Consider the following 57671-nt stretch of genomic DNA (forward strand, 5'->3'; position numbering starts at 1 on the left):
TGAAATTCATTGCTCTGGAATTGGTAATGAAAACACTATCACGGCGCTTAGCATTTTCGACCCAGTTTATGAAGGTAGCGATCAACCTAGAAAAGAAATTGTCAAAATCACGAACATCACAGACATAATAAATCAGAGCAAAGCCGATATTGCAAAAATCGACTGCGAAGGAGCCGAAATATGTCTTACCACAGTTCCAAGTGAGGTCCTGAGAAAAATCCCCCAGTACATTATTGAGCTGCATGGCCTGCAAGTTCGAAAAGCGGTTACTTCGAAATTTCTAGAAGCAGGATTTAAAATTACAAAGTCAAAAGGGGGCTCTATTTCAACAGTTCATTTTCAACAAGGTATAGACAAAGAAAATAAGTTATAGGCACCGCTAAACCAGTTTTTCTCTCCAAACTTGCGGCGCTTTCTTTGTTATCTCAAGCGGCAACCTATAGGTTGGTTCTTGAGGACCGACCTCTTTTGCCCACTTAACCATGATTTCAATGCCCTTTTTCAAGTTCGTCGTTGTCTTGTAGTTGAGTAGCTTTTGTGATTTCTCACTAGTACAATACGCGTATTTCACTTCGCCGGGTCTTGCATCCTGATAAATAGGCTTAAGCTTGCTGTTCATGGCTTTTAAGACAACTTGGCAAGCGTCGTTTATTGAGGTAACCTCGTCGCTGCCAACATTAATTGTCTCGCCGTTAGCTTTACTTTCTAAGCCTGCATTAGCGATGGCAGGTGCCACGTCGCCGATGTAAGAGAAAGCCCGTTCTTGTTTACCGTCACCGAAAATGTAGGGTTCTTTGTTCTTCATAATTCGGTTTATCCAAATTCCCAATACGTTTCTGAAGGGGTCAGCGATGTTTTGTCTTGGGCCATAAACGTTGTGGGGCCGTATAATTACAAAATCAAAATCATACGTGTGAGCAAATATTTTGAGCATGTTTTCACAGTAAGCTTTGCCGCATCCATATGGGTCTTCGGGCATAGGCAACATTTCTTCACTGAAAGGTGGTTGCTGGCTCCCATAGACTGCCATTGAAGAGGTGAAAACGAATTTTTGGACGTTGTTGTTGACCGCAGCAACTAAGAGGTTATTCATAGGTGTTAAGTTTATGTCGTTGATTTCGATGGGTGAAAATATTGATTGCCCTTCTGCTGCGTAGGCAGCTAAATGGAAAACTATGTCGAATTTTTCTTCACTAAAAATTGTGTCGACTTTTTGGCGGTCACGAAGGTCTGCTTTGATGAATTTACTTTTCTTGTTAACGTTTGATTCGTAGCCTCCGCTTAGATCGTCAACCGTTACGACTTTGTGACCTCTTTCAATAAGTTCATCAACGAGCCATGAGCCGATAAAGCCTGCTCCGCCTGTGACAAGGACTTTTTTGGATTTCACCAAACTTATCAACCTTTAATTTCTTTTACGTGAACAGGCTAATAATATTACCTCTTACCCTTTTTTCAGTATGTTATTGGCGGCTTCTTAGGCGTCTTTTAACCTTAGCCTTATTTCTGCTTATCCAGCTGAAAACAGGAATAAGCGGGCCCTTTAGCCACTGTGGCAGAGCATCTTTGAGGTCACGATGCAACCCCAAACGTATAGCAACTCTACCTTTCGAAGTTAATGGCACATAGTAACGCGCAATGGGAAACTTTTTGAAGCCGTTGTTTTCCTTGAAAGTATCCAATGAGGGGTGGTTTCCGATTCTGCCATACATAAGCCACCTGTTGCCATTGGCCGCACAAACTTCTACTGCTTTGGCTAGAAGAGCATTGTTTAGGGCTTTGTCCCAGTGTTTCTGTAACGAGAGGATCTGGGAGATGATGGCGATTTGGTCACCGTAGACAATCTGGATAAAACCAACTAATTCGTCGTCAATGTAGGCTCCAATGAAAGTGGCTTTTTTTGCCATAGCCATATTGTCGCCTACGGATTTGAGTGATTCTCCATAGTGCGGGAAGGCTCGACCCTGCCTAATCGGTGTTTCATTGTAGATCTTCCAGATGCCCTCAACCAACTTGTCGTCGAGATCGACCACTTTGACTTTTACACCGCTCTTTTCGGCTCGCCGAACCATATTGCGGGTTTTCTTACCCACCGAACTGAACCAGTCATCAAAGGTTGTTATCTCTAACAAACCCACATTGTCTTCCGTTCGCAACCAATTACTCTGCGGATTCGTTATTGGGCAACACCAGGCGCGTTCTAGAAAAGTGTAGATATCCACCCTGCGTTCTTCAAGTTTTTCGATGAAAGCTTGAGTTGGAGAGGCATTTTTTTCGTATTCTTGGTTATCTTTAGCTATCTTTACAAAGAACTTCTTTCTAACTTGGACAGAGTCAAATTCATCATCCACTTCAAGCAAAAATTTTAGTGCTTCGTAGTAGCGGCCTCTGTGGTTTTTTTTGCCAGTAACGAATAGCCATTCTGGATGAATAGATATCACTGTACCTTCCTTTAACCACGTTTTAATTTCCTCTTTTACGGTATCCAGTCCAACCTCAAATATTCTAGTATCTAAGCTGGTAGTTTTGTATTCATGAAAAGACTGCAACGGGAAACCATTGGGCACTGAAGATTGCTTTTGCCCAAGTTTACGTTTCCAAAGTAGTTGCGCAAACCTGTTGGAGGTACCATGATATGTGTAGAAGTTCACGGTTCTTCCAGTTCCCTTCTCTAGACTCGTTAGTTCTTTTTCTGCGTCGTTAGCTATATGTAATCCGATTTCATGTCTATCCGGCTGTAGCAGTTCCAAAAGTTTTTTATCGGGAATCGTATACGGCGTAAAGAACCAGTAAGCTTTCACCTTTTTGGGCGATTCGTTTACCATTTTGGCGATGACACGGGCATTTCTAAGATAATCTTTTCCCTTTCTGTTTTTGATGCCTAATGCCACATAGAAAAAACTTTTCTTCCTCGACGAGGGATAAGGGTAATCAACATCTATTCTGAGTTTTATCGTTGCTTGAATTTCAGTCACTTAAGAAGACTCCACTTGTTTAGCCGTGGCATTAACGTGGCATTGTTATCTTGCTTCTTTTATGAAAACTTATCTGTAAAGCTATCATAGCTTACTGATTTGATCGAACAATTCCTCACGCACGTAGTACTGCTTGATTTTTGGGTTATCGATGAATTCTTGAATAATCGGCGGATGTTCCTTTCTTTCTACGAAACCGTATGGTTCAGGATAGTGATACCTAAGCTTATACTGTATGTCCATCAAAAACTCTGAAGCCAGTTTCCAAAACTCAGAATCATCTGTCTTGGTCTTCAACGTTTCGTATGCCTCTTGGAATTTAGGCATGGTAAAGTATTCTGCGTGTCGTTTGGCTTTTTTTAGGAACATCTCTGGAAAAAGCGCCCAATACCTGTAGATATGTTTAGGTAAATAGATCGCCCTAGAGAGGTGATCATGACAATTATTACCATATACAAGTTCTATGCCTTTGTCTAAATAGTTGGAAAGCCGTTTTGGGTTTAAAAAGGCTTTAATTTTTTTCTTCCTCAGGTACCTTTTATCTAAACCCAACCTCCATGCATCTTCGATGGCAATTACTTCAGGCAGATTTTTCGAAAAGCGAAATCGGTACTCTTCATTTAGTTTGCGAGTGTTCAACAATTGTACGAAGGGAAAACTAAATGTATTAACGTCCGGGTAAATGCTTGGCAGAACTTTGATATAGTTGGCTGTTTGTTCATGGATTATTTCGTTGGCTTGAATCGAAAAGATGTACTCATGTTGGCATCTGCCTCGTACTTCGTTGGTAACGTCAGCCAGTACAGTCATGTCTTTTTTGTCAGGCCACCGATAACGATAAACCTTAACTTTTGAGTTTGCTTTGGCGATTTTTTCCAAGATTTCAAAGGTCCCGTCTGTTGAGTATCCATCTGAAACCAAAAATTCGTCACATGCGGGCAAAGCAGAAGCTATTGCTTCAACAAAGGGATAACCTTGCTCCAGCACGTTTTTAACTATCATGAACCCTGAAATCATAAAATCACATTTGCTGAACTTGTTTAAAAATTCTTGTAACTTACAAAAATTGTGTCCTCTTAGGATTTAACGTATTTCCTGAGTTTCCTCTTAAAAGATTTGTATAAACTCTCAATGAGGGTTGGTCGACGATATCGCTCAGGTTGCCACTTTTCAAAGCTAACCTCGGATATTTTGAATTTTTCCTCGTCAAAAAGGACATATTGTCCGCTCTTTATTCGTGGAGAGTTTTTGAACAATTCCAAGTTTGAAGCAGTGATGTCATCTTTGTGGTCCCGATCTCGACGAGGTTTAAGCGGTATACAAACCGAACAAAGCGGGCAGAAAGTTGAAATCTGTTTTTGGAACGCGGAAATCGGTTTATTCCACCAGCCTTTTTCTATGGGTAAACCGAGGTTGTACCCCAGAATCATGTCAAAGGCGCCCATAACTTCACAGCGGTAACACCCTTTTGGGGTAATGCTTGGGCTCCATTGGTCGGCAAGCCAGCATGCGCTTATAAATTTGTTCCGTGTTGCCTCATCCTTGATTAAATCTTTACTGGCGCATAGAATTGGTTGGTGAACAACTGTTTCTGAATGGGGATTGTAGTAGATAACACCGTAGTTTTCTCTTATGAACGCTTCTTTTCCGAAGAAATTCGATGTCCATATCCCTCTTTGTTCTTTTTTTGGGATTTTTGACGCGAAATATTCTGTGAATTCTTTAATCTGTGGATGAAGAGTTGTGTTGCCGCCAATTATACCGATAACTTTGGGCCAATCCTCAAGTGAGTCCACCGCTTTCTTGAAGGTTTCCAAGTCCATATCCCATTTCGGAGCGTGTGAAATCAGATGGGTGCAGTTTGCACAGTTTTTTTCACATCGGTTGGTGATGTCTATCTGGATGCACCAGGTTTCTTTGGCATCTTTCATCGAAGCACACTCCTATTTTGCTCGTGTTGTTTTTACATCTTAGTTTGCTGGGAGCTTAATTTTACATGGTTGTGCCTATATATAACGGTTCAATGCAAACTCTTATCAATAGAATTCTGGAGTTCAGACCAAACCTTGTTTTGAAAAGCCTCAGGCGTCAATATCCCAATTTTGCTCCATAATTCTCTACGTTTAAGCTCCCACGTGTTCTCAGCATCCATAAACCGCAGAATTTTCTCTTTCAAGTCCTCGACCGTTTGCCAACGGTACCGGGCTGGGATGAATTCCCTCATACCGCCGCTGTCATGCACCACTGTCACGCAGCCACTTGCCAACCCCTCCACTGGCGCGATGCCGAAGTGTTCTCCCTCCATGAGGTGCACATAGATACGGCTGTCCTGAAGCAACTCCAGCAGGTCTGGAGTGGGCAGGTTGGTTTTTAGGTTGTAATTGGGGGGGAGGCTTTGTTTGAATCGTTCAAACCATTGTTTTTCTGCTTCGATTAGGCCGCCGACGCTTACGAACTCAAATTGTGGCAAATCCGTGGCGAGTTGTTTTAGGATTTCATGCCGCTTGGCAGGGATGAAGCGGGCCACGTACACGACGCGTCTTTTGCGTTGGGCGAGGGGTTTGTCGCACCAGAACTTTTCGAGGTTCACAGGCGGGTAGACTACTATGGGGTCTTTGGCGCCATGCGTCTTCCAGAGGGCTGTGAGGGCGTCTTTTGTGTAGTTGCTGTTGCAGAAAACCAAATCCAACTTGCTTATGCCTTGTTCCACCCAATGCTTAAACAGCCACAAATACAGCTTCCGTTTCAGTGTGCCCCTTGCGTAGTCGTAGTGGATTTCGGGGAAATGCACGTAGGCGATGTTTTTTTTGGCTTTGTTTAGGAAAACGGGTTCAAAAGGCGAGCTGGATTGGGTGGAGAAGAGGTAGTCGTAGCTTAGTTGTTTTCGGTATTTTTTGAGGAGTTTGGCGAAGTTGCGGTGTCGCTTGTAGATGGTGAACGGTGGTTTCTCGTCGGTTCGGTGTCCCAGTGAGTGGATAGCGACTTGTTTGGGAAAGGTTTCGCCGACGATGTCGCGGTACTTGGCTGCGTCGAAGTCAAAGGTTAACAGCTCCACGTCCTGCCCGTGGTTGAGGAGGGTTTTGATTACGTTGTGGCAGACGCGTTCTCCGCCGCCGTATATGTCGAGGTATGGGTGAACGACTAGGAACTTGGCCAAGCGTTTCAGTCTCTTTTGAGTTGGGTTGTCTCTTCTTTTTCTTTTGGCAACTAAAGAAGTTTGCTAGACGATGGGTGTAGGCGTTTTTTAGCAAGATATATACGCGGGGTTGGAAAGTGTGTTGTAGGATGGCGCTTCGGTGAAACAAGAAAAAATGACCTCCCAAAGGAAGCTTAAAGTTGTTTTCGCTGACCCCCCGTTTGGAAAAGAAGCTAAAGGGGAAGCCGTAACTGAATCTCCGAATTTGGGCATTCTCTACATCATCGGCTACGCCCGAGAGCGCCTATCAAACGTTGAATTTACCTATCTTGAGCCGTTTCTCTCCCTCGAGGAGCACTTAGAGAAAGTTAAGCAAATCAAACCTGACGTTTACGCCATCTCTTTCACCACTCCGAGAAGAGACCTCTCCTTTGAAACCATCGCCAAGGTGAAGGCGCTGGGTTTGGACATGGTTATGGCTGCTGGCGGTGCGCACCCAACCATCGACCCCGAGGACGTCTTAAAAAACACCGCCATCGACGTCTGCATCGTGGGCGAAGGCGAAGAAACAACAACCGAGTTGCTCCAAAGAATCCAAGCCAACCAACCCATAATCGACGTTTTGGGCACTGTTAACCGCCAAAAAAACAACGGTCTACGCCCCCTGCTGACCGACATAGACTTTTTCCCTGCTTGGGATCTGATCGACTTCGAGAACTATGATGTCGCGGTAAGCAGAAAGAAACGTATGGCCTACCTTTTGCCCATCCGCGGCTGCCCCAACTACTGCACCTACTGCAGCAACCCCGTCTGGAAACTCGAAAAGCCTTGGATTCGTATGCGGTCGCCGAAGAACATCGCCCAAGAAGTCCAGTACCTCTACGGCAGGGGCATACGGGAAATCTACATCCGCAGTGACACCTTCAACGTAGACATAAAGTGGGCGCTTGAGGTTCTATGCGAAATCGAGAAACTAAAGCTGAAGGGATTGATTTTCCAGTGTAACCTGCGCGCTGACAAACTTAACGATGAACTGGCCAAGAAGCTGCATGACGTGCATGTTTGGCTGGCGCATATCGGGTTGGAGTCTGCTAACGACCGCGTGTTGCGGGGTATCGGCAAAAACGCCACTCAAGCCGACAACATCCGCACCCTCGAATTGCTCAAGAAGCACGGGGTTAAAGTTTATGGGTTCTTGATGCTCTACAACGCTTGGGAAACCAACGGCAAACTCGAATACGAAACGCCTGAGGAAGTCCAAAACACACTCGACTTCGCCAAAAACTGCCTCAAAGACAACCTCATCGAATACATCTCTTGGTCCATAACCAACCCCATCATCGGCTCTAAACTCTACCACATAGCCAAAAAACACGGCATAGCAGCCTACAACGTCAAAATCGGGAACTGCATGCGGCTACCAGGCATCAGCGAGGAGCAGATGGTGGAGCATGTGAAGCAGGGTATGATACTGCAACTCTTAAACGGCATTCAAAAAGGCATGATAGCTGGAAAGGGTGCGAAGAGGGCTGCACAGAAAGCTGTGAAAATACTTAACATGTAACTGGTCCCATTAAATGTTAAATTATGTTGTTTAGGGGCGGCTTCAGGTTAAGTTTATTTTGCCCAATTAATTGGGTAAAATGGTGCCCTGTGACCGAGACCACCTACTACGAAAACAAAATTTACTTACCTAAAGAAATAAAGAAAAAACTAGGTATAGTAGAGGGAGACGTGTTGCATATCGAAATCGTTGAAAAAGGTACAGTAAAACTAAGTGTAGTACGCAGATGCGGTGCAGCCAAGAGGGCACTGGAAAAACTTGACAACCCTCCAGATATGGGGACAATTAAGGGAACCTTGTCAAGGGAAGAAATCTATGAAGATATTACTTGACACAAACATCCTGGTGCATGCATATAACAAGTCTTCACCTCATCAACAAGAAGCCGCCAACATTCTAAAGAAAGCCCTGAAGGGAGAAACAAAAGCCTGCTTAACGCCTCAAATCCTCTATGAGTTATTTATGGTAGTCACTAACCCAAAAAGAGTTGAGAAGCCCCTGCCAATTGCTGAAGCAGCCGATTTATGTATCGACCTTTGGGAAAGCAACAATATCGACAAATTAAACCATTCAGAAGTTGCACTGTTGGAAGTCTTCAAGCTTGTAAAGAAGCTTAAACTTGACAGAGCTAAGATTTTTGATTGTGTGCTGGCTGTGATTGCTAAAGAAAACAACGTAAAGACAATCTTCACAGAAAACATCGATTACTTCAAGCGGTATTCATTCTTAAAAACGCATAACCCGTTTGAAAGATAAATTTGCGGTCGCCATAGCCCCCCATATTTGGGGATTTGGAGCAGCGTTTTTGCAGTGAAGCAGGCAGAGCAACAATTCACCACAGGCCTCTATCAAGTTGAAGCCAATCAGCCGAGTTTCGTGTTTGCTGCACCCTATTTTGGAGGTTTCGGGACAAATTTATTAACCAAAACTGCAGTGATATGCTAATATAACCCAGTTGTGTATGCATTGAGCGAGGAAGAGGTATGTTTAAGCTTAAAGTGTCTGACGCTAAACTCCTAAGAGACATGGCAACCGCCATTTCAATTCTAGTTGACGAAGCCACATTCAAAATTGAAGCCGACGGCTTAAAACTACGAGCCATGGATCCATCACGCGTTGCCATGATAGACTTCGAATGGCCAAAAAGCGTCTTCCAAGAATACGAGGCAACTGAACCCACAAAAATCTGCCTCAACATAAGCGAACTCCTCAAACTACTAAAACGAGCAGGCAAAGACGAATCCGTCGAACTCAGCCTCGACGACAAAACAGGCAAACTGCTCGTCACCATAATGGGCAAGTACGCCAGAAAATTCACCATGAGCATGCTTGAACCCAGCGAAGAAGAAGTTCCAACACCAAAAATCAGCTTCAACGTCAAAGCAAAAACCACAACCACAGGCTTAAGCCAAGCCATCGAAGACGCACAACTCGTAAGCGACCACGTCAAAATCGAAGCAGAACCAGAAAAAATGACACTCAGCGCAACAGGCGACATCATGGGAGCAACCATAACCATCCAAAAAGGCACCGACGCACTCCTAGACCTCGAAGTCAAAGAGAACGCCAAAGCCACCTTCAGCCTCAGCTACCTAAGCGAAATCATCAAAGCCGCATCAGCAAGCAGCGAAATAGCTACCCTAGAATTCTCTACAGACATGCCCATAAAAATCGACTTCCAACAGGCAAAAGAGGGAAAACTGACCTTCTTCTTAGCGCCCAGAATCGAAACCGAATAGGCGCAAAGACAAAATGGAATTGGCCGTAATTTCCATCGAGGATTACGCCAAATACCCCTTTCTTAAACAAGCATCATCACAAATCAAGGAACTAGACTTAACCATCCAAAACCTCGTCGAAGACCGCTTCGTTCTGGAACGCGCCCAAAAACGCGTGGAATGCGCCATCCTCGACCTAACCACAGGCCAGATGGATGTGGATAGGCGCAAAGAAATCTCGTCTTTTGCCGCTTCTCTGATTTTAGTCATCGCCACCAAAAAACCGTGGATAAAAAAACGGTACGCTTTAGCAGTAGCAAAAACCGCCTACAGCCAACTGTTAAACGAAAAAAACCCAAAACCCAAAATTGCAGCGATAGCTAAAGACTTCGACTGGGACATCTCCGACGGCAGTGAAGCCTACAAAGATTTCCGCATCGGTTTCACCTTCTACTTAAAAAACGCCGCCCACATGCACGGCAACGAATGGAAACTCGTCAACCAAATCATCGACAAAGGCAAAGTCTACCTAAATAAAGACAAAGTAGCACGCTTACTCCAAGAAGAAATCAAAAACCGCATAGAAAAACGCCTCGACATAGCTGAACTCAAAAACCTCCCCGAAGACATAAACATAATCGCCTACAAACTCAACGCGTTAGCCCAAGACATCATGGGGCAAGAAACAGAAGAGATGCCCAAAGTGGTGGTTCAAGCAGCTTTCCCACCCTGCATAAACGCGCTCTACGCCGAAGCCGCAGCCGCCCACCATCTCAGCCACATCGGACGCTTCACCCTCACCTCTTTCCTACTCAACATAGGTATGACACCTGAAGCAGTAAACGAAATGTACAAAACCTTCTCCGACTACAACGAACGCTTAACCCGCTACCAAATTGAACACATCGCAGGTGAACGTGGCTCAGCAACCCAGTACAAGCCGCCGCAGTGCTCAGTTCTACAGACGCATGGGGTATGCAAAAACCGTGACGAATTGTGCCGTCGCATCTATCACCCGTTGGGATATTATTTAAAAAAGCAGAAAATACAAAAATAAGTTGATAGCTCGCTTAAAGTTTATTAATTCATACATACTGCTATTGCATTGGCACCCTTTATGGACTGCACAATAATGGGAACAGCACCAAACTCGGAAATCGGTGTCATTCTGCCAACGTACGGCGAAGCCGACAACATATCCAGATTAATAGACGACATAGAAAACCTGCACCTAAACACATCCATCCTCGTCATAGACGACTCCAGCCCCGACGGAACCGCCCGAATCGTCTTAGAAAAACAAAAACAGCACCCAAACGTGGTTCTTTGCAGCCGACCAAAAAAATCAGGCTTAGGCACCGCCATAACCGACGGCTTTAGATATTACCTCTCAGCAACCTATCCGCCAAAATACGTTTTCACCATGGACGCCGACTACTCCCACAACCCCCAAGACATCCCCAAACTTCTGGCGACCATGCGGGATTGCAACTGCGCCATCGTCATAGGTAGCCGCTACCGTGAAGGCGGAGAAATCCAAGGTTGGCCAGTTTCAAGAAAAATCATCAGCAAAACAGCCAACGCCATCGCCCGCACAGCACTAGGCTTGGATCTTCATGACTGTACAAGCGGCTTCCGCTGCTACTCCACCGAATTTCTAAAATCCGCCATCAACCACCTTCACAGCCACACCTATGAGATTCAAATAGAAACCGTGCGGCAAGCAGCACTCGGCCACTTTGAGGTCAAGGAGACACCTGTTTTGTTCGTTAACCGCAAGCAGGGTAAGTCCAAGTTGACTTGTACGGAAATCCAAAGTTTCCTCTCCTACACTCTGAAGGCTGTTTGGCGTTCTTAGGTGTGGTTAAAAATTTAAAAAGCCCCCAAGGCGTCTTTAGGGTTTTAGAGATGACAAGTTAACTTGAAAAGGGGCAGCACCAAGGCTTTTGCGGTTGCAGTTTTTCTTTTAGCGGTTAGCGTCGCATTGGGGGTTGTCAGCATCTATCCAGTGACAACAGGCGCAAACCATTCAGTAGTCATAATCGACGACAGCTTTCACCTGAGTCCAAACGAAGTGCGCCGACAAGGCATCGGTTCATTTCACGGCGACGAAAACCTCACCCTAAAAGTCATCAGTAACGATGTCTTCGTTAAGAACTTCTCGGTTGTGGCTTACGACGGTTACCGCTTCAACATCTCCACCACGCAGAATGTCACGTACGCTTTTAACGCTGGAGCAGACTACTATGAAGCAGTCTTCACCACAAACGAAACCAACAGTGGAACCGTCCGATTCCAAGTCTCAGTCTATGAACCCGAAGTTACGCATCCGCTGGCTTGGATGGACACACCCGCAAAAATCATGTTCCTCGCCAGTTTAGTTGCAGTTACGGTTGTAATCCTAAAAATGGGCATCCTCAATCGGATTGCACTGGGGCAAGGCAAAAACGGTTTGGAGACCATCAGCCAAACCAACCGCCACCGCTTAATAGCACTTCTGGCGCTTTCTTTGGTGTTGTGGTTTCTGGTTTTAGCTTTCAACCCGAACCCGCTGGGCACCTTTGAAAACTGGTACACCGACCACGCACGCCACCCATACGTTGCAAGCCTATTCCTAAAGGACGGTTTAGCCATATTCAGCCAACCTCTGGACACTTTGGCAAGCCAAGATAATTCGCGGTTTATGTTTGTAACTTGGCCTGAGATGCCTCATCTTTACCCAGTTGGCAGTGTGGCTTTGTTTCTGCCTTTTGGCGTGTTGTTGCAGGCGGGGGTGGATGCAGTTTTGGTGTATAAGCTGGAGATAGCGGTTTTCTTGGTTTTCGCCCACCTCTGCCTGTACCTGTTTTTGGAGGTGTTCTTAAAGAAAGATATGCATCTGTTTTGGAAGTTGGTTGGACTATACATCGCTTATGTGTCACTTGTGGTTTACGCAGCCAACGGGATGTTTGATTCGGTAGCGTTTGTTTTTGGGCTCGGAGCAGTTTTTATGTTTCTAACTGGCCGCTATGACCGTTTTGTGTTGTTAACTGCGGTTTCGGTGTTGTTTAAGTATCAAGCAGGCATCTTTCTGTTGCCCTTCATCGCTGTCGGAGTTCTGGAACTGCTGAAAACCAACCGCTTAACAGGAGTCGTTAGGAATAAACCTGTAGTTTTAGGCGTGATACTCGCCGCAGCAAGCTGTTTCACAGCTTATCTGAGTGCACCTTACCTGCTGGCTACTCGTCCGGAGCTTGTTTTAAACGGCATCAACGCCTTTATGCCACATGCCCAAATCGGTTGGTCGATGCAGTCAACTGCGGTACTGCTGACACTTGGCGCCACCATCGCTTACTCAGTATATATGCTTAACAAAAACAGGTTCCTTTCGTTTAGCGCTCTTTTTCTGCTGTTGCCTAGCTTCACTTTGCCTTACTTCCAGAACTGGTATTTACCTTTCCTGTTCGTTTACGTGCTGGTGCCTCAGCGCAGAGAAGAGTCTGAGGTCACGTTGGTTTGGTTGGTGTTTATGATTTTTGTGTTGTCATTTGGCGGGGTGGCGTTTAATCCGCTGCAGATTTGGGGGCATTTCCAGAAGATGGTTGGATTATGAGCGCTGTTTACTGAAAACTCTTTTAGCCAGAACCGCAATCTTATGGCTTGGGCCGGGGTGGCGGAGTGGTTATCGCGCCAGCCTCGAGATCATATCAAAGGGCGCCAGATTACTTACTGGCGGGATAGCTGGTGGGCTTCGTGCTCGCAGGGGTTCGAATCCCTTCCCCGGCGCCAACAACATACCTTTGGACAAACACCCGGCTAGCCGCTATTTGGGCTTTCGAAAGATTTCGCCCTTCTCGTAATCGCAAACGTATTGGAAACCTGGATACAAATGGGTTAAGTTTCCATATCCACATCGATTTAGCGTTGCTCTATAGACTATTATTTTTTCAGGGCAATTTGCCGCAGGGTTTCTTGCATTTCAGGCTTTTGATATTTTTGTTCATTTTCTAGATAGTCAACCACGGTTTCATATTCTATTTTGTCCATTTTTTCCTCTAGCCAATGAACACCTTCAGATTTGAGTCGTATCAAGGACCAAAGGTTCATGCCATTCTCTTTGGCGGCCTCGGTTGCCCCTTGTTCCCTATCAATCAGTACAACGACATCATCACACGTTATTTCTACGCCTTTGTCCTTTGCTGCTTGAAGGATCTGCGCTTTTGCGATAAGCTTAGTGTTAAATTTTGTTGCTAAGTCATCGATTATAGCAACCTTATCTCCGTTCTGGAAGTCACCCTCGACTAAAGCATGGTGCCCATGGCTGCTGAGCTTAGTTTTCAAATCGGGCAATTTTTTATAAAAATCTGCGACATCCTCAACACTCTCTATGTGCCTGCCATAGCACGATGGAAGACCTGTTGAAATAGTAATAGCTGAAGCTAGGGGAATTCCAGCCATGTATAAACCAACAGTTCTTGTAACTGCAGGTGTTTTTGTACTAATAAGTCCTCCGAGGGCTCCGCCTATATCACAGAGTATTTGTTTGCTTGTCTTCTTACTTCCCATCGGTCTAAGATTAATGTAAATGGGACTCCAAATTTTTGCTCTCAGAATGTATCCTTTAGGGTTGCCTCTATACCAAGTCTCAATCATACCTTGGTCATAAAGCATTTGGATTATTGCTTTGCCTGTTTCCTCTCTGTTAAAGGTCGTAACTAGTTAACTCTCCTCTGCATGACGCTGAATTCACCATAAGTAGGAATCTTGAATTCTTTTATCTTTCGGAAACCCACATTAGCATAAAATGCTTCTCTTTCCTTAAATGCATCAAGGCAAATCGATGAAACCCCATTGAATTTACAATAATCTATGAAAAATAGCAAGAGTTGCTTTCCAATACCTTTGCCCTGAACTTCCTTATCTACTGCAAGAGTTTCTACCTTGACTGTTTTAGGGTTCAAGTGAATGAAATGAAGTACTGCAAGAAGTTTGTCTCCATCCTCAACAACAAATACTTTGCCTTTCTTGCTAATTTTCAAGAAGTAAAGGTATTCTCCAATTTCAGATTTATCTATTCGTGGGTCCCCGCACTTTGGCCAGCGTTTTTTGCAGTCATTATAGTTTAATTCACGCAAAAAATCGCCAGGCGGCATTAAAACCGGTGGGTAAGCCCACTCTATATCAGGTGGATATCCCTCAAGTAATAGGAAGTAATTGTCCTCTTCATGAATGATTGTTGAAAAGAAATGGGGAAAACAAATCGCTGTGTTTCTAGCTGCTATGCTCATTGTTTTCACATCGGTTGCTCCTGCAGCCAGGGCAGCATTAGCGACAATCCGGAGAGTTTTTCCCGTATCAACCCGTACGTAAGTAATTAGGACTTTTTTGTCCTTAATCTTATCCCCAGGAAAATTTGTTACTTCTAAAGCGTCACCTTTTCTTACGACGTCGCATGTATAGGTCTCAATCGCTTCATCTTCTAATATCTCAGGTAATCGACCGATAATCTCAACGCCAGATATTCCGACTCCAATGAGAACTGGAAGGTTCTTACCATAATATTGGCGTAGCTCAAAAGCAAGCGACTTTAATAGGCGACTGAAGATATCCTCTGTTAAATATACATCCAACGTCTGCACTGCTACTGTATATTTTATGCTAACTTCTCTGGGGGCATCGCTCTAACTGGATGTAGCTCTATTTCATTGCCAAGTGCATCGCTAAAGCAGCGACGACAAAGAATTCCATTGTTTGTCTCGTATTTGCCAGTAATAGCTTCATGTATATGAACTCCGCAATGTGCACATGTTATAGCTGGTTTTTCGCAAAGTTGAAGTCGTAATGAACTAATTCTTTTTCTTGTAGCTTCATTCACCCCAGATTCACCTCTAATCAACTACAACATTCCCTCCTTTTAACATAAAAACCTAACGTTTTTGCCCACTCCTTTTATCAAGCCAAATAACGAAATTGGCTTTGTTTTCTTTTACAAACTCCAATACTAGCGACACTGTAGTTTTAGCGCTCGGCACTTTTCCGTCTAAGAGAGGCATTTCTTTCCTAAGCTGTTCTACAAGACTCTTGTCGTCTTCATCGATATTAATTGTGGGCAATGTTAATACACTTTCCTCTATCGCTGAATTAAGAATATAAAGTTTTGTGTTATTAATATATATATGTAATAATATATTAAAAACATAATATAATAAAATTATATTATAACAAAATAACAAAATCTTTCTTGAATCCGATTTTTGTGGAAAACACGTAGGGGTTGTTGGACAATCTACGTATTCTCGCAATCTTCAGTCGCTTTCAAATTGATTTATTTCAGGGATATAATAAACTTCTAGTCAATATTTCGATAGCCTCATTAGTGCATCTAAAAGTATTCCCATTGTTAGTTATCTCCGAGCAAACGCCCTTATCAGGATGCCCATACTTATTGTTAGTACCCGCTGAAATAACCCAGCAACATTGGTTGGTAGTAGTCTTCAAAACATCTTGATTCCAATTCTTTAATGAACCATGATGTGGGACAAGCGCCATATCGAGCCGTGAAAGCTTACTTCCAAAATGAACTTTCATCTGGGGCCAAGCAAGATTCAGATTAATATCGCCCGTGAGCAGATAGTCAACCGCTGACGGATGAAGAATTGTCAGTTTATCTGCGGATTGGATTGTCATAAAAGAGAGATATCGGCATGGAAAAGAGCCAGCAAAACTTGCTTGGAGTGGTTTTCCTCGAAGCGGACCGTGATATAAAACAAGCGAAGTATCGTTAAAATCGCCACCAAGCTTGCTATAGCAGTGTCGTAAAGCACCCAGTTTCTTCCTATCATGAATGATTTCTTCTAAGCTGTCCTTGCCGTTAACGCTTCGTACACAGCTTTCAAAGCGAGTTTTAAAGGCATCTTCCACCTTGCGGTTGAAGAATCTAAAAATCCAAAAGCCAGCCAACAGCAGACTTGAATCATGCCTTTTTGCAGATAGCCTTCTATCGGCAATCATTCGGGAGACTACCGAGCTCTCGGTAGTTTGGACTTTATGAATCAAGTCTTCATCATCCGGTAGTTTGTCTACGTTTATCTTGTCATCCGTTTCGTTATTAAAACGGTAATCCTGAAACACATAGTCGTCCTCAGGAGGTCTAGGCTCGTTTTGCCCAAAGAGAATTATCCTTTTCACACCTTTTCTTGCCAAGAAATAAATGGGATCTGCCCAAAAATCACGCAACCATTCGGGTGGATTGCTGGATTCTAAGGCGACCATAAGTCGATCTGTTGGTTCTAAATAGGGAAGCATAACGGTGTCAATGGTTGTTTGACATCCAATTGAATCATATAATAAAGAATAAAGTCCATTTATATGATCTGAGTGTAAATGTGAAATGACCAGTAAACCAATATGATCACCTTGCAAGTCATTCCTTTTGTAATTTTCAACTACCGATTCAATCTGGTTTTTATTGTCTGATCCGCAGTCGTAAATAAAGTTAAAGTTGTTTATTTTGCCGCTATAAAAAAGACCTTGTCCAACATTGTGAAAGGTGAACCTAGCGCTTACTGGAATGTTTGATCGCATAACAGTCCGTATGGTGCATTATTATATAAAAGATATAAGTTAATCTGCGACATAGCAGTGGCTGATAACCCCCATTGGTTCGTAAAAAGGAGGAGCTTTTGCGGAGAAAACGATTTTTATTGGCGATATCGCCTTTTTCTCTGGGGTTCGAATCCTTCCCAGGCCCCAACATCAATTTTAAGTTGAAGTTTTCGTATTGTCGCTTTTCGATGATCTCTTTTTAGCAGCAACCGCGGCTATACCTAACACCACAGGCAACATAACAGCCACTGTTATGCTTGGTGGGAATTCTGGAATGATATTAGAGCCAGCAGAGTTTGATGACGAAGAGGATGTGCCTGATGTTTGGGGGGTTGGGGTTGGCGAAGGAGACGGAGACGGCGAGTTCGATTCTTGAGTGTTAACGGTGTACACTTCGATTATGTTCACTGCATCTATCGAGCGGGTGTCCTGAATTGCAAATATGTACCGTGTCGCGTTTGAGTTGACCCAACCAACCTTTGTGCTTCTACCTGCATCCGGCAAAATGTCGTAAATTTTTGCGCCACTAGCATCGAGGACTGCGCCGTTAGCGAGGAAAATTAATTTGCCGTCACCTGAAAAGCGGAGATCTGTGAAATCTTCATAGCAACGCCACAACACGTTACCGTTGAGGTCAAACATAGTCAGTAAGCCGCCGCCAACCAAGATTTTTGTGCCATCGGGTGAAAAGCGGCAGGTAGAAAAACCGTTGTGCAAATCTGTAGTAAACCTTACGGTGCCGTCTGATGTGTTGATTAAGGAGAAGTATCCTGCTTTTGTTGCTACCGCTAAATAGGCTTCGTTAGGGGACAGGTCAAAACCGTTAACATACGGCCAGCAGCCTATCCATTGCCGCCACACCAGCGAGCCGTCAACGACCCTGAATTTGTAGAGGCAGCCGCCGCTTGAGGGAATGTAAACGTACTGGTTATCTTTAGTGAATAGGACTTCTCTTACTTCTGAACCGATCCATACAGACCATTTGATAGAGCCATCTTCTCGGTTAAGCAGGTAAGCGTATGGGCCGTGGACGGGTACAAGGAGGTAGTTTCCGTCGTGTGAGAATTTTACGGCGCGAGTATAATGTTCGCCTTCGGTGGAGTTGGGGAAGTTTTGTGTTGTAATTTTCTTTTCCCATATGGTTGTGCCGTCTGTTCCGTTCAGTAAACGTATGTAATTAACGAATCCTGGGGGTCCTGTTTGGAAGCCTTCAAGTTTTGTTCCAAAGGCCACGTATTTGCCGTCGTCAGTGATGTCTGCCGTCCATGATTCCCAGCCCATGTCATGAGTCCAAATAATGTTGCCTGTAGCAGTATTAAGCAGGTAAAGTTTTGATTGGGTCTTGATGGATTCATCTTCCCAGTTTTCCATCCCATTGACTAGTAAAAGTTTACTTTCGTCAGCTGTAGCGGTGCATCTCCAAAAACCTATGGTCCCCGAGTATTGTTTAGTTAAGGTTGAAGTTACTGTTTGGGAGACTTGGTTGCGGGTAAGAGTTACAACGTATGATTGTTGTATGTGGTTGCCGTCGATTTCAAGGGTTTTTGCGTAATATCCTTCTTTTTGGGCAGTTAAGAAGTAAACGGGGCTTTCACAGAGTCTGATTGCGAATTGACCATTTGCCCCTGACATAATAGGTTGTTTTGTGCCGAATGAGCCTACTTCTATTGAAACGTTAGCTAAAGGGTTACCGTTCTCATCTACGGTTGTGCCTTGAATTAAGGTGCCGCCTTGTGAGGGAGAAGCGTTAACTACTTTTATCTGGATGGTTTGGTTTATCTGGAAAGTGTTGTTGGGGCTATCCCAGTTGTGGTTATTGTCAAAAAACTGGAAACAAAAGGTGCGGTTAATTGTCTGCTCAACATTGGGGTCGTAACCTAACTGTCCACTTTGGAAAACTATTTTGAACCACATGGATTCTCCAGGAGCCAAGAGCACGTCGCCTTGAGGCGCCTGAACTGCAGGGTTATGGGGGGTTTCGACGCAGTATTGATCGAAGTGTGTAAGCAGAACATTGTTTCCGATGTTTGTGGCTTTAAATTTAAAAATAAACCAGCTTTCTGCTGGGTCAATAAAGCTGTATTGGGTTTGGGTGAAATCAAGAGATAAGTCGTCTTTTAGACAAGAAGAGGAAGAGGCATTGGCAAATGCGAGGTTTGTAAGCGTTAAAATAGCGCATATTTGGAGAGCTATCAGTAGAGTGGCGAGTTTCTTCATTTTGGCACCATGGACTTTTTTGTTTTAGAAAAATTTAATTTTAAGTTTATGAATTCCAAATTTTTATTCTGGAGCAATGACGAGGTAGCACTACAAAAAACAAAAGGTTCAAGGTAAAATAAAAAAAGGAAAAAGAGGAAGTGTTTGTTTGGTTTTTATGGCCGTTTCTTCATCATCGATACTACTACAAGCACAAGCACGATGATTACTAAGATGAATAGGCCTGCGATTGCGGGGATGAAGTACATGTCAGCTACTGATTCTGGCGGTGCTGTTGGCGCTGCGGTCGCTGCGGGTTCATCTTCGACGAAGAAAGCGTTTTGTGCACTTGAACCATAGTATGCTTCGGACCCAAGGAAAGTCACGTACACTATGTACTTGCCAGGTATATCGGGTTTCCAGTTAAAGCTGTATGCGCCGCTAGCGTCGGTTGTTGTGGTTCCGATGGTTCGGTAGTTTCCGTTAGCGTCCAGCACACTAATCGTCAAAGGTACTCCAGTAACGTCAGATGGGAACGCGAATTGCTTGTACACATAGAGCATCCATTGGCTTTGACTTGCATCAGAGACTGCAGGAACACCGTTGGGGAACCGCATCTGTAATGCAGCCGACTTTGTTCCAGGTGAAACATCTGTTACGGTACCTTTGATAACTACGTTTTTGCCGAATTCAACTGAGACATCTGGCGCAGTAGCAGTCACTTGCGAGGGGCCTTTGCCGATGGCGTATATGCGTTGGTCGTAGGTATCCATGGTTGCGATGATGCTGTCACCGATGACGCTGTTGCCACCCCAACGAGTCGCACGGAACATGCCGTTTACGCGCCAGATTTCTGAGCCGTCCGTCGCGTTAATACATACGTAGGGTGCGCCTCTTGGAAGCGGGTTTTCTGCCGAGTGTTCGGTTGTGCTCATGTAGACTTTGCCGTCTGTGATGAGGGTTATCCAGCCCCACCAGTTGTTGCCAGTGACGGGTTCACCATAAGCATCGGTGAGGTTGTAGGTCCACGCAGTTCTGCCGTTTGCGAGGTCATAGGCGTAGAGGATGCCGCCGAGACCGACTGAGTAGAGTTTGCCGTAAGCAAAGTACCAGGTGTGTTCTGCGTTACCCCAACCGTAGAGGTCTCCGTAGTGTTCAGATTCTGTCGCCCAGAGGTATTTACCTGTTGTAACGCTGAAGCCGTAGTGGGTTCTTAATTCTTTGCTCCATACTGCTATGACTCCGTCGCCGTATGTATCGTCTTTGACGTAGTTTGTTGCGCCTGTGTAGTGTAGGGTGTTGAAGCCTTCTAGCCACTCGGAGGGTGCGGACCATGTTTGGTCGAATAGTTTTGTAGTTGATGTGGAGGTTGATGTTAAGCCGTCAAGGTTGAGTGCCCAGACGCGTACCATGGTTTGGTTGAAGAATAGTGAGACATATCTGTCACCGTTGTAGACCTTTGCGATTGGCGTGAAGAACGAAGTGCTTTGTTGTAAGCCTGCGGGGATGGAGACGTTCCAATTGTAGCATTTCGGGTTTGAGGCATCAAAAGTTCGCATCATGACGTTGCTTGCCCAGCTGCCAAGCTCAGGTGAATTTGAGCCCAATACGTTTTGTAGGCCGCAATTTGTTGAGTTCCAAAGCATCAATCGGTTCTTTACAAGATCAATTTGGTAGATCAGAATCTCGCCGCTAGGACCATAGACTTGTGTTCCAGAGGGTACATTGTTGAAAGTGAAGCAATAGGCGAAGTCAAAGGGATCGTATGCAGTCCAAGTGGTGTGTGGAATGAAGAATTCATCATAAGTGGTTGAGGTTGTCCAGAGGTAGTTGTATACGCCGTCTACGTTGTAGCTGTTCCAGTAGAATACTTGACCGAATGCTAGGTATTCGTTGTCTTTTTGCCAGAGGGTTTCTCCAGTGTGCAAATCAACTGCTTTTATGTTATTGGCTCCTAGTGAGCCGTAGAAGCCTGGTGCGGGTCCTGTGTTGTAGTAGAGGACGCCGTTTATTATGACGGTGTTTGTGAATTTGCCTTCATATGCGTCGCCTGAAGCCATGCCTGCGGGAACTGGATCGTCACCTAAAAGGCCGCCTGCGATGCCACCTGAAGTTAATTGTTGAGTCCAGAGTACGTGGGGGGTGTTTGGTCCTTGATTGAAGAGGGCTAAAGAGTTGTCGGGGCGTGCTACCCAGTTGCCTGAAATCATACCCCAAATTCTCAACTGATCGTCTATTGGACGTGTCCAATATTCTGATGGCAGAGGTTGGTCTGGGTATGTTGGTTGGGGTTCCTCTGTTACGGTTAGAGTGGTAGATGCACTACTTGCCTTTAGGATGGTTCCTTTGAGTATAGTGTATCCTCTTTCTGCATCCACTGTAGTTACAGGCATTTCTTGTCTTGGGAATATACTTGTTATCTTGTAGGTGCCTACTTGGTCTGGAGTGTACTGTGTAAAAGTCGAACCTGTGGAGTCTGTCTTAAAGGGACCCAAGGTTGTGTTTGTGCCGTCTGGTTTTGTGATGACTAGTGTGAGTCCGACGAATCCGTCTTGGGCTGAGCCCACTGCTTGTGTGATGCCTGTTTTGAGAAGGGTGGTTTGGCCAACGCCTACTTTGTCAGGGATTGCGTCAACGATTGAATATGTTTTCAGTTCAGTTACGGGTATTGGTGGATATTGCGCGGTTACTGCTGCAAATGTTCCTAACGCTAGGATTGCGAGTAGCAATATTGTAAAAATTTTTGTGGTTTTCATTCTTTTTTTTCTCCTTAAGGTACTAGAAGGGATAGTTATGAAATGCAATTAAACGCTTGCTAGTATCACAACCACTAGCAATTTAGCAAAAAGTAATAAGCAACTAATGTAAAAACAGAAGAAACATGCTAAAAGGGGCAGAGCTTTACATAGAAACATTAATGAAGCTAGGGCTAACACAAGTCCAAGCAACAGTCTACCTAACTAACGCTCAACTGGGAAAAGCTGACGTAACAAGAATCTCAAAACTCTCAGACATCGCAAGGTCAGACGTTTACCGCGTTATACCCGCCCTCGAAAAAAAAGGTCTCTTAGAAAAAACCTTAGGCACCCCAATCATGTACAAAGCAGTGCCTTTGAAAGAAGGGTTTTCGACGCTTCTAGAACAGAAAACTGAAGAAAATGACTTGCTAAAAATTCAAACCAATGAACTGTTAAGGAAAATTCAAGACAACGAAATGGAACTTAAACCTGAAATTGAAGAATCCGAGTTCATAATAACCTCAGAGCTTAACCTTTTTTCTAAGCATTTTGAAGCCCAGATTAAAGAAGGATCAGCCAAGGAAGAGTTCATAGCTACAGCACCAGTTTTCAAAAAGCTGTTAATCAATGAGTATGAAAATTTCAAAACTTTGTTGGAGCGGGGAGTTAAAATTTGGTTTTTAACGGAAAAGGGCATTAGTGACGACCCTAGTGTACGTAGCAAAATTAAGGAACTGAAGAAAAACCGACTTTTCAAATTAAAATATGCAAGAGAGGTGCCTGTGTGTTTGGCGATAATAGACAATAAAGCGGTGAATTGTCAACTATCAGCTGATTTGCTGCCGAACCTATGGTCTAATAATCCGCAGATGCTAAAGATTTTTTCAGGCTATTTTGAGTTGCAGTGGAGCAAAGCCAAATAGAAAGTGCCTTTTTAGCTGCCGACAACCAATAGTATTCTGTGGTTGAGTTGATTCGAATTTATCTTGCTGGACCCGAAGTCTTCCTCACAAACGCTAAAGAAATAGGAGAACAAAAAAAGGCGCTTTGCCGAAAATACGGCTTTGAAGGCATTTTTCCCCTCGACAAAGAGATTGACGCCGCTGGAAAAAGCCCCAGAGAAGTGGGGCTATGCATAAGCAGAATCAACGAGGACTTGATCAGAAGTTGCGACGCGGTTATCGCTAACCTTACGCCGTTTAGGGGTCCAAGCGCCGACGTGGGCACAGTGTTTGAAGTTGGGTTTGCGCATGGGTTAGGCAAGAAGGTTTTGGCCTACACAAACTGTGCAGAGCCCTTTAAGGAGCGTACAGTAAAAGCCCTCAATGGCGAAGTTAGTCGCGAATTTGATGGGCGTCTGCGGGATGCGTTGGGCATGTTTATCGAAGAGAATGACTTAGTCGATAACCTGATGATTGACGGTTGCATCCATGCTAATGCGGGGTTGTTGGTGGTTGAAGAGGCGCCATTGAATCAGAGGTTTACTTTTTTGGGTGGCTTTGAGAAGTGTTTGGTTGCTGCTCAAAAGTTGTTGAAAACCTGATTTGTTAGTAGAAAAACCAACAGAAGGCGTATACAAAAGCATCAACCAAACACAGAAATAACCCTCAAAACCAGAAACTATGCGCTTAAACAAAAGGGGGCAGACGGTTACATGCCCATTATAGAAACATGGTCACCGTGCTCATGCTCGTTTTCTTCACTGATATGATGCGCAACATGCAACGCGAGCCCAGTAGATGCACCTGCAGCTAATCCAACAAGCATGTACGTTAACCAAGTGTAGCCAAATACCATACCGATAACGGCTAACACGTCAAAAACGATTGCGACGGCAAGATATCCAGCGCACCAAGTTTTCATGCTCATGCCGCGGGGTTTGTTTATGCCTATGCCGCCAAGATATCCAAACATCACTAGAAAGCCGACTAATGCAAGAATAAGGTTAATTGTGTTTGCGTCTAAATCCAAACGATTTCACCCTTCTCGAAAGGCTAAGTTCCCTTCGGCGCCTAATTAGTCTATGGGTTAAAACAAGCTCTAAGATGCAACAAAGCTTAGTGGAGAATTGTTTGCTAGCCTTTTTTAGGGTCAACCCTCAACTGTATGCTAAGTGGATGCACCTTTGACCAATTACGATGTTAGACACTGCCATAAATGGGCTCAACTCCTCATTGAACGCAAACAGAAACTTGACCAAGCCGTTTGCTCCGTTGAGTCAGGAGACTTTGAAACCGCCAAGAAACTTTCCAACCAAATTTTCACCGGCACCCCAACGGGAAAGCAGGCTGACCCCGGCATGGCGGGTTCATTGCTCTATCACATGGCTATGGTTACCAAGATGGAGTCCGAAACCCAAGTTCTACTTAGCGAACTTAAAATCAGAGAACCAAACGTTTCTGCCCAACTGAAGAAGCTTTACAGCGACTTTTATGCAGACGCTAAAGAGTTCCTCCAGAGTTTTCTGCCCCTGAACTACGACGCAGACGTTATAGCTCAAACTAAGCATTTAAGCAGCGAAGAAAAAATCGCCCTCTTCACCAAACTCAAACAGGAACACAAAAAAATCGACGCTCAATTAGCCGACAAAGACCCCAAAGCAGCCAAAGCCTTAGTGAAGCTGTTTGATGATTGGGGGCAGAAAGTGGCTTTGATGCGGCTCACTCAAGAATACGAGACCATCAGAGGTCTTCTTGTGTTGAGTGAACTCACAAAAACTTTGGGCTATGATGCGGTTGAGGCTGCGATGGTTCGGGTGAAAGAGGAGTTTGGCAAAAAAACCGTAAACATCGCCCTCGACGTCACATTAAAAGTGGGTATGCGCAGAGAAAAACTGCAATCCGTCATGCTCTCTGATCACTTCATCAACATGACCATGGATGGAGCAACCTTGGACGGCAACATGGAGTTCCTCAACTGCCCCATCCACGGCGGACATCACTATGCCCAAGAAAAAATCGGCGTAGACCCCAAAGTCTCCACACTCTTCTGTAAGCACTTCTGCTTTGCCCACGCTAACGCCATGCTTGACACTGTTTTGCCGTTTCCCTTCACGCTTTGGCAGCCTAAACTCATGGCATCCGACGGCATCTGCCAATACTACCTCAAATTAGCCTATTCACCAAAAGCACAAAAAGCTGAGCGGTTTGTGCCGCTGGTTATGTCTTGGAATGTTACCCGTGAATGCAACATGAAATGCAGCCACTGCTACATCAACGCCACCGAAAAGAAACTCCAAAACGAGTTAACCACGCAGGAGGGCAAGGCGTTGATGGATCAAATCTACGAGGTCAGCAGGCCACTTTTGATTTTAAGCGGCGGCGAACCTCTCTTGCGGCCTGACATCTTTGAACTCATCGAGTACGGCTCCAAGAAGGGGTTGAAGATGGGTTTGGGCAGCACAGGCTACCTCATTGATGATGCGGTGGCCAAAAAACTCAAGACAGCTGGCATCGCGACGGTTTCAATAAGTTTAGATTCACACATCCCGCAACAGCATGATGAATTCCGCGGCGTATCGGGCGCTTGGGAAAAAGCTGTCAACGCCTGCAAAGCTCTGCGTAAAAACGATGTGCTTGTCCAAGTCAACACAACCCTCACTCACGAAAACTATGACCAAATCGACGACATCATGACTCTCGCAGAATCGGTTGGTGTGGAAAACTTCCATCTGTTCTTTTTGGTTCCAACTGGGCGCGGCAAGAAACTCACCGACATATCACCCCAAAAATACGAAGACATGATAACCACCACATTCGCCAAAGTGCACCGCCACCGTCTCAACGTACGACCTTCCTGTGCACCTCAGTTTATGCGCATCGCCAAGGGCATGGGCTTAGACATGAGGCAATGGATCCGTGGCTGCATCGCAGGGATGCATTATTGCCGCATCTACCCCAACGGAGACGTAACCCCCTGCCCCTATCTACCCATCAAACTTGGCAACGTACGGGAGCAAAGCTTCAAAGACATCTGGTTCAACTCCCCCGTGTTCAAGAACCTCCGCAACCCCAACTGCCTCAAAGGTAAATGTGGCGAATGTGAATACAAAATCATATGTGGCGGATGCCGAGCCCGCGCTTATGGTCTTTCAAGTGACTTCATTGATTACTGCGGTGACCTCCATGTTCCAGCGGCGCAGACCAAAGACTACTTAACTGAGGACCCATGGTGTGTTTATGAGCCGAAAAAACGGTAAACCCATTTTTTTAATTCTTATTTTGAATTCATCAACCGTATAAGTCACCATCACCCATAAGTTAAGGTAAACCACCAACCCGTGAAGCATATGGGGGAGAAAAAACAGTTCACCTGTCAAAACCCTTCCTGTAAAACAACGTTTACTACTCCCCTAAAGACCCTAAATCTTCAAGAGAACCCATCTGAACCCTACTTTGCATGCCCCTTCTGTTTAACCAAAGTCGAAGAGTTAGCGGTGGTTAAAAACAGAGAACCGCCAGCTAAAAACGAAGACGAAGAAGTTATTGCTCCAAAGCAAGAGTCTAAGAAGCATAGCCAAAAGAATGGGACATGTAGGTTCCATGTTGGCTACTTAAGTGAACGAACCAACAAAGAGCAGATACCCGACGACTGTTTGGTTTGCAAAGACATCGTGGACTGCATGCTTAAAAAGATGCAAGAATAAACTGGCAGAGAAAAGGTGGCTATTATTTTTGGTTTTGCCTATTAGAAACTAGAGAAAAGAAACAGATGATTGAAAAAGAAATTTTGTTTATTTCTTTTTCTTTGATTTGTCTTCGGCGGCTGCGTCAGTTGCTGCAGGTTCTTCTTTCTTGTCTTCGATTTCAGTTGTGATTTCTTCGATTGGTTTTGGCGGGGGTGTTGTTGCCATTGTCCAGCCGATCCATGCGCCGATGAAGAGAATTGCGACGAAGGCGACTAGAACTGGAACAGCGATAAGCCAGTATCTGACGTCTAAAGCATTGCCGATGTTTAGCCATGGCTGGATAAGTTGTTCATAACCGAAGAGAGCAACCAAGTAAACAATAGCGACCACTGAACAAACCAGGAGTATTGCTCCACCTATTGCTTGATCTTTGCTAACCATTTAGTGATTCACCACTTTAGTAGCCAATGTATTCGGTTAATCAATTTAAAGTTTGTCATATAAATGAGAGGGCAATTGGTCAGGTTGTACCCATCTCCCATGTTGAAAGATACTTTTTCTGTTCCTCAGTCAACACGTCAATTTTGATGCCCATACTTTGCAATTTAAGCTCAGCAATCTTTTCGTCGATTTCTTTTGGTACATTGTAAACTTTGGTGTCTAGTTTGCCAGATTTTGCAACGAACTCTGAACAAAGCGCTTGGTTGGCAAAGGACATATCCATAACTTCTGAGGGGTGACCTTCGGCTGCAGCCAAGTTGACTAGTCTGCCTTCTCCAAGCAGGTAGAGGTGTCGGCCGTCTTTGGTTGTGTACTCTTCCATGTTAGGGCGCATAGTGCGTTTTGATACACTGATTGATTCGAGGTCTGGGATGCTGATTTCCACGTTGAAGTGGCCGCTGTTGCACATGATTGCGCCGTCCTTCATTTTTTCCATATGCTCTTTGCGGATGACGTTTATGTCTCCTGTTGCGGTTGCAAAGATGTCGCCGATTGGCGCTGCTTCAGCCATGGTCATGACGCGGAGTCCGTTCATGACTGCTTCCAGTGCTCGGGTGGGTTGAACTTCTGTGACTATGACGTTGGCGCCTAAGCCTTGGGCGCGCATAGCGATGCCTCTGCTGCACCAGCCGTATCCGCCGACCACAAAGTTCTTGCCAGCCAGCAGAACCGCGGTTGCACGGAGGATGCCGTCGATGGTGCTCTGGCCGGTGCCGTAGCGGTTGTCAAAGAGGTATTTGGTTAATGCCTCATTTACGGCTACGATTGGGTATTTGAGTGATCCATCTATTTCCATGGCTTTTAGTCGGACGACGCCTGTTGTGGTTTCTTCGGTTCCGCCTTTGATGTTTGCTATGAGGTCTTGGCGTTTGCTGTGGATCATCCCGACGACGTCTGCGCCGTCATCCATGGTGATGGTTGGTTTGTATTCGAGGACTTTTTCGATGCATTTGTAGTAGTCCTCAGTGTTTTGCCCTCTCCAAGCATACACGTGTACCCCGCTGTCTGCGAGTGCTGCGGCTACGTCGTCTTGGGTTGAGAGCGGGTTTGAGCCGCATAACGCAACTTTGGCGCCTCCTGCGATTAGTACTTTGATGAGTACTGCGGTTTCTTTGGTTACATGCAGGCAAGCGACGAGTGTTTGGCCTTCGAGGGGTTTTTCTTTTTCAAATCTCTGTTTTATGATGTTTAGGACGGGCATGTGTTTGGCTGCCCATTCAATCTGTAAGTGACCTTGAGGTGCTAGGCTTATGTCTTTTACTTGATAGTTTTCCATGAAGGTTCCTTCTGTTAGGTGAATGTTTGGGGTCGTCCTTATTTAGAATTTACCTACATTTCATAAGGTGTAAGGTGTGGTGAGCGCTCTCTTCGGCTGGAAAAAGTTAAAGGGCACCATACCCCAAGCTAACCATGTGAGGTTGCCGCGTGAAAGAATCCTTCGCCGCCTATGTTGAAAGGGATTTGGAGCCGAGAAGTTTAGTGATAACTTGTGGGTTGCCTGCCAGCTACAAGACAGGAATCGCAGAAGACATCCTCAGCTTGAAGAGGTTTATTGTTCTTCGGAGTGATTTGATTCGGCGTGAGGTTCTAAAAAACGAGGATGTTTTTGATGAAAAAGTGGCTGGAAACATGAATAAGCGACTCTCAGTCTATGATGAGATGTTTAGGCGGGCAGATGAGTTAGCCTCTAAAACCGCGGGAGGTATAATTTTAGATGCGACTTTTGTTACGCAGGATTTGCGGGAACGTGCAGCGGAGATAGCGGCAAAACACGGTATGTCGCTTGTGATTATGGAAACCAGTTGCCCCGACGAAGTCGCGCTAAACCGAATTAGCAGGCGAACTAAAGAAAAATATGAATCCAACGCCCTCACTCCAGAAGCTTATTTCTCGAATAAGGCAAGATTTGAACCGGTAAACGTTGAAGCCTTAAAGAAGAAGTACCCCAAACTAAAAATTGACCACTTAGTCATCGACACCTGCCGAGGCGGCCTGAAAAACCTCAACATTATCGCGGAAGAAAAGAGGTAAGCCGCTTGAACATCGATTTGCATGTCCATTCAAACGCCTCTGATGGCAAACTGAGCGCCCAAGAAATCGTGGCTGAAGCCAAAGCGCGAAAAATAGGGTTCCTCTCGATTACTGACCACGACAACATAGACTGTCAGTATGTTGCAGTTGAAGAGGCAGAGAAAGCAGGCATCCAGTACATCACAGGCGTTGAGTTGAATGTGACTTTTTCGAATCCAAAGTACAAAGAAGGCAAACCGTTTTCGCTGGATTTTCTGGGCTACCAATTCAACCCCGACGACTGCGCCTTGAAAGACAAGCTTAAGTTGATGGCTAAGTACCGTGAAGAGCGGGCAGCCAAAATTCTCGACAACCTCAACGCCGAGTTTCAAAAAGAAAACATTGCTCCGCTGACAAAGGAGGACTTGCGCAAGATTGAGGAAACCGTTGAGGGCAGCTTGGGCAGACCTCACATCGCCGACTACCTCGTCAAAAAAGGCATCGTGGCTAGCCGACTGGAAGCCTTCAACAAGTACCTCGTCAAATGCGACGTCCCAAAGTACCCGCTGCATCTAGATGAGGCCTCAAAACTCGTCAGGAACGCAGGTGGAAAAATTGTTCTTGCCCACCCAAACGACTCTTGTGGAACTTCTCTGCTGCCCCTCACTAAAGTGCCCTCGGAGCAAACGCAGATAATCCAAGACACGATGCTGCCCTACATTGATGGTGTGGAATGCTGGCACCTAAGTCACACCGCCGAAACTACCAGCCACTACGTCGCCTTCGCCAAGGAGCATGGTTTACTGATGACTGGTGGTAGCGACTGCCATCAAAAACCCATTATAATGGGCACCGTTGAAGTTCCCAGTTGGGTTATGGAGCAATTCAAGCAGAATTTTTAGAGATTGTTTGCGTACTTTGCGGCTAGCTGGAAATACGCCTGTGCCTCTTTGATGGCGGCTGCTTTTTCTTCTGCTTTGATGTTTGGGTCGTCCAGCCTGAAACTAACGACTTTGCCCCGCACGTAGGCGCGGTAGCATTTGTAAAAAGGTAACAGCACAGCTAGCTGGGTGTCTTTTGAGTAGCCGACGTATTGGGCTATGAAGTAGTCGGCTAGGTCGCTTCGGTTTTGGTAGTCGAGGTCCATGGCTAAGAAGGCTACGTCGGCGGCTACGTCGCTGTATCGGAAGCGGTCGTTGAATTCTATGGCGTCGAAGATGCAGATTTTGTCTGTTACAAAGATGTTGCCAGAGTGGAGGTCACCGTGACAGTCACGCACTCGGCCTTCTGCCATGCGAGTTTCGAAGAGGCCTTTGTTTTTGGTTAGAAAACTGTTAATTTTGGTTTGCATTGCGGCGTAGTCGGCTTTGGTGACGGTTTGACCTTGGTATTTGGTGGTTTGGGCAAAGTTTTCGTCCCAGTTGAACTGGACGGCTTTGATGCCGCCGACTTCGGTTATTTCCGCGTTTGTCTGTGCTTTAGCGTGGAATTTGGCTACTATGGCGGCGATTTGGTCGATTGTTTTTTTGTCTATTTTGCCCTCTTGCAGAAGTTTAGTCATAATGCATTCTTGGGGTAGCCGCTTCATCTTTAAGGCGTACTCGACGGTTTCGCCTTCGCCCTTGATTTTTAAGGTGGCGGATTTGTTTATGGGAACAACTTCCAGGTAGATTTCTGGGCAAAGTCGCCTGTTTAGCTCCAGCTCTTTTTCGCAGTACATCCGCCTCTTATCCAAGGTTGAGAAGTCTAGGAAGCCGAAGTTTACGGGTTTTTTTATTTTGTAAACATAGTTTTGGGTTAAAAAGACAAATGAGATGTGGGTTTGGATGAGTTCGATTTTGCCTGTTGGTTCGGGGTAGGTGTTTGGGTTTAGCATGGCTTGGACGAGGGGGTTGTCTTGTTGCATCTTGATGCGCCTTTTGGGTATTGTTGTTTGTGGATGCCAATAAAGGTGAGGGTTAAGAAACTATTCAGGTTCCGAATAAAAACGGTGAATTTATATGGCTAAACTGCCTTGAAGAAGGGGTTGATTGCTTTGCGGACCGACGGACCAAAACGGATGAAAAAAGCCCTAGTCAGCACAGGTTGCTCAGCCAAGATTGCTGACCGCATCGTAGACTGGTACAACCCTTAACTAAAACTTTTAACGTAATCCAGTACCGCGTCAGCCTGCACCTTCGTTATGCGTTGATTCTTGTAGAGGGAAGGCACAAGCTCGGTGATTTTCGCTAACGCATGCACATTGTAGCCGAGTTTTTCAAGCTTCTCCTTTCCGCCATGCTCACGGTTCACAACCACCAGCATGTGCTTGACGGTTGCGCCGAGTTCTTGGAGCGGTTTTACTCCTTCCACTTTGGATAAGCCCTCGCTTACGACGTCGTCAAAGAACAGAATGTTATCACCTTTAGTTACGTCTGCACCTGCAGTACGACCAGTGACACCGTAGGCTTTGTCCTCTTTGCGTACGATAACACAGGGTAAGTTGAGTTTTATAGCGATGCTGGGAACAATCAGTGCGCCTTTGAGTTCAATGCTGGCTAACTTGTCGATAGGCTCTTCCGCGGCGATTTGCTTGATTTTGTCTGCTGCGGCTTGAGCAATGACCTCCAACTGCTGTGGGGCAGCTAGCACGCGAGCTAAGTCGATGTAGTAGGGGCTGGTTGCACCTGACTTGATTTTGAAGCTGCCAAACCGTAGGCATCCAGAGAGGTAGAGGGCGTTTGCGATTTTATCGGTGACCGAGGACATAGGGTTTCCCCGTTGTGAATGGGGAGCATGGGATTTAACCCTTTAGCAGTCGAACAGGGAGGGAACTTTACCTTATTGTAAAAGTGAGGAGAGGTTTAATAAAATGTAGCGCAATTGAGACGGGGGTTGCTGAGGTTTCTGAATTGTTTTCTTAAGGAGAAAGAAAAATCCAAATCACGATTCGCAACATCATAAATTCAAGGCCAGGAAACCACTCAGCCCCATTATATTATTTAACTCAAACTAAAAAAAGGAAAAGGGAAATTTTTCATGAATTGACCTTATGGTCGTTTTTTTAGCGCTAAAACTATGACTACACCGATGACAATTATTACAATGAGGATAGCGATTGACATTGGCATGAAGTATAGATCAGCCATCGATGGTGGTTGGGTTGGTTGCGGTGTTGGAGTTGCAGGTGCGGGATCGACTGCGAAAGAGGTCACTGCATTTGACGGCCAGTAAGATTCAGATCCGCTGAATGAAGCGTAGACTACGTATTGACCGGGGATATCTGGTTTCCAGTTAAAAGTGAAGAAACCGTCTGAAGTTGTTGTAGTGCCGATAATTCTGTAGTTACCGTTTCCGTCTACTACACTTAAGGTAACTGGCACACCCGTAACGTTAGTTGGCTTTGGTTTTTGTATATAAACGTATTGCATCCATTTGCTTTGACTTTCGTCAGAAACACACGCTACCCCATTAGGGAATCGTGCTGCTTGTTCGTTTTGTGTTGTGCCAGCAGATATATCGGTTACTGTTCCACGAATCACTACACTTGATCCTTCAGTGATGGCAGAAAGCGGTGCGTCTACAGTTGTCCTACTTGGACCTTTGCCGATAGTATAGATTTGCATGTCGTAAACGTTTAGGTAATTAGCGTAACCGTCAGCGATGTATATGGGTTCAATTAGGTTTGCACCGTATGGTGTAAAAGTGTTCCAACCCGGAAGAGTCCAGATTTCGGCGCCAGTAGTTGCGTTAATACAGCGTATTAATGCGCCTTTGTATGGTGGTGAGTTTGGTGAGTGTTCAGATGTGTGTGCATAGATCTTCCCGTCTGCGATGCTGCTAATAAAAAGCGGATAGTGCCCGTAGACAGTATTTAAGCCACTATTCGTGTTGTTATAAGTCCAGAGTTCTGCGCCTGTCTTCATGTCGAATGCTACGATTTCTCCTCCATAGCCACCTACGTATAGATTGCCATACGCAGTGAATCCTCTTGGCAAGTTCGGACCACCGCTAGCACCTTGGTAATATTGGAAGCTATCCCAAGTGTGAGTTGTTGGACCCCATATTTTAGCGCCGGTGTCGAGGTTGTAGCCAGTCCATTGGAAGGTTTCTTTTTCTGCAATACAAAAGACACGTGAAGTTGGATCAACAGGTGTTGGCCATGATGCAACACCGATTGTTATTGTTGTATTAGTTGTTGGAGCATCGTAGTTTTTCATCCATAACAACTTGCCTGCTGCGGCTCTAGATAAGTTTAGGTTTATTGCCCAAATTGTATAAGGTGCTGAGCTGTATGATGCTGTACCTGATCCTGAACCCGGTGCACCACTTGAGGGGAGGGTACCGTTTCTACCTAGTAAGATATCACCCGGAAATACACGGATAACTGTCGCATCGGAAGTTAGCCATGGTTCGGTTACATTTAATGAATAGGCTGCTGATCCCTTTGAAGTAGAATTGAATACTGTGCCAACTGGTCTATAGTTGAACATAGTGCCCGTTGTTGCAGTTACTGCAGTTGAATTCCAGACTGTTAGCGTTTTAGAAGTAGCGCTTAAAGTGTAGATTAATATTTCACCGTTTGGTCCATAAGCTTGTGTGCCTGATGGTACATTTGTGATGTTGAATAGCCAATTGCCATCGAGTGGATCGGATGCCATCCAAGTAGTTCCTTGAACTGTCCATAAGTAACCGTTCGGAATTACGCCGTGCTGGTTAGGGTCTTCATAGTTTAAGAGTTGCCCGAAGTTTGGCATTGTTGCATTTTTCCAGAAAAGTTCTTCACCAGTTCTTAAGTCAACGCAAATATAACCGTTGTAGATTGCTGTTGTTCCGAATCCAGTTGCGCCGTTATTACTTTTTGGTAGTGGATAGTATATGCGTCCGTTCATTATTATTACAGGGTTATATTTAGTTTCATAAGATAGCCCAGAGTAAAAAGTCGCGCCATCTACGCCTGTGTTTGTTCCGCCTACAACACCGCCATCCTGAATCGGTTTAGTCCACATTATGTGTGCACTATTTGGGCCCGTGCCATCCGGTTGATAGTTTGCTACAATACTAGGATACCCAAGCCAGTTAGATGCGATTGCGTACCAGTTTGAGTTTTGTCCTTCAATTGGTCGTGTCCAATATTCAGTAGGTAGTGGATAATCATTAATTTCACTAGATACGGGGTCTTGCTGTACAGTCAAAATTGTTGATGCAGAACTTGGAGCGTAGGAATCGTTAACAAATTCATTAGGAGTTCCCTGACCAGTGTACGGATTACGTGAAATAATTGCGTGACTATAGTCATTAATATTTTGTCCAGGGAAATTGAAGGTTATTGTATAGTTGCCAACTTGTGTTGGAGTGAAGGTAGCATATTGAGATGAAGTCGTATCCCAGACAGTTTCCCTGGTTATTGTTTGGTTGGTTCCATCAGGTGCAGTTATAGTGACTTTATAATTATGGAATCGGTAGTCATTTGTCATCAAAGCGTTGTCATAGATTTTGTCAAGCCAGAATACAACAGTCACTTCTTGGCCTATGCCCACAGGGTTCGGTGAAACATGTACGTAAGCAAAAGTCGGTATAACCCAGGAGGGTGTATGTGCAGAAGTAGCAGGTAAAGCGATTGAAACAGCTAAAAGTGACAGCAACAGCATTGTTAGCATTGGAATTTTACTTTTTGACTTATTTGCGATATTTTTGATTTTATGCATTTTTTATTCTCCTTTTACAATATTCTGCTTTTTTTTATCTATTTAATATTTGCTATTAATAGGCTTAAAAACACGCAAATATCAATTTATTTATAATAATTTTTTAATTTTTGCTATTTAATAGCCATCAAAAGTACAAAAAAACCAGAAAACTTTCAAAACCATCACGCTTTTAAACCCGTTTGAGTCACTCCTCATGAATCATGTCAAACGAAGAAACGATCGATGCTACTGATCTGAAAATAATAGAGCGCTTACAAGAAGACGCTAGAACGAGTCTTAATTTAATGGCGGAAGAGTGTAAACTATCCTCTAGCGCCATACTCACAAGAATTAAAAAACTTAAACAGAAAAAAGTCATAATCGGTAACAGGCTAATCGTTAGAAGTGAAGCGTTTGGTTACCCTTTTATGGCAACTGTAGGTGTCATAGCTGAAGCTCAAAAAATTGATCAAATCACACAAAAAATACGGAGCCAGCCAAACGTTATTGTTTGCACAAAAAGTATTGGCCGATATAATATGCTTTTTTTAATTCTAGCTCAAAACATGGCAGAGCTAGATAGCGCAACGCAAAAAATCAAAAACATAGATGGCGTAAAAGCACTCTCGGTTAACCTTATTTTGGAGCGCTTTTCTAGTAGAATTGAAAACAAGCCTCTTAAAATAAAATCAAAAGAAGAATTGGATAATCTTGATTTAGCGATTATTGGAGAGCTTATGAATGATTCAAGTCTTTCTTTTAACCGGATTTCCAAAAAAGTTCAAGCAAGTCATGAGACGATAAGAAAGAAATTTGAAAAACTTAAAGAAAAAGGAGTCATAATAGGCTGCATCACGATTATAGATTACTCAAAATTGGGATATCAAGGCACTGCTTTTATTTTTGTTAAACTAACTCAAGAAGGTCAAAAAAAATTCGTTATAGAAGAACTAATCAAAATGCGACAATTAGACTTAATCAATTCAGTAATAGGTACCTATGACCTAATTGCCTTCGCGTCATTCAAAAATTTAAGAGAGTTTACTAAACTAATCGATGAAATGCAACGAATCCCGGGAATAGGGCAAATTGAGATGTCTTTGGCTAACTTTACATACTTTGCATATAAGCCTATACCTAAAACACAAATTAAGTGTGATACAGTAGAGTTATCATAAGTTCAGGTCTTCGTTTTAAGCCCAAGCAGCTTTTTACGTATTGGAAAGAACTTTTTTATGAGAATTCCTTACGAAGTTAACTCTACTTATTGCAAACCAGAGGGGTCATATCAAACATCGCCATAATTTACTAAGTTGCTCCAAATGGCCTTAAAGCAAGTCAATGTTAAAATTAGGAAACACTTGCAAAGACTTTGCTTGACTTGATTAGACGACGAGGTCTGACATGTCGACGCTGCGCTCATAAATCTGCCGCAGAAAAGACACCGCAGCCAAAATCTGAGGCATCAAATCCACCGACGAATCCTTAGCTGCTTCCTCAATCTTGGAGCAGGCGTCCTCGATTTTGACTCTTTGGTTTCGAACGTTCTCAGCTAGCTCCATATCCTTGCTCTGGAAAGCTTTGAAGGCTTGATCGTTAGCCTCACAGCATGCGCCCTGCAGTTCCAAGAGGAGTTTTCTTAGGTCAGCGGAAAGTTTGTTTCCATCCAACTCGAGTGTGCTGGACGCCATCTGGACGCAGGCGTCGCCGATGCCCTCTATGAAACCCGCAGCTAAACGGTAGTCCAAGCATTCAATCGGGGAAATTGCGAGCTTTTCGCTCAACCGAGGATTCTGCAGAATTGTGCGGAGGATTCTGACCAGTAAAAAGTAAAATTTGTTGTTTTCCACATCACGTTCAATGACGTTTTTAGCTAAGTCCATATCCAAGTTAACAAAAGACGTTGCAGCGTCGCGGATCATGCGTGCTGCGCTGGCTTGGTTGCGCTGTAAAATCTTGGCTGGCGACGTAAAGGGCTGCTGCATCAAACATTGAAGCGTCATCATCGACGTCGTTTCCTCAACAATCATCAACCCCGCCAAAGAATTAGCCGTCGATTTCACCAAGTTGCGAACGTTTGAGTCTATACGGTTCTTGGCTTCGATTTTTATTATGTCGTAGCCGAGCAAGTAACGGCCGATAATTTCACGGCTCAAAAAGGGACCGACAGTTAGAGAGATTTCTTTAGGTTGAGGTTCAACATCTGCTTTGGCGTCTACAAGCAGTTTGCCGTCGCTTGTGATTTCCAGTTTAATTTCGCTGCCTTTCTGGAGTAAGTTTTCGTTTGCCCATTCACGGGGCAGACAGACAAAGAAGGTGCCTGTTGGCGTTTGCTGAATCTTTCGTGTAACACTCACAGAGAACACCGTTACAATTCATCTAAACATTTGAGGGCTTATATAAATTGCCTCAAACCTGATATGTTTTTACCTCCAAAATGCAATCAACCACAAAACACCATCCCTAACGCCTTAGAGGGTTAACGAGAAACAGTAAATAATCCCAAACACAATACAGCCTAACATCAAACACAGCTAGCCACGGGCAGAACATAGATGAGCGCAGAGGAAAAGCTTCAGCAAGCCATCGAGGCAACCATCGCTGCAGGGTACCAGCTAAGCAGCGAAGCCTTCGAGTACCTCATCCAAAACGCTCAAACCAGCGACCCCGTTACGGTAATGAATTTGGCGTTGGAGCGGATGTCGTCGCTGCAGGAAAAACCCATGTTTATCGAGAAAGCCTTCTTGGAGGAAGTTATGCAACAGGCGGCTGTAGCAGTTGAACCAATCGTGGTTGAGCAAACGCATCCACCCAGAGTGGTGCAGACGCCAAGCTATATTGAACCCGCCTTTGAGCAGACCTATCAACCAGAAATCACGGCCACAGACACCTTCTACCCTTACGCCAAAGATATACCCTCAGAACTCAAAATCATAGAAGACTCCACAGGCAAACTAACCTCCAACGGCACCCTCGACGAGTACGTGGGGCTTTTTCAGGACCGCTTCAAACGTATCGAAAAACTGCTCCGTCAGCGCATGGATGTTAAAGCAGCCACCCCACTGGTTGAAGCCCTCAAATCGCAGCCTAAAACAAAACTCAAAGTCATCTGCATGCTAACCGAGAAACGCGACTCAAAAAACAACATCATCCTCTCAGTGGAAGACCTACATGGCAGCGCAACCATCCTCATCCCGCAGAAGGCACTTGAAGAAGTCAAAAAGAAGGCGCTTATGCTTTTGCCTGACACTGTTTTCTGCGCCGCCGTCATCAAAACCCGAAGCAACTTGCTTATGGCCGAAGACATCATTTTGCCTGAAGTCGGCAGAAAAATGCCCCAGCGCGCACAGGAACCCGTCTATGCCGTGTTAACCTCAGACATACATGTCGGCAGCACAAAATTCACCAAAGAAGCCTTCAAACGCTTCATCATGTGGCTCCGCGGAAAATGGGGCACCCCCCAAGAGCGGGAAATCGCTGGCCGCGTAAAATACCTCCTAATCGCAGGCGACATCGTGGACGGCGTCGGCATCTACCCGGGGCAGCAAACCGAGTTAACCATCCGCGACGTACACAAACAATACAACTTTGCCGCTAAGTACCTTGAGAAAATCCCAGACTACATCGAAATCGTGCTCTCACCAGGCAACCATGACGCTGCACGCAAATCTCAACCACAACCCGCCATCCCAGAAGGATACCTAGCTGCGATTCAGGGTAAAAAGAACATTCACTCCGTCGGCAGCCCTTGCTACCTCAGCTTGCATGGCGTCGAGGTCTTGATGTACCATGGCGTAAGCTTGAACGATATAATCGGGGTTGTTCCAGGAATGGTTAATGAACACCCTGAAAAGTCGATGCGGCTGCTTATGCAATGTCGCCACCTAGCACCCATGTATGGCGGCAAAACCATGCTATCCCCAGAGAACCGCGACTACTTAGTCGTCGACAGGGTTCCAGACATATTCCACGCAGGCCACATTCACGTGTTGGGTTTCTGCAACTACCGGGGAGTGCTGGTGGTTAATTCGGGAGGCTGGCAAGAACAAACCGAGTACATGGAAAAGTTGGGGTTGGTTCCCACACCTGGCAAGGTACCTGTGGTAAACCTCCAGACAATGGAGATAACCGTGCTCAATTTCATGGAGCCCTAATTGTCGCCTTTGTGTAACGCTTTTGGCTGATAAGTCATTATCTGGCTAAAGCGGCTCTCACTGCCCAAGACATCGCGAATTAAACCGCGGCTGATTTCGAGGCGAATCTTTTTGGTTCTGCCATATCTGCCCATGCTGACAACTTTAGCGTTCACCAAACCCATGGAATCCAACTCGTTAACCAAAGAACCCAAACGCCTCTGAGTGAGCAGCCCCGCGCCCATTTCGCCGCAGAGTTCATTGTAGACGTCGTAGATTTCCCCTGTGGTAGCGCTAGACTTGTTGAGGTGATAGACGCTTAGGAGCACTAGTTTGGAGTGAAGGGTGAGGTTTTTGAGGGCTTCTATGACGCGGTTGTGCTCGATGTGTTTCTCAGCTTGGCGTACATGTTCCTCTGTGATTGCTTTGGCGCCTTGCCGTTCAGCGACTTCTCCAGCAACCCGCAGCAAATCCAGAGCGCGTCTTGCGTCGCCGTGTTCCGCAGCAGCCAACGCTGAAGAGATGCTTAAAGCAGAATCTGAGAGCACCCCATCTTGGAAGGCCAGTTTGGAGCGTTCAAGCAGTATATTGCGGAGTTCAGCTGCGTCGTAGGGTCGAAAAACCAACTCTTCCTCGCTTAGCGAACTGAAAACGCGTGGGTCGAGGAATTCTTTGAGACGCAGGTCGTTGGATATGCCGATTATGGAGACTTTACTTTTGTGGAGGGTTTCGTTTATGCGGGTAAGTTCGTACATAAACGCGTCCCCTTTGTCCTTAATGAGAGCATCCACTTCGTCGAGTACGATTATGAAGATTATGCGAGACTGATCTAAACCCGTTCGGAACCGATCAAAAACCTCGCCTACAGAGAGACCAGTGAAGGGGATGCTTAAACCTACACTTTGACTCAACGCCGCAAAAACACGGTATTCTGAGCCAGTCATGCGGCAGTTTATGTAACAGAACTTGACTTGGGCTCCGTACTCTTTAGCTTTTGACTCAAGGTGGCTCAGGACATATTTTGCGACAGCTGTTTTCCCTGTGCCTGTTTTACCGTAGATAAAGATGTTTGAGCAACGAGCGTCTCTTAGAACCGGGGCGACGGTTGAACCGAGTAGGCGGATTTGGTCTTCTCGATGTGGAAGTCGATCTGGCAGGTAGTCGTGTCGGAGCACTTCGCGGTCTTTGAAAAGTTTTGCTCCCTTGACGAAGTTGTCGAATACATCATCTAACACGTTGGAATTTGCCATTTTGCCCTCGCTCTCCCTTTCAGAGGTACAACCGTTATTTCGAGTGGAACAGATAAAGGATACAGTCTAAAAAAGTGGTTTGAGCGCACAACTATCTTAAAAACAGAGTGAAAAAAACGATAACAATCAAGTAAAACAAGAAAAACACACACCCGTAGATTTCTACTGGAAAAACAGGCTTCAATAACTTACAACCTATATTTACTATATAAAATAATTATACTCTGAGTGGTAAATTGAATTTTTATATATTAATGATTGCTATCCAAGAAATTAAACTAACTCTCTGCAAATCTTTTTCCAGCCTTTTCCAGAATCTTTTTTCCCTCAAAATGCTCGACTGGAAACATAGGGGTGTCTGTTAAAGTCAAAATCCATGGAAAAACAACATAAAATGACAGTTTAGCTCGCATTTTAAATCTTAGCTGGATTGATATTCTTCAACGATTTTTCAACTAGTTTTTTGCTGCCAAGTTTGCTTTCACTTCACATTCACAAAACTGTGAATACATGTGAAATAGCACTAAATCTGCCGCTTTATCAGCCTCCGATTTTGCTAAATTAGCCTAATTCTGTCAGTTAACAGTGAAAAAGGCACCCCTTGACTTCTACTGGAAAACCAGAACCAAACCTTAAAGAAGCATTTTTAACAGATTAATTTATTTGTGAAGCTGGTTATTCCATAAAAAAGCAAAAAACAACCGATTTAACAAATTAAAGCTCTATTTCGGATTTTTTTGTTGACGTGTTTCACCATCACAGTTATAAGCTGTGAAGTGTAAAGCTTGTGAACAACCTATAGGTGTACAGTTTGCCGGCTCGCAAAATACGTGTAGAGCTCTTCGATAGCGATGGGAATCGATACACTATCGCTTTTGAGGGTCAAGTGACCCGCGATAAAGCTCTGCGGCTGCTTGATTTAGTCGAGTTGCTAGGTGGTGCACCTAATGAAGGACCAATTGCCGGCACAGCACAAACCATGCCTAACCGTGGGCTGTCACGTTTAGAGAAGGTACAGCTTGTTATCCAGAAAAATTTCCCCCTCATCTGGTTCTCTTCAAAAGATATTCAGTCGGTGTATGAGCAGGAACTTAAAGAACCCGTCAGCCTCAGCACCATATCCACTTACCTCTCTCGAATGGCCGCAAAAGGCATACTGCTCCGCACAGGAACCTCAAACAACCTCAAGTATAAAACCGCCCCAAACATCTCTCCAGCCATAAAACAACGCATCATAAAATAGACTTCACAACCCTTCACAATGAATCGAATTTGTGAAATCCTTGATTTTAGTCAGCTGGCTGCGGGGCCTTCAGCCTTCTGCAGCAGCGCTTCCATCTCCTTCTTGATGCTGTAGCGGAATGGAATCTTGCCTGCTTCACGCTCCAAGTACCCGTCCTCGTAGAGCTTCTTCATCAACCGCGCCGTGTGCTCCCTGCTGAGGTGAACCCGCTCTTTGATTTCTGGAGCGGTCTTGGGGCCTTCTTTTGAGAGCATCTCTAAGACTTGGATCTCCGTGTCTGTTAGGGCGGCGAGGGCTTTGTCGCGTTTGATGGGGATGGGTGGTAGCACAATTTCTTTGGCTTCGACTTGCACAGGCGGGGCGGCGGCTAGCTTCTGCATCTGCTCTTCAAAGGTGGCTATGCGGGTTTTGAGTGCTTCTTGGTTGGCTTCTATGTCTTTGAGTTTAGCTTCCAGCCCTGTGAGTCCAGATAGTATTGTGGTGCTGTTTTGGGTGGATTCGGATAGGTTTTGGTTGATTGTCGCCGAGAGGGCTTGGTAAGATTCGGCTAGCGATTCTACTTGGTATTGGAGGGGTTCGATTTTGTTTTCGACGCTTTCGGCTTTTCGGTAGCTGACATCTGCGGTGCTGTAGCTGCCTTCGACTTTGGATACCATGGTGTCGAACTTTGCTGATTGGCGTTTTAGTTCACGGTCAAAACTCAAAACGATGTCTTCGATGAAATCTTTGGCTTTTAGGTACTCTTTGTGTGCTAGGCGTATTTGTTTGATGTACTCATAGCCTGCTAATGCTGTGACGGCTATCAATATGCCTAAGATGGCTACGATTGTGAGGTCAACCGTGATGTGTTCTCTCCGTGATTTGCTTGTGACTCAACCGTGACATCCGTGATTTTTGCGGTTGCATCACACATCACAGTATTCTCCATGGACTTTTAAGGTTATCGGTGATGTAATCACATGCTAAATATGATATCACACATCACAGCTAATCACGGGAGCCAAAAATATCTGCTTGTCCATGGCTAAAAAAGCTGATATTTAGGCTTATTTTGTGAATTAAGGCATGAATATGGGCCTTATAGAATGGGTTATTTTACTTCCTCAAAAATGCAAAAAAGTGACGTAAAAAGTGTGATTTGTGACGTCACAAGGGCTCTGCAGAGGGGCTAGAAAGGCGTTTTAGGCTCGTTTCTAGCTCATTTCTGATGATTTCTATGACTTTTTGATGGTCTTTTAGTTCCTCTTCCTTGCTAGGTAGATCCTGGTGTGCTTCGACGTATTGGTGCAGTTTATTGGCTATTTCGAGGTACGGGTCGAGAGTTGTGCTCTCAAAAACACCCAAATATCCTAACAAAAGCACTGTATATATGGATCGAATGACGTTTTCGCGGGACTGTTTTAAAGTCCTATTAAAGCTTCCGCGACTTATTTTAGACCTTGTTAGGCGTAATGCGGCTTTATCGTCGTACTTTAACTGTTTGCCTGATAAATTTTCAGATAAAACGTCAATAAGTAGCGTTTCAAGTTGTGTTTTTGTTAATTGACTGTTTTTAGCCAGTATTTCTACAATGGGGTCGTTTAATGCCCCGTTTAACCATGCTGTTACTCCGTCTTTTAGCTTCAAACTGCTCGTTTCTCCCATATGCTGAATGGATACAGTTTTGTATACAAACTCTTGTTTTTATCCTTTCTCCGCCCCCAAAACCCAAACATGCCAACAAAAATATGGCTAAACCTGCCGTTATTTCCATAAAACGCTTGTTTATTAGCCAATAAACCAATTTAGCGCCTGATTTAGTACAGTTAACATAAAAAAGGATAAATCCTCGGTAATTTTTTCAGCCAAAACGCCTCAACTTTACACAAAAAATGCACTTTTGCAAACACCCCAAAACCACAAACCCGCCCCTTTTAACATCTCCAGCTAAATTAAAACACACTTTTCCAAGCTCAATCCACACTTTCCCACATCCAATCTCACGTGTGATACCCCACAAAAACCGTCGTGACATCACCCAATCACGCCTAAATCACCGTGATTTCACCCAAAATCACATGATATCACCACTCTGTGATGCACCTGTGATGTACCCTTCAAACATGCCGCTTACAGGCTAAATCAGATTTGCTCCGAAAGCTGCCTAAGCTTCTCAAACAACTCCGGCCGCAGATCCCGCAACGTGGGAATAAACGTTTCCGCCGTACGCAAATCGCCAAAATCTGCTTCACAGACTACAAAATCCTCCACATCGTACTTGGCTTTGGCTAAAACGTCACCTGTTGGGCTTACAAGGCGGCTGCCTCCCCAGAACTGCAAACCATCCTGCACCCCTGCAAGGTTAACGTAGGCGAGGTAGCAGGTGTTTTCGATTGCTCGGGCGGCTGTTAAGACTTCAAAGTAGCTCCTGCGAACCGCTGGTGAGGCAGAAATGCAAACTATCAACTGCGCCCCAATCAGTCTGGGCATGCGGAACACTTCGGGGAAGAAAACGTCGTAGCAAATCGTCAGCCCGATGTTGCCAATTTCTGTTTGGAAGGCGGCTGGCTCGTAGCCTGGACGAAAGTAACGTTTCTCTTCAAAAACGCTGTGAGTAGGCAGATACATCTTTCGGTACTTGCCAACGAAGCCTTTTGGGCCGACCAGCACCGCAGTGTTGTAAACAGTTGCTTGCGTCTTCTCGCTGAGTTCAGGCATCCCAAAAATGATGTGCATACCCGTCTTCTTAGCTAGCGCCTCAACCTGCTTTGTTGAGGGTCCAGGGATCGGTTCAGCTAGCTCGTACACCTGATCGAGAAGCACATACCCCGTGAGGCACATCTCGGGGAAAACCGCCAAATCCGCCCCCTGCCCTTTGGCTTTGAGGGTTAGCTCTTCTATCTTTTGGAGGTTGGCTGTTTTGTCTTCACGTTTGCTGCTGATTTGGCACAAAGCGAGTTTAAGTTTGTTTTTCATGGCTTGTCACTTAGTAGGTGTGTTTGGGGAGTCTGAAATCGTTTCCCACTGTGCGGAACCCCAGCTTAGGCGGCAGGGGCAAACGGCGTTTATGTTCGTTTGCTAGCCAGCGGGTTTTCACTCTTTCAACTATGGCTTGGTCGATGGCTAGCTGTTCGGCGATTTCCTGTGGAGTCATAAACCGCTCCAGCCCAAACAGGATTAGGTCGAGCGTTTCGTATTTGATTTCAAGTTCAGATTCGGCTAGCTGGTTTGGCCACAACGCAGGCGTGGACGGTTTTAGGGCTAACTCTTTTGGTATCCCCAGATGCAGGGCTAGCTTGCGCACTTGTGTTTTGTAGAGGTCGATTATTGGGGCTATGTCTGCTGCTGCGTCTCCCCATTTGGTGAAGTAGCCCATCATGGTTTCGGATTTGTCTGATGTGCCGCAGACGATGCGGGTTTGCTGGTTGGCGTAGTAGTAGAGAAAGATCATGCGGGTTCTGGCTTTGATGTTTCCCTTGTAGAGCCTGTCAGCGGGGTTGAATGTGGGGATGCCTTTGTAGATGCCGTCTAATGCTTGGGTCATGTCGCAGAGTTGGGTTTGGAGTTGGAACTGTTCTGCGATGGTGTTGGCGTCGTCGATGTCTTGTTGTTTGAAGGTTTCTTTCTCGGGCAAAAGCAACGCAAGAACGTTTTGGCCTCCGATGGCTTGGCTGCATAGGGCGGCGGTGGTTGCGCTGTCCACTCCTCCCGACAAGCCCAAGACGATGCCTTTGGCGCCCGCGTTGTCTACGTATTCTTTTATGAAGCGTACGATTCTTGTTTTTACTTCAGAGAAATCCATTTCCAGTGCAGCAGATGTTAGTTTCAACGGGTTTTTTCACGCAGCCTCTAAGTCAAATCTTTAGTAGGCAAGTATTTAAGGACAAGCATAAATAATAATGCAACACCAAAATACATGAAGGATTGCTTATGGGGCGAAGAAGGAAAAAAGTTGTTCACATTCCAAAGAAGAAGTTGCCGAAATTCTTCTCTTGCCCTAGATGCGGCAAAGAAACCGTCCGCGTAGAGATTTATCGAGAAGAAGGCGGGCGATCTGTTGCACAGTGCAGTAGCTGCGGGTTGAAAGAGGAATTCACCATCAAATCCGCGCAGGGCGAAGTGGATGTTTACTGCATGTTAACTGACCGTGTCTACGGTAACCAGAAACGAACTCCAGCAACAAAATCACTAGAGTAGCTGAAGGATTAGAATGGTTGGGCCAATTGAACGGTACTTGCTAGACAAGATCAAAGCCGATGGCTCAATTCATATGACGCTTATCGACCCCGAAAAGGTCACCGCCAAAGGAGCCGCCAAAGTCGCAGAGAGCTCCAAGAACAGCGGAACAGCCGCCATAATGATTGGGGGCTCAACGGTTGCTTCCCACCAGCACCTCGACGACGTGGTTGTTGCAATTAAGGCTGCGGTTGATATCCCAACTATCCTTTTTCCAGGCAACGTCAACGGCATAAGCAGCCACGCTGACGCCATATGGTTCATGTCCATGCTTAACTCAGCCGATCCCTACTTCCTCATGGGCGCCCAAATCCTAGGCGCACCCTACATCAAAAAATTCCAAATCGAACCTCTCTCCATGGGTTACGTCATCGTCGGAGACGGCGGCATGGCCGGCAAAGTCGGCAAAGCCATACCCGTGCCCTACAGCAACCCTGAGCTAGCCGTGGCGCATGCGTTGGCGGGACAGTACCTTGGTATGCGCTTCATTTACCTCGAAGGCGGCTCAGGCGCAGCAACCCCCGTGCCCCCTGAGATGATTCGTGCCGTCAAAAGTGCCATCAATGCAACCCTAATTGTTGGCGGGGGTATCAAAACCAAAGAGCAGGCGTTAGCTGCCACTTCGGCGGGTGCAGACATCATCGTCACAGGCAACATCACAGAATCAAGCGACGCTAACGAACGCATATCACAGATAATCAGCGCCATCAAACGCAAGCCCTAAGTTTTCTCTGAACGTTTCTGTTTTGTTTTCGAAAGCCCAAAATACCTATCAGTGTATAATGTTGGGCTGTGAGCGTCTGCTTTGAACATTAACAAGGGCATCAGCAACGGCTACCGAAACTACGTCGAAACCATGGAAGAGGAGCTTAAGCGTCTCTACCAGATAAGCGACCGCGCTAGATCGCTTGGCTTAGACCCCGAGCTCAAAACTGAATGCAAAATCGCCCAAGACATCGCGGACTTGGTGGAGGGCTTGGTTGGTCCGCCAGGCGTCGCCCAAAGCATCCGCGAGTTAAGCGCAAAGATGCCTCGAGAAGAAATCGCTTTCTATGCTGCTAAAGAAATCGCGCAGGGCAAATTCGCCCAAACTGACGAGGATCGGGAACCTGAAAAGCTAGCCGAGCAAGCCATTCGAACGGCGTTGGCGATTTTCACTGAAGGTTTAACTGCTGCCCCGATTCAGGGCATTGCGCAGGTGAAGATTAAGAAGAACGCGGATCAGAGTCGTTACTTGGCGATTTACTTCGCTGGGCCCATCCGCTCCGCTGGTGGCACCGATCAGGCCTTGACGTTGGTGGTCGGGGACTATGTCCGACGAGAACTGGGTTTAGATGTCTACAAACCGACTGAGGAAGAAATCTCCCGCTTTATCGAGGAACTTCGACTCTATGAGCGCTCGGTGGGGCGCTTCCAATACCACATACCTGATGAAGAACTCCGCAAAGCTCTCAACTTGGTTCCAGTCGAATGCACGGGTACCGAATCAGACCCTGTTGAGGTTTCCTCTTACCGCAACTTGGAACGCGTGGAAACGAATCGTGTGCGAGGCGGCGCCTTGCGTGTTATAAACGATGGTATCGTGGGGCGCGCTCAGAAAGTCTACGTCATCGTGGATAAGATTGGTTTTCATGAATGGGATTGGCTTAAAACTTTCAAGAAAAAATCCGAGAAAAAATCAGGCGGCTTCATGGACGACGTAATCGCGGGGCGACCCATCTTTGCGTTTCCCTCCACACGAGGCGGCTTCCGACTCCGATACGGCCGCTCACGTAACACAGGGCTCTCCGCTGTGGGCATCCATCCTGCGACGATGCTTGTGGTTGAAGGCTTCCTAGCTGCAGGCACCCAGATGCGCCTCGAGTTACCCGGCAAAGGTGGGGTCACTATGCCCGTGGACAGCATCGAAAAGCCTGTGGTACTGCTCAAGGATGGGTCAGTGGTTCGAGTTTCGTTGGAAAATTATCCTGACGTTAAGGGCAAAATTCAGAAAATCCTCTTCTTAGGCGACATGCTAATCGACTTCGGCGACTTCCTATACAGCAATAAAGCCTTGCCGCCGTCGGGGTATGTGGAGGAGTGGTGGAGCAAAGACCTCCAAAACGCAGTCCTCGAACGCTTCGAAGGCAACTTCTGCAAAGCAGCCGACGCCTCCAAGGTTCCCGCTGAAAAACTCGAAGCTTTCGTTAACAACCCTTTCCAATGCAAGCCCACAACAAAAGAAGCCATCACACTCAGCCAAACTTTAGGTGTACCGCTAGCGCCCAACTGTACCTTCTATTGGACTAACTTGCCTTCAGTGCAGGAAGTGGAGGCGCTACGCAAGTGGCTATCAACCTGCGAAGTCAGCGTCGAAGATGGGGTTGCCAAAAAAATCGTAGGCGACTGCAACGAGGACACCGTTAAAGCGTTGCGAAAAATCTTTGCACCCCACAAAAATCAAAACGGCAAAATCACCCTTTTAGGCGAGGACGCAGCCGCGTTAGCATTCACGTTGGGTTATGGCACTCCGAGGTTTACTGAACCTTTGCAAGCGCAGTCCGTGCTTGAGTTGCTAAGCATGCTTAGTGGTGTGCAAGTCAAGGATAAAGCGCCCACCTACGTCGGCGGACGCATGGGTAGACCCGAAAAAGCCAAACACCGCGAAATGAAACCCAACGTCCACGTCCTGTTTCCAGTCAGCTTGGCAGGCGGCAGCCACCGCGACCTTCTTGAAGCCGCTAAAAAGAACGCGGTTTTCGTGGAGATGGTGAAGCGCAAGTGCCCCAACTGCAAAACCTACACCCGCAAAATCCGTTGCGACACCTGCGGAGTCGCCACCGTGGCTGAGCAGTTTTGTCCCCGCTGTGGTCGAAGCCTCAAAGAGGGCTACTGTGGAACCTGCAGAGCCGAAGCCATAAAGTACCAGCGTCAACCCGTTAACTTTAAAGAACTCATCGACAATGCCTGTGCGACTTTGGGGTTGCCGCCGCCTAAGATGCTGCGGGGAGTTAAGGGCTTAACAAACGCCGACAAGACGCCTGAAATCGTCGAAAAAGGCATCCTGCGCGCCAAGTACGGCTTATCCGTTTACAAGGATGGCACCATACGCTTCGACGCAACCAACGCACCGCTCACTCACATAACCCCCGCCGAAATCGGTGTATCCATTGAGAAGATGCATCAGATGGGTTACCACGCCGACACCCACGGCCTCCCGCTGACTGACCCCAATCAGGTCTGCGAACTCAAAATCCAAGACGTCGTCATCCCTTGGAAAGCGGGAGAATACTTTGTGCAAATAGCCGCCTTCATCGACGACTTGCTTGTCCGCGTCTACAAACAGCAACCCTACTACAACGTTAAGAAAACAGAGGACTTGGTAGGGCATCTCATCTTTGGACTTGCACCGCACACATGTGCATGCATATTGGGCAGAATCGTCGGCTACACCGACCGCAACGTTATCTACGCGCACTCAGTTTGGCACTCTGCTAAACGCCGCGACTGTGACGGCGACGAAGACGCCATCATGCTTGCTCTTGACACACTCCTAAACTTTTCGCGGGTCTACTTGCCTGCGCAGATAGGCGGCATCATGGACGCCCCAATCCTACTCATACCCTTCTGCAACACCAAAGAAGTACAGCGCCAAGCCCACGACTTCGACGTAAGCAGCACATATCCGCTTGAATTCTACCACCAAACGCTTGTGAAAGGCGAGGCGCGAACGGTTAGCGCATTCATGGACACCATTAGCCACCGATTGGGCACTGACGGGCAATTCGAGGGCTTCCAATTCACCACGCCGTGCACTAACATCAACCTCGGCAACGCCAACAGCAGCTACAAAGAATTCAAATCCATGATAGACAAACTCCACATGCAACTCGAACTCGGAGAGAGAATCGACGCCGTAGACGCACGCCGCGTGGCGCTCAAAGTGCTCAACACCCATTTTATGCGTGACATCGCTGGCAACATGCGCGCTTTCTCTACGCAGGGGTTCCGCTGTAAAGCCTGTAACAAAAAATTCCGTCGCCTGCCTCTGAGTGGCAAGTGTTCCTGTGGTGGTGCTTTGACGTTGACGGTTTACCGCGGCGGCATCGAAAAATACCTGGTGGCGGCGCAGCAACTGGTCGACAAATACGGCTTACCCAACTACTATACGCAGCGCATGGACCTCATCAAAGAGGAGTTGGCGTTGATGTTTGATAACAAGAAGCCCAAGCAAGCCACGCTTTTTGACTTCAAGTAGCTTAAAGCTTTTCAAGGGCAACCACCCCATATCCTATCGGGGGCTCCACATCAAGCAAACCTGGCACCCCAACGCCTGTCTCAAAAACATCCGAAACGTCAAAAGCGGACTCTCTGCCCGAACCAAAATCCTAACCCTCCTAGACGCGGAACCCCACAGCGCCTCTAAACTTGCCAAACAATCCAACCTACACTACAATGTCGTCATGTACCATCTGCGTCTGCTAAAATCTGAGGGCACTGTGGAGCGCAGGGGCACCAACCGCTACATCTGGCTCAAAACAGGTTTGGGGCAGAAGCGTCTGGGCTAAAATGTGCAGGCGCAGGGCGAACTTTGGCATTTGGGGCATTTGTGGGGGTACTTGGCTAAGGCGGCTTTTTCGAGGTCGATGCCCATGATGTTGGCTAGCGATGCTAGCCAGGCGAGGACGTCGGCGAATTCTTTTTCGGTGGCTTCTCGGTCGCTGCCCTTAAGCTCAGCACCTAATTCTTCTACTTCATCGACTAGCCAGTTGAAGGTGCCTGTTTTGCCGCGTTGGCTGTCGCGTGTGTAGTAGAGTTGTTTCATCATTTCTTGGAATTCATGTATGTGCATAGGGTCTTCCTCCCTCTGTTGCGAAAGGTTGCTTTTGGGCGGTTATTAAGGTTTAGAAAAAGACTACCGCACCATTGTCCTTTAAATAAGGGAGGGGGCCTCTGCGCAGAGACGTCGCGTGATTGCATCTCTTACCGATAAGAATCCCATAAACCTCAAAGGAGGTGCTTTAGACCTCAACTACTCTAAGGCTCGAACGAAGTCTTCTACCGCGCCTATCGACCTTAACTCTTGAACTTTCCGCGTGTTCTGCTCTGTTTTGAAGTCTTTAAGCATCCAAAACACGTGTTCTCTGACTTCTTGAGCTGAACCCCGCCTTTCATACTCGCGGTATAACTCGATGAAACGCAGTATCTGCGCCTTTATGCCTCGATTGCCCATGGTTGCTTTTGTCGGGTCAAATATCCAAGGGCGGTCTCGGGCGCCTCTGCCAACCATAACCAAGTCGCATCCCGTTTTCTCCAAAAGGCTAAGACCATCCGCGTGCCTTTTTACGTCACCGTTAGCGATCACGGGTATGGCGAGTTTTTCTTTGATTTGCTTTATGCTGGTCCAGTTTACTTTCCCCGCGAGTTTCTGGTCAGCGGTTCGGCCATGGACGCAAAGAGCTGCTATACCTGCGCTTTCTAGGCTTTGGGCTACTTTGACGCCGATGATTTTCTGGTTCTCCACCCCGATACGCATCTTAACCGTAACTGGCTTCTCAGTAGCATCAACCATCCTTCGCACAATACGTTCCAGCCGCGTGGGGTCAGAGAGCAAGTAGGCGCCGTAGCCTTTTTCAAGAAACTCTTTTTCGCTACAACCCACGTTGAGGTCAACTATGTCGGCGAATTCTTCGACGAGTTTGACGCTTTCTGTTAGGGCGTTTTCGTCGTTGCCGATTAGCTGGACACTTACGGGGCGTTCGGCGTCTTGGATGTTTAGGATTTCTTTTATGTCGCTTCTGCTTCTGTCCCTCAAGAGGTCTGTGTCTATCATCTGAGTGTAGATTAAGCCCGCTTTGTTTTCTTTGCAGAGTAATCTAAACGCGGTGCAGTTTACGGCTGCCATGGGTGCAAGAACAAACCGCCCCTCTATGTTGACTGTTCCAATGTTCATACTGGTCTTCTTTTCAAGGAACTCTGCATAGTCATATAAGAGTAACGCAGTCTCGGGAAGATGTGGGCGATGTCAAACCGCGGAAAAGAGGTGGCCGTGGAACTGTGTTTGGGTGATGCTTCCGTATACTGCCCCTGTGGAGAAGCAAACGGGGTCATAAACTTGGCAGACAAGCGGTAGACAGAAAAACGCTATATAGTTAATCCGCTTAACTCTGTAGATAAGGGTGAAAAAATGAAAAAATCCCTAACCGCAGCAGTGGCAGTAATCGTAATCATAATCGTAGTTGCGGGTGTATACCTCGGATACAACACGATGGTTAACCAGCCTTCACCGACTCCCACACCCACCCCGACCCCTGAAGTCCCCACCCAACAAACCGCCAGAGACGCAGCCATGCAGCACATCGCAGCCAACCACACAGACATCGCATCCTTAACAGAGAACCTAACATGGGCAGGCGGAAGACAGGAAACTGGCCTTGTAGGCTCAGAAACCTACATCTACACAGCTGGGAACTGGAACGTAACAATCACCAACCCCGTTGTCGTAGACCCAACCTACACGATCAGCGCCGTGTACACTGACACCGCAAACCAAGTTACCATCGAATGGAAAGGCACCTACCAAAACGACGCCATAACCGAAACCGCCTTCAACTATATCGTCCCATAAACCTCCCCTCCCTTACTTTTTTTGACTTTGAATGTATTACTGAATAATGCTTTTACAATAATGCTTTTTGAATCGCAAAAATATTCTAAAGCAACCGTTACCTTTCAATCAGTAGAGGTCTTGATTATGACTAGAGGCTTACCTTGGACAGTTGAAGAAGAGGCCCAGCTCAAAAAACTCATAGAGGCCCAAACCCCCATAGACCTAATAGCCCAAACGCTCAGAAAAACCCCCACTGCAATCCTCATCAAATGCCAACGCCTCGGAATATTAGCGACCGCAGCCAATTACGTCACAAAAGCCGCCTTACCCTTGCCTGCAGAGCTGCCCAGCGTAGAGGAAACCCTCAAGAAACTAGCGGGTGCACTCGAAGCCGCCTCAGCCCCGGGCTTAAGTAAGGTGGAAGTCCAGCGCCTTCAAGTCGTCGCCACACTCGCCCGCGCCTACAAAGACATCCTATCAGATTACCTCAACTACCGGGAAGTCGAAGCCAAACTCAACGATATGGAGGCAAAATATGCCGCGCTCCTTGAAAGCAAGAACCATGCGCCCCAACCAGTTCCTTCCCCACTGGCAAAAACTCCAGAGCAGTGACCTGCTAGCCGAAGGGTTAGCACTGGAGAAAGCCGAAGAAATCAGCGCCAACCCAGTTGATTTCTGCAGGGAAATCTTGGGTTTCAAGCCCTATACCTACCAAGAAGAATTCATCAAACTATTTGTTGAGAACCAGTTTACTGCTGCACGGTGGAGTCGCCAGAGTGGCAAAAGCTTCATAGTCGCCGCCCTTCTACTCTGGTACGCAATCACTCATCCTGACAGTGCCATCGGCATCGTTGGTCCATCTTACCGCCAAACCAAACGAATTCTCTCACGAATAGGGTCACTCTCCCACAAGCTCCCCCGGCGACTAGTTTTTAGCCCTCAACGTACTCAAATACGCTTCACAAACGGCAGCATAATCGAAGCCTTCCCAAACAACCCCGAAACCATCCGCGGACCCACTCTTCACGTGGTGTACGCTGATGAATTCAACTTCGTTGCAAACGACCAAGAACTCTACGACGCCATTCTCTACACACTCGGCACAACAGACGGCAAATTCGTCTGCACCAGCACACCTTGGCACACCGACAGCGTCTTCTACAAAATGTTCACGCACAAAGACTTCGCTGACTACAAAACCAGCCACGTCACCGTCGAGCAGGCGACGGAACCGAACGGACCGTTAAAACCTGCTATAATCCAGAAAATCCGCACCCAAATGGGCGACGACCCCATTCGCTGGCGCAGAGAAATGGAAGCTGAATGGGCAGAAGATCAAGACGTATGGTTAACCCAAAGTCTGATCGCTAGCTGCATCGGCACAAAGGCAACATGCGGACATGACCTTCAAGAGTTTAACCCTGAATCTGAGCATCGAGGCGAATTCTTCGTTGGGCTGGATTTAGCGCAGACTCGCGACTACACCGCCCTCGCCATCGTGGAACGGGTGGATGGGCGGCTGTTTCTGCGTCACCTCAAACTCTTCCCCCAACCCACCATCTACGCAACCGTCCTAGGCTACCTAAAGACAGTACAGGACCGATGGCACGGCTTCGAAAAAATCCGAATAGACTTCACAAGGGAAGGCCCAAGCTTCATAGCCGACATGGAAAAGGCGGGCATACGCAACGCTGAAGGCGTAAACTTTAGCGTGCCCCGCAAAAGCGAAATGGCAAGCCTGCTCAAGCAGCGCATGGCAAACCAACAATTCTACTACCCCCTGCTGCATTGGGAACGCCCTTATCGGGGCGAAATCTGCACAGAACTAAACGTGGAACGCTACAGCCTACACAAAGACGGCACCATAGGCTACCACCACCCACAAGGTACACATGACGACGTATTCTGGGCAATAGCCTTAGCCATTTATGCAACGACAGAAATGGGGCCCGAACCGTTTTTCGCAGTAGTCCCAAGAGGGTAACTTAAATCCTTTCGATGTTCGATTTAGGTGTCTTCTTCCCTTAGCTTATCCAATTCCTTTTTCATTTCTTCAACAGTAGCGTATGGTGCCCCTGACCCAATCAGGTCGTCTTAAAGAGCTTTTTTGGGTTTATAGAGGATTCCTTCTGAGGTTTCAAGGACTGTCAAGTGTGTCCCTTCTTCTATTTTGAACTTTTTTCGAAGTCTTGCGGGAATCGTTATCATGCCTTTCTTTGATACTGCAACCTCAGACACCATATTTTATCACGCATTCTACTGTGCTATTTTTGGGCTTTTAAAAATAGCTATCATGCGGCTGATATGGTCTGAACACTTCTTTATTGTAATGTCGCGAGGGTAATCAGTTATTTACTTGAATAACCCATCGAAGTTATTAGCAATTCAGAGCCTATATTTACCAAGCCCTTCCTTAGGTTAGTGATTACATGTCACGTAAGCCGTCTGAAACGCCAATAATGCAACATACAAGCGCAATTATCAAAGGTTTAGCTGCAGAAGCTGAATCCCTAAGAAAACTTAACCATAAACCGCTTAAAGGTCAATTACGCGAACTTTTTATCACAAGATTACTTTCAAAATTCTTGACCATTCAATACGGTGTAGGTTCAGGAGTAATTATAAACCAATTAGGCGACCAAAGCCCTCAAACCGACATCATAATTTATGATCGAAGGATACTTCCACCGTTTATTGAAGAGCAAAAAATTGGTCTTTATCCTGCAGAGTGTGTTTTGGCAACAATTGAAATTAAGAGCAAAATAACCAATCAAATAATCCAAGAGTATGCAAAGACAGCTAAAGTCATTCATGAAAAAATATACGATCCATTATGCAGCCACTATCGTGATTATGATAAACTACGTCCTTTCTGCACAATATTTGGTTTTAATGGCAACTCAGTTTGTAAGGGAATGAATGAAGACCAAATTTATGATTGGATGGATAAAAATGCCAAGCCGCTATTTGGTGTTTGTGTCCTTAACAAATTTTCATGGCTGCACGTTTGCAGAAACAAAGGTGCATTAAGGTACGCAGACGAAAATAATGAAGAAACAAAAGCATTTCTTGCACCATTACTTGATAACATTCGAACGAAATCGCAGCAGCGGTATTCTAAGTATATGCTTAATCATATTGATTGGCTAGGCATTTATACGAGGCGACAAAGCTGGACAGATGGAGAATTCTAAGTTGCCAAAAATCTTCATAGCGTACCATTAACGGTAAATACTTCTTTTGAACAAATACCGCTCCGAAGTGAAAATATGGTACAATTTGAAATAAAGCAAAATTCGACAACAAAACAATTCTATTGGCATTTGAAAGCAGATAATGGAGAAATTATAGCCAATGGTGAAACATATGTTTCTAAACAAGCTTGTCTTAATTGTATCAATACACTAAGAAGAGTTGCAAGTTCAGCGCCTCTGGTAGATTATACAGATTCTTCTGTAAGCGTGAGAATCTAACAATCAACAGTAAACTGAATCCTTCTGCTTGTGGAAGTCGCCACAACCAGTCTGCAAATGCCGCTTAAGCCTGAACCAAAAATGCAGTCGTCTGCATAAGCGGCTGGAAGATGATGAAATAAGAGGGGTCCACACCATCTACCAAAATAGAAAAGTAGTCTTCAGTTGGATGGTAGTGTTGCAAACGATAGCTAACCACTACCGCAACTTTGCCCCGCTAGGACCCCATCAACTTGGCGAATTTGTTTTTCAGTCAGCTTCAGCGTGCTTTTGCGTTTTTAATGGCAACATTTATAACCCAATGTACTATTTGCTAAAGGCGCGAAGCGGATACTCTATGGGACATCGAAAACATCATGCTCCAAGACATGGTTCACTAGCTTATTTACCTAGGCACCGCGCTAAAAAACCACTAGCGCGAATTCGATACTGGCCTAAGATAAAGTCAGATTCACCTAGGCTTTTAGGATTCACCTCCTACAAAGCAGGCATGACCTACGTGTTTACTATCGAAGATAGGAAGCGTTCACCGAACTTTGGTAAAGAAGTCATGCGAGCAGCAACCATAATAGAAACGCCACCAATTCTTGTTTGTGGCATAAGAACTTACCAGAAAACACCATACGGACTCCACAACATAACTGAAGCGTGGATGAAAGAAGCACCAGCAAGCCTGGACCGATTGATGGTTTTACCTGACACCTTTGACACAGATGCCATGCTTCAAAAAATCCAAGACAATGTCGACCGAACCGACGTAGTTCGCGTCATAACGGCCACACAACCCACACAAACTAGCCTCTCCAAGAAGAAACCCGAAGCCTGTGAAATCCAAATCGGCGGCGGAACCATTCAGCAACAAATCGACTACGCCAAACAACTCCTCGGCAAAACCGTCACGCCAGAGGAAGTCTTCAAAGAAGGCCAATACATCGACATCGCAGGCGTAACCGTCGGCAAAGGCTTCCAAGGTCCAGTTAAACGTTGGGGCGTCACCTGCCTTCAACACAAAGGTCGCAAGACTAAACGCGGCATCGCCACGCTCGGTCCATGGAACCCCCACCACCTCATGTACAGCATTGCACGCGCAGGTCAAACAGGTTATCACCAACGCATCGAATTCAACAAACGTATCCTCAAAATCGGCAAAGACGGCAAAGAAGTCACAGTCAAAGGCGGCTTTGTACGTTACGGCGAAATCAACGGTCCCTACATGATAATCTCAGGAAGCATCCCTGGTGTCGAGAAACGCACCATTCGCCTCCGAGTACCCGCACGTCCACCCACCGAAGCACCTGAATCTGCACCACAAGTAACATATATCTCAGTGGAGTCTCCTCAAGGAAAATAGGTTGAATCGTTATGGCACAGAAAACCGCAGAAATCTTTGACTTACAGGGCAAAGCCACAGGCAAAATCACCCTGCCTGAGGTTTTTTCCACGCCCCTCAGACCAGACGTCATCAAACGTGCAGTCTTAGCCATCCAAAGCAACAGGCTCCAGCCACAAGGCAGAGACCCAATGGCTGGCAAGAAAACCACCGCTGAGTCCCGCGGAACAGGTAGCGCAACCGCAAGAGTTCCCCGCACAAAAGGCAGCGGTAGAGCAGCGTTTGCTCCAAGCACCGTGAAAGGCAGACAGCCTCACCCGCCCAAAGCGGAAAAAATCATCGTAAAGAACATCCCTAAAAAGGAAGCTAAACTCGCCTTGCAATCCGCCATCGCAGCCACAGCTGAGAAAGACGTGGTTGCAGCACGCGGACACAAAGTTGAAGGCGTTGTAGGTTTACCTTTAGTGGTTGATAACGCTTTTGAAGGTTTAACGAAAGCCAAAGAAGTCGAAGAAGCCTTCAGCAGCCTCGGATTCGACGCAGAATTAACCCGCGTCAAAGAAAGCCGCAACATCCGCGCAGGTAAAGGTAAACACCGAGGACGCAAAATGAAGCAAGCCGTCGGTCCACTCATTGTTGTCGTTGACGGAAAGAACCTTATGGCGGCTGCAAGCAACCTTCCAGGCGTAGAAGTAACCACCGTAACTAACCTTAACACTG

At 46.0% G+C, this 57671-nt stretch carries 52 protein-coding genes and 1 tRNA gene (2 of these 53 only partly in view); 29 read left to right on the forward strand and 24 right to left on the reverse strand.

The window, feature by feature from the left end; all coding sequences use genetic code 11:
* Positions 1–373 carry the end of an FkbM family methyltransferase gene (locus NWE96_06795; GenBank protein ID MCW3983688.1) on the forward strand. It extends 569 nt beyond the left edge of the window, so 373 of the gene's 942 nt are visible here — the last part of the coding sequence; its start codon lies off the left edge, out of view; it ends in the stop codon at positions 371–373.
* A gap of 6 nt (positions 374–379) precedes the next feature.
* Here the strand turns inward: NWE96_06795 and NWE96_06800 are convergent, their stop codons facing one another.
* From NWE96_06800 to NWE96_06820, 5 genes are all read right to left on the reverse strand, one after another.
* Entirely contained in the window at positions 380–1390 is a 1011-nt protein-coding gene (locus tag NWE96_06800) for an NAD-dependent epimerase/dehydratase family protein (protein ID MCW3983689.1), read from the reverse strand.
* A 73-nt stretch (positions 1391–1463) separates the two neighbouring features.
* A complete protein-coding gene (locus NWE96_06805) occupies positions 1464–2975 on the reverse strand; it encodes a GNAT family N-acetyltransferase (GenBank protein ID MCW3983690.1) in 1512 nt (503 codons plus the stop codon).
* An 84-nt stretch (positions 2976–3059) separates the two neighbouring features.
* Entirely contained in the window at positions 3060–3992 is a 933-nt protein-coding gene (locus tag NWE96_06810; protein ID MCW3983691.1) for a hypothetical protein, read from the reverse strand.
* 59 nt (positions 3993–4051) lie between these two features.
* Positions 4052–4906 carry a hypothetical protein gene (locus tag NWE96_06815; GenBank protein ID MCW3983692.1) on the reverse strand — a complete coding sequence of 285 codons (855 nt, stop codon included), beginning with the start codon at positions 4904–4906 and terminating at the stop codon, positions 4052–4054.
* 89 nt (positions 4907–4995) lie between these two features.
* A complete protein-coding gene (locus NWE96_06820) occupies positions 4996–6132 on the reverse strand; it encodes a glycosyltransferase (GenBank protein MCW3983693.1) in 1137 nt (378 codons plus the stop codon).
* A gap of 154 nt (positions 6133–6286) precedes the next feature.
* On the opposite strand from NWE96_06820, the gene NWE96_06825 reads away from it, so the two are divergent.
* The 8 genes from NWE96_06825 (at position 6287) to NWE96_06860 (ending at position 13161) form a co-directional block, all read left to right on the forward strand.
* Positions 6287–7675, forward strand: a complete 1389-nt coding sequence (locus tag NWE96_06825) for a B12-binding domain-containing radical SAM protein (protein ID MCW3983694.1) — start codon at positions 6287–6289, stop codon at positions 7673–7675.
* Positions 7676–7764: 89 nt separating this feature from the next.
* Positions 7765–8007 carry an AbrB/MazE/SpoVT family DNA-binding domain-containing protein gene (locus NWE96_06830; GenBank protein MCW3983695.1) on the forward strand — a complete coding sequence of 81 codons (243 nt, stop codon included), beginning with the start codon at positions 7765–7767 and terminating at the stop codon, positions 8005–8007.
* A complete protein-coding gene (locus NWE96_06835; protein MCW3983696.1) occupies positions 7991–8431 on the forward strand; it encodes a PIN domain-containing protein in 441 nt (146 codons plus the stop codon). Before NWE96_06830 ends, NWE96_06835 begins: the two co-directional genes overlap by 17 nt.
* Positions 8432–8658: 227 nt before the next feature.
* The gene (gene pcn / locus NWE96_06840) at positions 8659–9414 is read left to right on the forward strand and encodes a proliferating cell nuclear antigen (pcna) (protein MCW3983697.1); all 756 of its coding nucleotides are present in this window, start codon (positions 8659–8661) and stop codon (positions 9412–9414) included.
* Between the two features lie 13 nt (positions 9415–9427).
* A complete protein-coding gene (locus tag NWE96_06845; protein MCW3983698.1) occupies positions 9428–10450 on the forward strand; it encodes a DNA primase large subunit PriL in 1023 nt (340 codons plus the stop codon).
* Between the two features lie 60 nt (positions 10451–10510).
* Complete coding sequence (locus NWE96_06850; protein MCW3983699.1) at positions 10511–11251, forward strand: polyprenol monophosphomannose synthase; 741 nt, start codon at positions 10511–10513, stop codon at positions 11249–11251.
* Between the two features lie 63 nt (positions 11252–11314).
* Positions 11315–12985, forward strand: coding sequence for a hypothetical protein (locus NWE96_06855; GenBank protein MCW3983700.1), 1671 nt, complete (start codon positions 11315–11317; stop codon positions 12983–12985).
* Positions 12986–13036: 51 nt separating this feature from the next.
* Positions 13037–13161: transfer RNA gene (locus tag NWE96_06860), tRNA-Ser, on the forward strand.
* A 150-nt stretch (positions 13162–13311) separates the two neighbouring features.
* Here the strand turns inward: NWE96_06860 and NWE96_06865 are convergent.
* The 5 genes from NWE96_06865 to NWE96_06885 form a co-directional block, all read right to left on the reverse strand.
* A complete protein-coding gene (locus tag NWE96_06865; protein MCW3983701.1) occupies positions 13312–14025 on the reverse strand; it encodes a hypothetical protein in 714 nt (237 codons plus the stop codon).
* Between the two features lie 62 nt (positions 14026–14087).
* Positions 14088–15002: a GNAT family N-acetyltransferase gene (locus NWE96_06870; GenBank protein MCW3983702.1), complete on the reverse strand. Its 915-nt coding sequence runs from the start codon at positions 15000–15002 to the stop codon at positions 14088–14090.
* Between the two features lie 700 nt (positions 15003–15702).
* Entirely contained in the window at positions 15703–16956 is a 1254-nt protein-coding gene (locus NWE96_06875; protein MCW3983703.1) for an MBL fold metallo-hydrolase, read from the reverse strand.
* 177 nt (positions 16957–17133) lie between these two features.
* Positions 17134–19194, reverse strand: a complete 2061-nt coding sequence (locus NWE96_06880; GenBank protein ID MCW3983704.1) for a PQQ-binding-like beta-propeller repeat protein — start codon at positions 19192–19194, stop codon at positions 17134–17136.
* Between the two features lie 155 nt (positions 19195–19349).
* Positions 19350–21929 (reverse strand): hypothetical protein, encoded by a 2580-nt coding sequence (locus NWE96_06885; protein MCW3983705.1) that lies wholly within the window; start codon positions 21927–21929, stop codon positions 19350–19352.
* A 161-nt stretch (positions 21930–22090) separates the two neighbouring features.
* Here NWE96_06885 and NWE96_06890 point away from each other — a divergent pair, with 161 nt between their 5' ends.
* Positions 22091–22834 (forward strand): hypothetical protein, encoded by a 744-nt coding sequence (locus NWE96_06890; GenBank protein MCW3983706.1) that lies wholly within the window; start codon positions 22091–22093, stop codon positions 22832–22834.
* A 38-nt stretch (positions 22835–22872) separates the two neighbouring features.
* Positions 22873–23454, forward strand: coding sequence for a nucleoside 2-deoxyribosyltransferase (locus NWE96_06895; GenBank protein MCW3983707.1), 582 nt, complete (start codon positions 22873–22875; stop codon positions 23452–23454).
* A 107-nt stretch (positions 23455–23561) separates the two neighbouring features.
* Here NWE96_06895 and NWE96_06900 read toward each other — a convergent pair whose 3' ends face one another.
* Positions 23562–23882 carry a hypothetical protein gene (locus NWE96_06900; GenBank protein ID MCW3983708.1) on the reverse strand — a complete coding sequence of 107 codons (321 nt, stop codon included), beginning with the start codon at positions 23880–23882 and terminating at the stop codon, positions 23562–23564.
* A 154-nt stretch (positions 23883–24036) separates the two neighbouring features.
* On the opposite strand from NWE96_06900, the gene NWE96_06905 reads away from it, so the two are divergent.
* Entirely contained in the window at positions 24037–26109 is a 2073-nt protein-coding gene (locus tag NWE96_06905; protein ID MCW3983709.1) for a radical SAM protein, read from the forward strand.
* Positions 26110–26199: 90 nt separating this feature from the next.
* The gene (locus tag NWE96_06910) at positions 26200–26556 is read left to right on the forward strand and encodes a hypothetical protein (GenBank protein ID MCW3983710.1); all 357 of its coding nucleotides are present in this window, start codon (positions 26200–26202) and stop codon (positions 26554–26556) included.
* A gap of 87 nt (positions 26557–26643) precedes the next feature.
* On the opposite strand, the gene NWE96_06915 is transcribed toward NWE96_06910, so the two are convergent.
* A complete protein-coding gene (locus tag NWE96_06915) occupies positions 26644–26979 on the reverse strand; it encodes a hypothetical protein (GenBank protein MCW3983711.1) in 336 nt (111 codons plus the stop codon).
* A 79-nt stretch (positions 26980–27058) separates the two neighbouring features.
* Positions 27059–28315 carry an adenosylhomocysteinase gene (locus NWE96_06920; GenBank protein ID MCW3983712.1) on the reverse strand — a complete coding sequence of 419 codons (1257 nt, stop codon included), beginning with the start codon at positions 28313–28315 and terminating at the stop codon, positions 27059–27061.
* Between the two features lie 149 nt (positions 28316–28464).
* On the opposite strand from NWE96_06920, the gene NWE96_06925 reads away from it, so the two are divergent.
* Together NWE96_06925 and NWE96_06930 are read left to right on the forward strand one after the other, a co-directional pair.
* On the forward strand, positions 28465–29070 hold the full coding sequence (locus NWE96_06925) for an ATP-binding protein (protein ID MCW3983713.1): 606 nt from the start codon (positions 28465–28467) through the stop codon (positions 29068–29070).
* A 5-nt stretch (positions 29071–29075) separates the two neighbouring features.
* Positions 29076–29951 carry a PHP domain-containing protein gene (locus tag NWE96_06930; GenBank protein ID MCW3983714.1) on the forward strand — a complete coding sequence of 292 codons (876 nt, stop codon included), beginning with the start codon at positions 29076–29078 and terminating at the stop codon, positions 29949–29951.
* Here NWE96_06930 and NWE96_06935 read toward each other — a convergent pair.
* From NWE96_06935 to NWE96_06945, 3 genes are all read right to left on the reverse strand, one after another.
* Positions 29948–30955, reverse strand: coding sequence for a phosphotransferase (locus NWE96_06935; protein MCW3983715.1), 1008 nt, complete (start codon positions 30953–30955; stop codon positions 29948–29950). The two genes, NWE96_06930 and NWE96_06935, sit on opposite strands and share 4 nt — an antisense overlap.
* A 224-nt stretch (positions 30956–31179) precedes the next feature.
* Positions 31180–31797 carry a hypothetical protein gene (locus tag NWE96_06940; protein ID MCW3983716.1) on the reverse strand — a complete coding sequence of 206 codons (618 nt, stop codon included), beginning with the start codon at positions 31795–31797 and terminating at the stop codon, positions 31180–31182.
* 281 nt (positions 31798–32078) lie between these two features.
* A complete protein-coding gene (locus tag NWE96_06945; GenBank protein ID MCW3983717.1) occupies positions 32079–34736 on the reverse strand; it encodes a PQQ-binding-like beta-propeller repeat protein in 2658 nt (885 codons plus the stop codon).
* A gap of 203 nt (positions 34737–34939) precedes the next feature.
* On the opposite strand from NWE96_06945, the gene NWE96_06950 reads away from it, so the two are divergent.
* Positions 34940–35896: an Lrp/AsnC family transcriptional regulator gene (locus NWE96_06950; protein MCW3983718.1), complete on the forward strand. Its 957-nt coding sequence runs from the start codon at positions 34940–34942 to the stop codon at positions 35894–35896.
* A gap of 207 nt (positions 35897–36103) precedes the next feature.
* On the opposite strand, the gene NWE96_06955 is transcribed toward NWE96_06950, so the two are convergent.
* A complete protein-coding gene (locus tag NWE96_06955; protein ID MCW3983719.1) occupies positions 36104–37075 on the reverse strand; it encodes a hypothetical protein in 972 nt (323 codons plus the stop codon).
* A gap of 198 nt (positions 37076–37273) precedes the next feature.
* On the opposite strand from NWE96_06955, the gene NWE96_06960 reads away from it, so the two are divergent.
* A complete protein-coding gene (locus NWE96_06960; GenBank protein MCW3983720.1) occupies positions 37274–38872 on the forward strand; it encodes a DNA-directed DNA polymerase II small subunit in 1599 nt (532 codons plus the stop codon).
* On the opposite strand, the gene NWE96_06965 is transcribed toward NWE96_06960, so the two are convergent.
* Positions 38869–40101, reverse strand: a complete 1233-nt coding sequence (locus NWE96_06965; GenBank protein MCW3983721.1) for an orc1/cdc6 family replication initiation protein — start codon at positions 40099–40101, stop codon at positions 38869–38871. The genes NWE96_06960 and NWE96_06965 overlap by 4 nt on opposite strands.
* 811 nt (positions 40102–40912) lie before the next feature.
* Here NWE96_06965 and NWE96_06970 point away from each other — a divergent pair.
* Positions 40913–41344 (forward strand): hypothetical protein, encoded by a 432-nt coding sequence (locus tag NWE96_06970; protein ID MCW3983722.1) that lies wholly within the window; start codon positions 40913–40915, stop codon positions 41342–41344.
* Between the two features lie 50 nt (positions 41345–41394).
* Here NWE96_06970 and NWE96_06975 read toward each other — a convergent pair whose 3' ends face one another.
* From NWE96_06975 to NWE96_06990, 4 genes are all read right to left on the reverse strand, one after another.
* Positions 41395–42150 (reverse strand): MarR family transcriptional regulator, encoded by a 756-nt coding sequence (locus tag NWE96_06975; protein ID MCW3983723.1) that lies wholly within the window; start codon positions 42148–42150, stop codon positions 41395–41397.
* 340 nt (positions 42151–42490) lie between these two features.
* Positions 42491–42970, reverse strand: coding sequence for a hypothetical protein (locus NWE96_06980; protein ID MCW3983724.1), 480 nt, complete (start codon positions 42968–42970; stop codon positions 42491–42493).
* Between the two features lie 495 nt (positions 42971–43465).
* On the reverse strand, positions 43466–44299 hold the full coding sequence (locus NWE96_06985; GenBank protein ID MCW3983725.1) for a carbon-nitrogen hydrolase family protein: 834 nt from the start codon (positions 44297–44299) through the stop codon (positions 43466–43468).
* A gap of 10 nt (positions 44300–44309) precedes the next feature.
* Complete coding sequence (locus NWE96_06990) at positions 44310–45152, reverse strand: NAD+ synthase (GenBank protein ID MCW3983726.1); 843 nt, start codon at positions 45150–45152, stop codon at positions 44310–44312.
* A 101-nt stretch (positions 45153–45253) separates the two neighbouring features.
* Between NWE96_06990 and NWE96_06995 the strand changes: the two genes are divergently transcribed.
* The 4 genes from NWE96_06995 to NWE96_07010 all read left to right on the forward strand — a co-directional run bounded on the left by NWE96_06995 (position 45254) and on the right by NWE96_07010 (position 50106).
* Positions 45254–45520: a hypothetical protein gene (locus tag NWE96_06995; GenBank protein ID MCW3983727.1), complete on the forward strand. Its 267-nt coding sequence runs from the start codon at positions 45254–45256 to the stop codon at positions 45518–45520.
* Positions 45521–45533: 13 nt separating this feature from the next.
* A complete protein-coding gene (locus NWE96_07000) occupies positions 45534–46283 on the forward strand; it encodes a geranylgeranylglyceryl/heptaprenylglyceryl phosphate synthase (GenBank protein MCW3983728.1) in 750 nt (249 codons plus the stop codon).
* Between the two features lie 81 nt (positions 46284–46364).
* Entirely contained in the window at positions 46365–49796 is a 3432-nt protein-coding gene (locus NWE96_07005) for a DNA polymerase II large subunit (GenBank protein MCW3983729.1), read from the forward strand.
* Positions 49783–50106, forward strand: a complete 324-nt coding sequence (locus NWE96_07010; GenBank protein ID MCW3983730.1) for a helix-turn-helix domain-containing protein — start codon at positions 49783–49785, stop codon at positions 50104–50106. The genes NWE96_07005 and NWE96_07010 overlap by 14 nt, the downstream gene beginning before the upstream one ends.
* Here the strand turns inward: NWE96_07010 and NWE96_07015 are convergent.
* Complete coding sequence (locus NWE96_07015) at positions 50103–50390, reverse strand: nucleotide pyrophosphohydrolase (protein ID MCW3983731.1); 288 nt, start codon at positions 50388–50390, stop codon at positions 50103–50105. The genes NWE96_07010 and NWE96_07015 overlap by 4 nt on opposite strands.
* A 180-nt stretch (positions 50391–50570) precedes the next feature.
* Positions 50571–51491: a tRNA-dihydrouridine synthase gene (locus NWE96_07020; protein ID MCW3983732.1), complete on the reverse strand. Its 921-nt coding sequence runs from the start codon at positions 51489–51491 to the stop codon at positions 50571–50573.
* 234 nt (positions 51492–51725) lie between these two features.
* Between NWE96_07020 and NWE96_07025 the strand changes: the two genes are divergently transcribed.
* From NWE96_07025 to rpl4p, 7 genes are all read left to right on the forward strand, one after another.
* On the forward strand, positions 51726–52166 hold the full coding sequence (locus tag NWE96_07025; GenBank protein ID MCW3983733.1) for a hypothetical protein: 441 nt from the start codon (positions 51726–51728) through the stop codon (positions 52164–52166).
* Between the two features lie 126 nt (positions 52167–52292).
* Positions 52293–52760 carry a hypothetical protein gene (locus tag NWE96_07030; GenBank protein ID MCW3983734.1) on the forward strand — a complete coding sequence of 156 codons (468 nt, stop codon included), beginning with the start codon at positions 52293–52295 and terminating at the stop codon, positions 52758–52760.
* Positions 52684–54132, forward strand: coding sequence for a terminase family protein (locus NWE96_07035; GenBank protein MCW3983735.1), 1449 nt, complete (start codon positions 52684–52686; stop codon positions 54130–54132). Before NWE96_07030 ends, NWE96_07035 begins: the two co-directional genes overlap by 77 nt.
* Before the next feature lie 445 nt (positions 54133–54577).
* Positions 54578–55342, forward strand: a complete 765-nt coding sequence (locus tag NWE96_07040) for a hypothetical protein (protein ID MCW3983736.1) — start codon at positions 54578–54580, stop codon at positions 55340–55342.
* Positions 55343–55417: 75 nt separating this feature from the next.
* Entirely contained in the window at positions 55418–55621 is a 204-nt protein-coding gene (locus tag NWE96_07045) for a YegP family protein (GenBank protein ID MCW3983737.1), read from the forward strand.
* Positions 55622–55958: 337 nt separating this feature from the next.
* On the forward strand, positions 55959–56972 hold the full coding sequence (locus NWE96_07050; protein MCW3983738.1) for a 50S ribosomal protein L3: 1014 nt from the start codon (positions 55959–55961) through the stop codon (positions 56970–56972).
* A gap of 11 nt (positions 56973–56983) precedes the next feature.
* A protein-coding gene (rpl4p, locus tag NWE96_07055; protein MCW3983739.1) for a 50S ribosomal protein L4 crosses the window boundary here: on the forward strand, positions 56984–57671 show its 5' portion. The gene runs 95 nt beyond the window's last position; only the first 688 of its 783 coding nucleotides appear in the window; it begins with the start codon at positions 56984–56986; its stop codon lies beyond the right edge, outside the window.

The sequence above is a fragment of the Candidatus Bathyarchaeota archaeon genome (genome assembly GCA_026014685.1).
Classification (GTDB): domain Archaea; phylum Thermoproteota; class Bathyarchaeia; order Bathyarchaeales; family Bathycorpusculaceae; genus Bathycorpusculum.

Coding starts and splice junctions, on each gene's coding strand:
- NWE96_06960 (MCW3983720.1), top strand. CDS start 37,274: ATGAGCGCAGAGGAAAAGCTTCAGCAAGCCATCGAGGCAACCATCGCT.
- NWE96_07030 (MCW3983734.1), top strand. CDS start 52,293: ATGACTAGAGGCTTACCTTGGACAGTTGAAGAAGAGGCCCAGCTCAAA.
- NWE96_06845 (MCW3983698.1), top strand. CDS start 9,428: ATGGAATTGGCCGTAATTTCCATCGAGGATTACGCCAAATACCCCTTT.
- NWE96_06940 (MCW3983716.1), bottom strand. CDS start 31,797: ATGTCCTCGGTCACCGATAAAATCGCAAACGCCCTCTACCTCTCTGGA.
- NWE96_06875 (MCW3983703.1), bottom strand. CDS start 16,956: ATGCGATCAAACATTCCAGTAAGCGCTAGGTTCACCTTTCACAATGTT.
- NWE96_06865 (MCW3983701.1), bottom strand. CDS start 14,025: ATGATTGAGACTTGGTATAGAGGCAACCCTAAAGGATACATTCTGAGA.
- NWE96_07000 (MCW3983728.1), top strand. CDS start 45,534: ATGGTTGGGCCAATTGAACGGTACTTGCTAGACAAGATCAAAGCCGAT.
- NWE96_06920 (MCW3983712.1), bottom strand. CDS start 28,315: ATGGAAAACTATCAAGTAAAAGACATAAGCCTAGCACCTCAAGGTCAC.
- NWE96_06910 (MCW3983710.1), top strand. CDS start 26,200: ATGGGGGAGAAAAAACAGTTCACCTGTCAAAACCCTTCCTGTAAAACA.
- NWE96_06965 (MCW3983721.1), bottom strand. CDS start 40,101: ATGGCAAATTCCAACGTGTTAGATGATGTATTCGACAACTTCGTCAAG.
- NWE96_07025 (MCW3983733.1), top strand. CDS start 51,726: ATGAAAAAATCCCTAACCGCAGCAGTGGCAGTAATCGTAATCATAATC.
- NWE96_06850 (MCW3983699.1), top strand. CDS start 10,511: ATGGACTGCACAATAATGGGAACAGCACCAAACTCGGAAATCGGTGTC.
- NWE96_06935 (MCW3983715.1), bottom strand. CDS start 30,955: ATGCAACAAGACAACCCCCTCGTCCAAGCCATGCTAAACCCAAACACC.
- NWE96_06810 (MCW3983691.1), bottom strand. CDS start 3,992: ATGATTTCAGGGTTCATGATAGTTAAAAACGTGCTGGAGCAAGGTTAT.
- NWE96_06825 (MCW3983694.1), top strand. CDS start 6,287: ATGACCTCCCAAAGGAAGCTTAAAGTTGTTTTCGCTGACCCCCCGTTT.
- NWE96_06835 (MCW3983696.1), top strand. CDS start 7,991: ATGAAGATATTACTTGACACAAACATCCTGGTGCATGCATATAACAAG.
- NWE96_07045 (MCW3983737.1), top strand. CDS start 55,418: ATGGTACAATTTGAAATAAAGCAAAATTCGACAACAAAACAATTCTAT.
- NWE96_07035 (MCW3983735.1), top strand. CDS start 52,684: ATGCCGCGCTCCTTGAAAGCAAGAACCATGCGCCCCAACCAGTTCCTT.
- NWE96_06885 (MCW3983705.1), bottom strand. CDS start 21,929: ATGAAAACCACAAAAATTTTTACAATATTGCTACTCGCAATCCTAGCG.
- NWE96_06995 (MCW3983727.1), top strand. CDS start 45,254: ATGGGGCGAAGAAGGAAAAAAGTTGTTCACATTCCAAAGAAGAAGTTG.
- NWE96_07020 (MCW3983732.1), bottom strand. CDS start 51,491: ATGAACATTGGAACAGTCAACATAGAGGGGCGGTTTGTTCTTGCACCC.
- NWE96_06945 (MCW3983717.1), bottom strand. CDS start 34,736: ATGCATAAAATCAAAAATATCGCAAATAAGTCAAAAAGTAAAATTCCA.
- NWE96_06915 (MCW3983711.1), bottom strand. CDS start 26,979: ATGGTTAGCAAAGATCAAGCAATAGGTGGAGCAATACTCCTGGTTTGT.
- NWE96_07050 (MCW3983738.1), top strand. CDS start 55,959: ATGGGACATCGAAAACATCATGCTCCAAGACATGGTTCACTAGCTTAT.
- NWE96_06985 (MCW3983725.1), bottom strand. CDS start 44,299: ATGAAAAACAAACTTAAACTCGCTTTGTGCCAAATCAGCAGCAAACGT.
- NWE96_07040 (MCW3983736.1), top strand. CDS start 54,578: ATGTCACGTAAGCCGTCTGAAACGCCAATAATGCAACATACAAGCGCA.
- NWE96_07015 (MCW3983731.1), bottom strand. CDS start 50,390: ATGCACATACATGAATTCCAAGAAATGATGAAACAACTCTACTACACA.
- NWE96_06890 (MCW3983706.1), top strand. CDS start 22,091: ATGAAGCTAGGGCTAACACAAGTCCAAGCAACAGTCTACCTAACTAAC.
- pcn (MCW3983697.1), top strand. CDS start 8,659: ATGTTTAAGCTTAAAGTGTCTGACGCTAAACTCCTAAGAGACATGGCA.
- NWE96_06880 (MCW3983704.1), bottom strand. CDS start 19,194: ATGAAGAAACTCGCCACTCTACTGATAGCTCTCCAAATATGCGCTATT.
- NWE96_06815 (MCW3983692.1), bottom strand. CDS start 4,906: ATGAAAGATGCCAAAGAAACCTGGTGCATCCAGATAGACATCACCAAC.
- NWE96_06950 (MCW3983718.1), top strand. CDS start 34,940: ATGTCAAACGAAGAAACGATCGATGCTACTGATCTGAAAATAATAGAG.